This window comes from Streptococcus equinus, from assembly GCF_900101445.1.
In the GTDB taxonomy this organism is placed as follows: Bacteria; Bacillota; Bacilli; order Lactobacillales; family Streptococcaceae; genus Streptococcus; species Streptococcus equinus_B.
This window is the reverse complement of the sequence record NZ_FNKE01000001.1, coordinates 1038090-1095084: the sequence shown is the minus strand read 5'-3', so window position 1 is coordinate 1095084 and position 56995 is coordinate 1038090. Positions and strand designations below refer to the sequence as shown.

Sequence of the window (56995 nt, the reverse complement as noted above, 5' to 3'; positions counted from 1 at the left end):
GTTGTTCTTTCTGGAACAGGTAAAGAATTATTGGAATCTGAAGAAGTTCGTAAAGCCTATCTTGGTGGATAAGAATAGACTTTTAACGGTTCTTGATGACGGGGTGGACAGAGGTCTGCCCTGTCTTGTTTTATTCATTTTCACCTTTTTAGAAATCGTTTGCAGTTTGTGATATAATAAATGTAAGAAAAATAAGCGGAGATTAATTATGGCAGTTAAAGATTTTATGACAAGAAAAGTTGTCTACGTATCACCAGATACGACAGTCGCTCACACAGCGGATATGATGCGAGAACAAGGTTTGCGCCGCTTGCCTGTTATTGAAAATGATAGACTTGTCGGAGTTGTTACTGAGAGAACAATGGCAGAAGCGAGTCCTTCAAAAGCGACAACACTTTCTATTTATGAGATGAATTATTTGTTAAATAAAACAAAAATTCGAGATATTATGGTGCGAGATGTCATTACCGTTTCACCATATGCTAGCCTTGAAGATGCTGTCTATGCCATGATGAAGAATCAAGTCGGAATTCTCCCAGTTGTTGAGGCGGGTCAAGTTTTCGGTGTGATTACTGAAAAAGACGTATTTAAAGCCTTTCTTGAAGTTTCAGGTTACGGAGAAGAAGGGGTTCGTGTTATCATAACGGCAGATGATACTGTTGGGACTTTAGCTAAAATTGTTGACACGATTTCTGCTGATAACCTTAATATCAAGCGTACAGTAGTTGCGACACGTAGATCAGGTAAGGTAGCTATTGAGATTCAAATCGATGGCAGAGCAGATGTTACGGATTTGCGTGAAAAATTGATTAATCAAGGTATTCAAGTTGATGCAATTGAATTGACATCAGCTAAAGTGATTGATTAAGGGAATATATAGAAGCATTGCTAAGATTAGCAGTGCTTTTTTGCTTGATTTTTGATAGAATAGAAGTATAAAATCTAATTTAAGGAATTTTCATGAAAAACGGTATAATCATTACATTTGAAGGTCCAGATGGCGCTGGAAAGACAACAGTTCTAGAAAAAGTGCTTCCAGTTTTGCAAGAGAAGGGCTATGATATTGTAACCACACGTGAACCTGGTGGTGTTGAAATTGCAGAACGCATTCGTGACGTTATTTTAGATGTTAAGCACGTTGCGATGGATAGTAAGACTGAATTGTTGCTTTATATGGCAGCAAGACGTCAACACTATGTTGAAAAGGTTTTGCCAGCTTTAGAGGCTGGTAAGGTGGTCTTGATTGACCGTTTTATTGATAGCTCAGTAGCTTACCAAGGGGCTGGTCGTGGCCTTGATAAGGAAGTTATCGCTAAGTTAAATGACTTCTCAACTGACGGTAGAGAACCTGATTTGACACTCTATTTTGATGTTGAATCAGAAATTGGATTGGCTCGAATTGCTAAGAATGCTGATCGTGAAGTCAATCGTCTTGATTTGGAAAAATTAGACATGCACAAGCGTGTTAGACAAGGATATCTAGCTTTAGCTCAGACAGAAGAACGCATTGTCACTATTGATGCGTCTCGTGATCTTGATCAAGTTGTTGCAGAAGCAACACAAGTGATTCTTGAGCGATTAAGCTAAAAAAGTAAAGGAATTAAAATGGATTTAGAGTGCTTGCAACCCCAACTTTTTAAAGACTTTAATCAGATTTTAAAATCAGATAGGATGAACCACGCCTATCTTTTTTCAGGGGATTTTGCCAGCTTTGATTTTGCACTCTATCTTGCCAAAAGTCGTTTCTGTGAGAATTTGCATGACGGTAGACCCTGTGGAAAATGTCGTGAGTGTCAGTTGATTGATGACAGTGATTTCTCAGACGTTAAGGTGGTTAAGCCAACTGGTCAGATTATCAAGACAGATACGATTCGTGAGATGATGCGTGACTTTTCACGTTCTGGATTTGAAGGGAAATCACAGGTTTTCATTATTCAGGATTGCGAAAAGATGCACGTCAACGCTGCTAACAGTCTCTTGAAATTCATTGAAGAACCACAAAGTTCTTCTTACATGATTCTATTGACCAGCGATGAAAGTAAAGTCCTTCCAACGATTAAGAGTCGTACGCAGGTCTTTCGTTTCCCAAAAAATAAAAAGCTTTTGGTCGAACAAGCTGAGAAAGCTGGCATTTTAAAAACACAGGCTGATATCTTGGCAGAATTGGCTAAAACGCCAGCTCATTTAGATGAGTTGATGGCTGATAAAAAGATTTTAGAACTTCTTCAAACAAGCGAACGTTTTATCTCAATTCTCTTTAGAGATAAGGCGGCAGCTTATCTAGAAACAGGGCGTTTGGTTCAGGCAGCATTTGAAAAGTCTGAGCAAGAACTTGTTTTTCAACTGCTACCTTTGTTCTTAGCAAAGCAGTTTAATCAAAAAGAAAGTCTAACTTATTTAGAGAAAAGTTATAAGGCACAGCAGATGTGGAAAAGCAATGTTAGCTTCCAGAATGTGCTAGAATATATGGTGATTTCATGACAGAAGTATTGAGTGTAAAATACGAAGAAACAGGCAAGGTTGTCTATGTTTTGCCAAATCAAAATTATCAAGTTGGTGACTACCTAGTCGTTAAAAATAAGAAAGGGTGCCGCTTAGCCCAAGTCGTTACAGCTAATGAAGACATGGACGACATTAAATTACCTGCTGAAATGGATAAGGTTTTGCGTCAAGCTAACGATAAAGATTTTCAAGCTTACCAAGAAAATTTAACCTTAGCGATGAATTCATTTGATAAGGTTAATGAGTTGATCGAGGCTAATCAGCTTAAAATGAAAGTCATCGACATTGTCTTTCCTTTGGAAAGAAGCTATGTCTTGATTACATTTTGTGCGGAAGACCGTGTGGATTTCCGTCAACTTTTGCGTGATTTAGCGGCTCATTTTAAGACACGTATCGAACTTCGTCAAATCAATAGTCGTGAAGAAGCTCAAGTATACGGTGGCGTCGGGCCTTGCGGCCGTGCCCTTTGCTGTGCTAGTTTCTTAGGAGAATTTCCACCAGTATCAATCAAAATGGTAAAAAATCAAGGCATGTCACTTAGCACTGGTAAAACGGCTGGTATCTGTGGTCGTTTGATGTGCTGCTTGAGCTTTGAAGATGAGTTTTATAAAACCTCTAAGGAGAAATTCCCTGATTTGGGAACAGAAATTGAAACAGTTGATGGATTAGGAGTAGTTGTGGGAATCGATGTCTTTTCTGATACCGTTAAGGTAAGATTACCTGAACGACATACTCTTTTAACTTATGCTTTAGAGGAGGTCAAAGTACGTGGATAAAAAAGAATTATTTGATGCCTTTGATGGCTTTTCACAAAATTTAATGATTACCTTGGCTGAAATTGAAGCCATGAAAAAACAAGTACAATCTTTGTTAGAAGAAAATACGGCTCTTCGACTTGAGAATGACAAATTACGCACTCGTCTTTCTCAATTGGAACAAGAAGCTCCTGTAAAATCTTCTAAACAAGGTAAGAAATATATCGAAAGTATTTACCATGATGGTTTCCATATTTGTAATGACTATTACGGACAACGTCGTGAAAATGACGAAGAGTGCATGTTCTGTATGGAAGTCTTAGATAGGGAGTAGTTATCTGATATGAAAGTACAAAAAAGTTTCAAAGGTCAGAGCGACTACGGGACATTGTATCTTGTTCCAACACCAATTGGTAACTTGCAAGACATGACTTTTCGTGCTGTGGAGACCCTTAAAACAGCTGATTTTATCTGTGCGGAAGATACCAGAAATACTGGGCTATTGTTGAAACACTTTGATATTGCTGTTAAACAAATTAGTTTTCATGAGCATAATGCTTATGAAAAAATCCCAGAGTTAATCGAGCTCTTGAAAGCTGGGAAAAATTTGGCACAAGTATCAGATGCGGGGATGCCATCTATTTCTGACCCAGGACATGATTTGGTTAAAGCAGCGATTGCTGAAGATATCACTGTTGTTGCTCTTCCGGGTGCTTCAGCAGGGATTACAGCCTTGATTGCAAGTGGGCTAGCACCGCAGCCTCACATCTTTTATGGTTTCTTGCCACGAAAATCAGGACAGCAAAAAGACTTTTTTGAAAGCAAAAAAGCTTATCCTGAGACTCAAATCTTCTATGAATCACCTTATCGCGTGTCAGATACCTTGGAGAACATGTTAGCTGTCTATGGTGACAGACAAGTTGTTTTAGTCCGTGAATTGACAAAACTTTATGAAGAATACCAACGCGGCGCAATTTCAGAAATTTTGGATTACATTGCTGAAAATCCACTAAAAGGTGAATGTTTGTTAATTGTGTCTGGTCAAGATGAAGCGGCACAGGCTGAAAAAGCAGCTGAAGACTTAAATCCTGCAGAACTTGTGGCTAGCTTAGTTGAAGCTGGAGACAAACCGAACCAAGCCATTAAAAAAGTTGCCAAAACTTATGGTTTAAATCGTCAAGAAGTTTATAATGCTTATCACGGTATTTTATAAAAAATCGGGATTATTTCCCGATTTTTTAGTTTGTTTACAATTTGATGTCAGGAAATATAACACGAGTAGTTATAAAGAAAACTGACCGAAAACTAACATCTTGTGTATTTTTGGAATCTCGCTAAAAGCTTTTAAAACAGGGCTGGATAAGCATTTTTCACTAAAATTAAGCTCTGACATCTCTTGTTATAAAATTAGAAAATTTAGAAAATTTATCCAAAAACCCTTTACTTGTCTAAAAAATAGTGTTATATTATCTAACATAAAAATCTAACGCATAGTTAGAGATTTGAAATTTGGTTTTAAAACTAAAACCTTAGAAAATAAAAGGAGTTTTTGATATGGATGCAGGAAGTATTGCTTTTATGATTATCTGTGCTGGCCTAGTCTTCTTAATGACACCTGGCTTAGCCTTCTTCTACGGTGGTTTAGGAAGACGTAAAAATGTCATCAACACTATGATGATGTGTGCGATTCCTATTGCAGTTGCTTCAGTAATGTGGATGGTTTGTGGTTACTCCCTTTCATTTGGCGGGAACGGAAGTCTTATTGGTAACTTCTCTCATCTATTCTTCAAAGGTGTTAGTGAATCAGCTAGTACGCGTGGCTTAGCTATTCCAGATGCCTTGTTCGCAGCTTTCCAAATGATGTTCCCAATTATCACAGTTGCGATTTTGACAGGGGCAGCAGCAGGGCGCATGCGATTTACACCATTAGTCATTTTTGTTGTTTTCTGGTTATTGTTGGTTTACTTCCCATTTGCACATATGGTTTGGGATGAAGGACTTTTGGCTCAATGGGGTACGATTGACTTCGCCGGTGGTGATGTGGTTCACATTACTTCAGGGGTTTCTGGTTTGGTATTAGCCATTCTTCTTGGTAAACGTCGTGACTATGACCGTTTAGAATACCGTCCTCACAATGTTCCTTTTGTTTTCCTTGGTGCAGGACTTCTCTGGTTCGGTTGGTTTGGATTTAACGCAGGTTCAGCTTTAGCAGCTGATGGACTTGCTGTTCATGCTTTTGTAACTACACATATTTCAGCCGCAGCAGCAATGCTTTCTTGGTTGATTGTTGAAAAAATCTTGACTGGTAAATTCTCACTTGTTGGTGCTTCAACTGGCTTGGTTGCAGGACTTGTCGCTATCACACCGGGTGCAGGTTTCGTTTCAACTTGGAGTTCACTTTTGATTGGTCTTTGTGTAAGCCCAATTTGTTATTTCGCTATTTCAGTTCTTAAAAGCAAATTTGGTTATGATGATGCGCTTGATGCTTTTGGTTGTCATGGTATCGGTGGTATCTTTGGTGGATTGGTAACAGGACTTTTCACAACACCAGAGCTTGCTCTTGATAAACACAATATTGGTTTGATTTACGGAAATGCACATCTTTTCCTAGTAACAATCGCAGCTATTATTTTCACAATCGTCTGGTCAGCAGTCGCAACATTTGTCATTGTTAAGGTTATCTCAATCTTTACAAGTATTCGTGTTGAAGATCGTGCTGAAGCTATTGGTCTTGATGACAGCGAACATGAAGAAACAGCTTACCCAACATTTATGGGCTTGGATTCATAAGCAGCGTTTGACTTGTCGAAAATAAAAAACTGAGTTAAACTAAGTTACAATAGAGACGTTTAGAAAGGGTGTACATTATGAAAAAAATCGAGGCTATTATTCGTCCAGATCGCTTGGAAGATCTGAAAGACGCCTTATCAAAGGCTGGTTTTACAAAAGGAATGACTGTCAGCCAAGTTTTAGGATATGGTAACCAACGTGGTTTTGCAGAATATGTTCGTGGTCAAAAGATTGTCCCAACCTTGCTTGCAAAAGTCAAAGTTGAAATTGTTACCCATGATGCAGCGGTTGACGAAATTGTAGATATTATCTGCAAAGCTGTTCACACTGGAGAAGTCGGAGATGGGAAAATCTTCATTCTTCCTATCGAAGAAGTCATCCGTATTCGTACAGGTGAACGTGGAGGAGACGCCGTTTAGGTGACAAAGATATCTCCAAAGTTAACATAAATGTGATGGAAAATCCGAGTTCAGATGAACTCGGATTTTTTGGTATTGAAAAAGCACCTTGCCATCGCAAAGTGCTATAGGGTTATTAACAAATCTTAGTTCCGTGTGCAGCTTGGGCACCAGTTTTTTCAATTAATTCTTGGTAATTGTCAGCTGTGACACCACCACCAATCATGATTTCAATGCGCCCGTTAGCGTAATCAACCAGTTCTTTAAGATGGTCAACATTTTCAAAAATATCGTTATTTTCTGAAGAACCGTGTGTCAAGATACGCACAAAACCAAGCTCAACAAGCTGGTCGATAGCTTCTTTTTGATCAGCAAGAGGAATTTGGTCAAATGCCATATGAAAGACTAGTGGCAAGCCTTGAGTTGATGGAAGAAGTTGTTCAATCCCTTCAACATCAATGTGGTTATCTTCAGTTAAAAGCCCAAGGACTAAGTTGTCACTTTCTAATTCTGCTGCACGAAGAATATCATCTTCCATGATTCGAAGTTCGCTATCATTGTAGACGAAGTTACCACCACGTGGGCGAATCATTGTAGCAAGTGAGATTTCTTTTTCGTGAAGATAGCGCGCAGCTTCTTTGATGACACCGTATGAAGGAGTTGTCCCACCAACGGCTAAATTGTCACAAAGTTCAACGCGTTTAACAGATGAGTCAAGTTGGCTGAGCAAAGTTGTGTTTTCAGCACAAAATTCTTTGATAATCATTTTTTCTCCTTAATGTTTGCTATTTACTATTATAACATGGTTATTCATAAATATTTTGGATAAAAATCCGTAAAAATCTTTACAAAATTCAGAAAATTGTGATATAATTTATACCATTATACGGAGGTATTTTTATGACAATTTACAATTTCTCTGCAGGTCCTGCAGTGTTACCAAAACCAGTGCTTGAACAAGCACAGCGTGAAATGCTTGACTACCAAGGTAGCGGCATGAGTGTTTTAGAAATGTCCCACCGTTCCAAAGAGTTTGATAATATCATTAAAGAAGCTGAAAAATTATTGCGTGAATTGATGGCAATTCCCGATAATTACAAAGTAATGTTCCTTCAAGGCGGAGCATCTACACAATTCACTATGCTTCCTTTGAACCTAGCTAAGGGACGTAAGGCATATTATCTAGTTGGTGGATCATGGGGTAAAAAAGCTTATGCTGAAGCTGTTAAATTGTCCAAATCCGTTCCTTTTGAACCCTTGCTCCTAGCCTCGTCAGAAGATACTGTATACGATCATATTCCTACATTTGATCCAAAAGATATTGACCCTGAAGCTGCATACGTTCACATCACAACAAATAACACCATCGAAGGAACTTCTATTTATGATCTTCCTGATACAAATGGTGTGCCAATTGTAGCGGACATGTCTTCAAATATTTTAGCGGTTCGCTACAATGTTGAAGATTTTGCATTGATTTATGCAGGTGCTCAAAAAAATATTGGTCCTGCTGGTGTGACTGTTGTTATTGTTCGTGAAGATTTCTTGAACGATGAACCAACCCTTTCTGCTATGCTTGATTATCGTATCCAAGCTGAAGCGGGCTCTCTTTACAACACACCACCTGCATACAGTATTTACATTGCAAAACTTGTCTTTGAATGGGTAAAAGCTTTCGGTGGTGTTGATAAGATGGAAGCTGCTAACCGTGAAAAATCAGGACTTTTGTATGATTTCATCGATCAATCTGATTTCTACACAAACCCTGTTAAGAATCCAGCAGAACGTTCAGTAGCCAATATTCCATTTGTGACACCAAGTAAAGAACTTGATGCTAAGTTTGTTGCAGAAGCAACACCACTTGGTTTTAAGAATATTAAAGGTCACCGTTCAGTTGGTGGTATGCGTGCAAGTCTTTACAACGCCTTCCCACGTCAAGGTGTGCTTGATTTGATCGAATTCATGAAAAAATTTGAAGCAGAAAACAAATAAGGCTTTCTGTCAATGATTCTGATTAGGAATAAACAAGATTTTTCTTTTATAGCGATATAAGCCATTTGAGTCTGAGATTTTATCCCAGGCTCTTGGTGTAAAGGGGTAATTATGGTATACAGTGTTAAAACATTTAATAATATTAATCAAGTCGGTCTTAAAGAATTAGGAAATCAGTTTCAAGTTGATGGGGATTTAGCAGAAAATCCTGACGCTTTTATTCTTCGTAGTCAAAATCTTCACGGCGTTGAATTTCCTGAAAATCTAAAAGCAATTGCCCGCGCTGGTGCAGGGACAAATAACATTCCAATTGCTGACGCAACAGCAGCAGGGATTGTGGTATTCAATACACCAGGTGCTAATGCTAATGCGGTTAAAGAAGCAGTTCTTGCCTCTATTTTAATGTCAGCGCGTGATTACATCGCAGCTAACGCTTGGGTCAATACTCTTTCAGGTGATGACGTTCCAAAACAAGTCGAAGCTGGCAAAAAACAATTTGCAGGGAATGAAATTTCTGGTAAAACGCTTGGCGTCATCGGACTTGGTGCTATTGGTGGACGCATTGCCAACTACGCCCAACGCCTTGGGATGAATGTTTTGGGTTACGACCCATATGTTTCTATTGAAACAGCTTGGAATATCTCTCACCATGTCAAACGTGTAGATGATGTCAAAGAGATTTTTGCAAATTGTGACTACATCACTGTTCACGTGCCATTGACAGATGAAACACGAAATACATTTGATAGCGAAGCATTTGGTTTGATGCAAAAAGGAACTGTTGTTATCAACTTTGCGCGTGGTGAGTTGGTTGATAATGCAGCGCTTTTTGAAGCTATCGAAGCTGGTGTTGTCAAACGTTACATTACAGACTTCGGAACTGAAGAATTGCTTAACAAAGATAAAATCACTGTCTTCCCTCACGTGGGTGGTTCAACAGCTGAAGCTGAACTTAATTGTGCTATCATGGCTGGTAAGACAATTCGTCAATTTATGGAAACTGGTGAAATTACGAACTCAGTTAACTTCCCTAATGTTCACCAAGCTTTGACAGCGCCATATCGTATTACATTGATTAACAAAAACGTGCCAAATATCGTGGCAAAAATTTCAACAGCTGTCTCTGAATTAGGTATTAATATCGATAACATCATCAATCGCTCAAAAGGTGATTATGCTTATACTTTGCTTGATCTTGATGAAACAGACAAAGCTAAAGTTGATCATTTAGTAGCCAACTTTGAAGCAAGCGATAATATCATTCGTGTTCGTTTGATTGCTAAGAAATAATAAAGATGAGCTGAGATTAAATCTCGGCTCTTTTTGTCTTTATTTGATATAATGAGGAAAATGATTTCTTGTTAGCAAAGGAGCAGAAGATGTTTACTTTTTACGAATATCCAAAATGTAGCACATGCCGTCGTGCTAAGGCAGAATTGAAAGAATTAGGGGCTGATTTTGAAGCGATTGATATTACGCTAGATACGCCAAAGACTAATCAAATTAAGTCATGGATTGAAAATTCTTCTTTTACAATCAAAAACTTTTTCAACACTAGCGGTCAAGCTTATCGTGCACTTGGCTTGAAAGACAAGGTTGATGGCTTAACGGTTGATGAAGCTGCTGACTTACTTGCTTCTGACGGTATGTTGATTAAGCGTCCTGTTTTGATTAAAGATGGTAAAGTGGTGCAACTTGGTCACCGAAAATCATACGCAGAATTATTGAAAAACTAAGAATGATTTCCTGAGTTTGACTCAGGATTTTTTTTAGTTTTGCAGTCCTTAAAAAATCAGAATATTTAATAGTTCTATCTTATTTCATGATATTTTTTGCTATAATAGTTCCATATCACACGATTTGAGGAGTTTTATGGTAAAGGAGTTGAGAGATGTTTAGGATAAGTAAGAAAGTTTGGCTGAGAATATCCTTGCTGATATTTTTAGTGATTGGGGCGTATTATTTTGCTTTTACAAGCCATCACCATTATCTGGGAGTTGAAGCTGATTTTAAGAATGGTAATTGGCGAGTTACAGATATTCACAATGGCGGCTTAGCCAAGGAAACAGAACTTTCTGAAGGAGATCTTCTTTTAAAAATTGATCAGCAAGAGAGTCAAAAAAACGTTTTGCTGAATAAATGGCTGATTGTTGAACAGGCAAAATCTGTCCTTGTCGAGCGTAATCATCAGGAAAAACGGATTGTTTTTAAGGGAAATCAGTCATTTAAATCTTTGTTTCTTATTTTTGAGGCGATAGCCTTTGTGTTGTTAGTTTGGGCGATTTTACCTTTAAAAAAAGACAAGACGAGTCGGTCAAGTAAGCGATATAGCTTGTTTTTAATTGCGACAGCATTTTTTCTTAGTTCCCTGATACCTTCGAGTATGGGAGATACTTTAGGACGCTTATTTGTGGTTTTGTATATCACCTTGCTTCCTTTTTTCATTGATGTTTTTTGGCGAGCAAGTATTCTTAAAGAAGCGGCAACAAAATTGTCTTCGTTTTCAAGGATTGTTATGGGTTATTCTTTGGTGACCGTTTTGATTTTCATTTTGGTCCAAGAGTTCTCACTTCCTTTGATTTTTGTAAAATACTTATCTGGTGGTATTTTTTATGTCAGCTTCTCGTTTTTGTTGATACTAGCTGCCCTTTCTTTGGTAAAGGATTATTCATCATTTCTTTTGCAGAAGGGTAATTTAATTTTATTGACGCTGCTTAGTTTGATTCCTTTATTTATTGGTTATGTTTTTCCTTTACCTTATGATCTTCCGTTTTCGTGCACGATTCCTCTGTTATTTCTTCCGATTACGGGAGCGGTGAATCATTTAATTGTCAATCGTTTAACGGTGACGAGAACGTACTTGCCCTTACCTGTGGTTTACGTTTTGGAAGCCATCGTGTCAACTTTTGTCATGATTTCATTTGCAGTGATGATGAAATTCATGCCGATATGGTTTGTGGCGATTTATTGTTTCTTGTTTATTTTGTGTTCTTTGCCGATTATCAAGGATTTTATGGACATGGCAAAGCAGCTAAATTATCGTCTGGATGGGCAAACAATTTTTTCTGCCGTTGAGATGGAACGTGAGGACATTGCCATCACTATTCATGACACAATCATTCAAGAGGTGATTTACCATAAAAAACAAATTGAGTCTGCAGGAGACGTCGACAAAAGTGAGGTCTTGAATACTTTGGATGATGTTGTTTTTGAACTGCGTGAGCTGTGCTCTAACATTTATCCTTTGATGATTAAGGAACTTGGCTTGAAAAATGCTATTTTGGAACTCTTGAATAAGTTTCAGAAAGAAGAACCAGTAACGATTGAACATGAGATGGCTTTTGACAGTTATCATTTTGAAAGTCGAGTGAGTAATTTTATTTTACGCTCGATAAAGGAATTGATTACCAATAGTATTTTGCACGGTAATGCTAAGCAGATTAAGTTAGCTATATTTGAGTCTAACAATCAGCTTGTGGTTGAAGTTTCTGATGATGGTAAGTTTGTTGAACGGCCAGATGACCACAAGAGCCATTTTGGACTTAATGTGATTGCTGAAAAATTAGCACTTCTAGGTGGTGAATTGCAAATTGAAAAGTCACCAACCAAAATAAGAATGCTATTGCCGAAAGGAGATAAGAATGATAAAAATAGCAGTGATTGATGACCACGAGTTGGTTTTACAAGGCATTTGTACACAATTATCTCAAGAAGAAAAATTTGACATTGTCGGTGCATTTACAGAAGTTGAAGAGTTGAAACTCTGTTTGTTGTGTAAAAAAGTGGATGTTCTAATCATGGATTTGATGTTGAAAGATATTCATGGTTTTGAGTTGATTGAACAATTAAAGCAAATGTACATTGATTTTCCAAAGATTATTCTCATTTCAGGATTTTATGAGCCTATGTTGCACAAGCGTGCCAATGAACTTGGTGTCAAAGCTTTTTTGCCAAAAGAGACATCTTGTACGGAATTAACGAGTACTATTATCAATGTCGCTAATGGGAATTGTGTCATTCCAGATAGTCTTTTAGAAGGTCAGAAAAAGCAATTGTTGACAGAGGTTGAATTGAGTATTTTACGCTTGATTGCTGAAGAATATTCTAATGCTCGAATTGCTAAAGAATTATTTATCAGCAGACGAACGGTCGATACCCATGTGACAAATATTTGCACGAAATTAAACGTTACAGGGCGAGTAGGTGCTGTACGAGAAGCTGTCAAATTAAAATTAGTCTAATTTTGAACCAAAAAGGTAAACAGATATTCGTAAATTACGGATGTCTGTTTTTTTGCGCTTTTGTATGATTGAAAGGTAAGGAAAAATGGAAAAGGAGACTATGGATGATTTGATGCGATATAAGGTAATGAAAGGAATTTGACTTAAGTGTTTTTTATTATGTTTATCATGATATTAGTTTAATGGGAAAATGAACAAATGTACAAAAGGGAAATCAGACTGGTTATTTCGGGAACATATTCAACTGGGAAAACGACAACAGCAACGGCATTGTCAATTGCAACTGGGATACCTTTGATTAATGCGCTGTCTGCTCGTGAAATTTTAACTGAAATTTATCCAGGTAGGAGATTTCAAGACATGAATGCTACTGAGCTCATGACTTTGGGATTAAAGAGATTTGAGGAGAGAATAAGAGAAGAGGCAATTCTGTACAAAGAAAATTCTAGCTTTATTTCAGATGGTTCGGTACTAAACGAATGGATTTACGGAACGGTTCGATTAAAAATAGGATTGAATCCTGGGTCAAGTTTCATCCATAGATTATCAAAAGCGATTTTAGGAATTCCTGGGAAAAGTTTCTATCGCAAATACATGGATGCTTATGGTCAAGTCGCGAAAATGCATTCGAAAATGTGGTATACCGATGTGGTGCATTTACCAGTAGAGTTTGCTATGGACCCAGATGGTCATCGACCAGTATCAGAAAAATACCGAACGTTATCTGATCTTGAAATTCAAGAAGGGTTTGCTGCAATTGGCAAACAACCTGAGCTAGTAACAGGCAGCCAAGAAGAACGCTTGGAAAAAATTATCAAACACTACGACCTGCCAATCGTAGTTCCAATTAAAGAAGCTGTTGCTAAAGCAGAGGAGATTATTGCAAGCAACAGAGAAGCGGTGTCAAAACGCATTATTGAACAATATAAGGAACCGTCATTAAAGGAAAAAGTTAAGTTTTTAACAGAATTTTAGGAGATAAGATGATTACATTTCAAAATATTAGTAAGATTTATCAAGTTGGAGACCAAGAAGTTAAGGCTTTGGATGATGTATCATTTTCAATTGAAAAAGGGAAGTTTACCATTATTTTAGGACCTTCTGGTTCAGGGAAAAGTACCATGTTAAATCTACTTGGTGGTATGGATCAAGCAACGAGTGGTAAGTTTTTATTTGAAGATACTGATGTGACGGGACTTAGTGACAAAGATTTATCAAAATACCGCAAGGATGTTGTTGGCTTTGTCTTTCAATTTTATAACCTTGTTCCAAGTTTAACGGCTTTGGAAAATATTAGCATCGCAGCTCAGTTGACTAAAAATGCAAAGCAATCCGAACAATATTTGGAAAAAGTTGGCCTTAGTCATCGTAAAAATAACTTTCCAAATCAGTTATCTGGTGGTGAAATGCAGCGCGTGTCAATCGCAAGAGCTTTAGCTAAAAAGCCAAAACTTTTGCTTTGTGATGAACCGACAGGAGCTTTGGATTCGAAAACTGGTCAGAAAATCATTGAACTCTTGAAGGAAACATCTGCTGATAAAGATGTGGCAGTTGTGATGGTAACACACAATGCAGAATTTGAAAAATATGCAGATAAAGTCATCTATTTAAAAGATGGTAAAATTGATGCTATTGTTAACAAAGATGCTCAAAATGGATAGATTGGAAGAATGATGAAATATCTTAATTTAAAACTCAGACGGGATATCAGACGTCATTGGCAACAATTCTTTTCAGTGTTTTTGATGTCCTTGTTAAGTGTGTTGATTTTTGTTGGGCTGCAAGGAGCTTGGCATGGTTTGGAGAAAAGTTTAGATACTTTTATCTCAGATTCGCACTTGCCTACGGTTTGGCTTCAAGCGGATGCTATCAGCAACAACCAACTAAAAGACATAAAAGCCCTACCTTGCGTGGATAGGGTTGATGCTAAGACAAAACTTCTAGCGAAGGTTGATCTTAAGAGTGATTCAGAAAAGTATCTAACCTTAGAATCGTTTGATGAATCGGCTAAAAAAGTAATCACTGTTGATAAAGGGAAAAACTTTGATAATGATTCTGAAGGCATTTGGTTAGATAGCAATTTTGCTAAGGAAAATCAGTTGACGCTTGGTGATGACGTTAGTCTTGTCATTGCTAATCAAACTGTTCATTTTCCAATTAAAGGCTTGGTAGAGTCAGCAGATAAGATTTATTTTACAGGAAGTCTTGAGTATTTAGCACCAAATTCTAAGAATTATGCTTACGGCTATGTGTCAGAAAATGCCTTAGCCAAGGTAACGAGAGGTCGCACAACTTACAATGCTCTCGATATTTATGCCAAAAAGGATGATATCAGACACGATATTGAAGAGATTTTAGGGGAGCATTTGCTTTCTTATGATAACCAGAAAACGTTGACAGAAGTGTCAGAAGCGACTGGACGTGTTGGACAAATTCGAAATCTGTCTTATCTTTTCTCTTTCATCTTTATCCTTTTAGCAATCCTTGCTATGTTTACGACCATTCGACGCCTGATTGAAAGTCAAACCAAAGAAATTGCAGTCATTAAAGCTTTGGGCTATTCAAATGGGCAAATCACTTGGCATTATATTTCTTTTGGCTTATTAGTTGGAAGTTTTGGAGCTTTGGCTGGCGCGGCTGTCTCTCCTTTGATGTCGCTTTTTGTGCTTGAGACACAAAAGACGATGTTTACCTTGCCAGATTGGCAGATTGCTTATTCGTGGTCATCGTTGGTTGTCATTTTGCTTGTCATCTTTATTTGTACCTTGTCAGCTTATTTGGCATCTCGTCAGGTCATTAAAGGATTACCAGCTGTTTTCTTACGTGGAAAAACGAAGAAAGTTCACCATGTGTTTCTTGAAAAACTTCCTCTTTTATGGAATCGTATTTCTGATGAGAGCAAATGGGCGATTCGTGATGCCTTTATTAACAGGGTGAGGGTGCTCATGGGAATCGTCGGTGTTGCAGGAAGTATGATGCTTTTGATTGCTGGTGTCGGAATGCCGATTTCAATGAACCATTTGGTGGATAAAGCTTACAATACTGATTTTTCATATACTAAACGCTTGACGGTTGCTAATTACAATCAAGCAGCTAAAACTTATCAAGGTCAAGGCGTGCAGATTAATCAGGCTCATTTTTCAAAAGATGATGGCTATAATCGCCTTTTGATTATTGTTAGTGATGGTGATTTTGTTAATGCAAGAACTGCTGACAACAATGCAATTGAAGAAGGCGGTATTTATGTTACCAACCGTTTTGCAGAATTAGCTGGTATCAAAAAAGGAGAAACTTTGAAAGTAACTCCTTATCAAGACGGCAAATCTTATTCATTTGAGGTCAAGGGAATTGTCACTAGTGAGACTAACCAAGGAGCATATGTCAGAGCAGAAACATTTGAAGCAGCTGGTGGCAAATTCACTCCGAAAACATTGCTAGTAGATAAGACCGTTTCAAAAGCTGATATCAAAAATGACCAAAATATTTTATCAGTCATCAATAAATCAGCACAAGAAAAAAATGCTTATGATTTTGTGAATAGTTTGATGAGTGTGTTCTTGATGATTATCGGCTTTGCTTTGCTACTTGTCATCGTTGTTCTTTACAACCTTGGTTCTCTGAATTTTGTTGAACGGATGCGTGATTATGCAACGCTTCAAGTTCTCGGTTTTTCTAAGAAAAATTTGCAATTGATTACCATGATTGAAAATCTAATGACAACATCAATTGGTTGGATTTTGGGAATTCCAATGGGAATCTGGTTCTTGAGATGCTACGTGGCAACCTTCTCAACCATTCGTATTGAATACACAGCCTACATCACTTGGCAAGTTCTTTTGATTGCTAGTGTCCTAGTCTGGGTGACATCTGCAGTCACAACCCTCATTATCAGCCATAAAATTAAAACCATTAATATGGTTGAAGCCTTAAAAGGAGTTGAGTAAAAAAACAGTCCAGTGGACTGTTTTTTCACGAGCCTAGCAATAGAAAAGCGAGTTAGGTCCAGTGGGCAGTTTTTTCATGAGCCAAGAAATAGAAAATCGAGTCAAGTCCAGTGGACTGTTTTTTCACGAGCCAAAAAATAAAAAATCGAGTCAAGTCCAGTGGGTAGTTGAATCTGTCGATGACACTACTTATAAATCAATTTCCAAGATGATTGGTGTGTGGTCTTGACGTGCGCCTGAGTCAATCATTTCTGATTTTGTTACTTTGTCTGCGATGCGGTTTGATGTGAGCCAGTAGTCAATGCGCCAGCCAGTGTTGTTAATTTTACTTGTCTTACTGCGTTGAGCCCACCAGCTGTATACGTTTGGAATGTTACCATGAAGGTGACGGAAAGTATCTGTGAACCCTTTAGCAAGCAGGTTAGTGAAACCAGCACGTTCTTCATCGGTAAATCCAGCAGAACGGCGGTTTGAATTTGGATTGGCAAGGTCGATTTCTTGATGAGCAACGTTGTAGTCACCAGTAGCTAGAACAGGTTTCTTTTGGTCAAGTTCAGCTAGGTATTGGGCGTATTTTTCGTCCCAAAGTTGGCGTTCAGCCAGGCGTTTAAGCCCGTCGCCAGCATTTGGTGTGTAAACTTGTGTGACAAAAAACTTATCAAATTCAAGTGTAATAATGCGTCCTTCACTATCCATGGTATCTGGAGCACCGATTTCTGGGAAAGAAATTTCTGGTGTTAAGGCTTTTTTATAAAGAAACATTGTCCCAGCGTAGCCTTTTCTGGCTGGTTCAACAGAAGAACGCCAAGAAATGTCATAGTCTGGGAAGTAGTCATTCAAAATTTGCAGGTGTTTCTTTGTAGGTCCTTTTGCTGAGAGTTTAGTTTCTTGGATAGCGATGATATCAGCATCCTCAGCTACCAAAGTATCGATGACTGCGCGTGAAAGAACTGCTCTAGCTGAGTCACTAGTTAAGGCAGCATTGATTGAGTCAATATTCCATGAAATGAGTTTCATAATCTTATCCCAAAGCTTTGATTTAACAAAACTTTTTCTTCTTTCTAAAGTCTAATCGTTAGTTTCTATTTTATCAAAAAATGAACTGGCATGCGATTTTAATGCTTTTTTCTTGTGATTGTTTTTTAAAGGAATATAATCTATTTAGATAAATTTCTAAATAGATTTTTTAGAAAAGTAGGGATTGTTATGGCATTTGCAGAGACATTTAAGGCACTTTCTCATCCCATTCGGCGAGAGATTTTGACCTTGCTAAAGGAAAATTCTTTGACAGCTGGTGAGATTACTAGTCATTTCGACCTTGCTGGAGCAACTATTTCGCATCATCTGAGCATTTTGAAAAAAGCAGGTCTTGTGGTTGAAAAGCGTGAGAAGAATTTTATTTACTATGAGTTATGTACTTCTGTTTTGGAAGATATTATGACTTGGCTTGCGGATTTAAAGGAGAGATCAGGAGATGAAAATTAAGAAAAAACAACTATTATCAACAATTTTTGTGATTATTTTGCCAGCTTTGATAGGAGCATTTTTCTGGAAAGCTTTGCCAGAGCAAGTACCAACTCATTTTGGAATTGATGGACAAGCTGACGGTTATAGTAGCAAGCTCTTTACCCTTCTTGCTTTTCCGATTTTATTTGTGCTTTTTCAAATTATCGCTTTAGCCTCACTTGAAAAGGAGTCTGTAAAAGTAACGGTTCCAGCTAAAATGAGAAAGCTCTATGCTTGGATTATTCCAGCTTTAAGTTTAATTGTTCAAGGCTCAATTTATGCGAATGCCCTTGGCTGGGTGAAGAGTAGCCCGACTCTTGTAACAGCTTTTTTGGGGATTATTTTTGTGATTATCGGAAATTATCTTCCAAAAACACATCGAAATCATACAATAGGGATTCGAATTCCTTGGACGCTGTCTGATGACAAAAATTGGCATAAGACACACCGCATGGCAGGTAAACTTTGGGTGCTTGGTGGTTTGCTTATCTTGCTTGAATCTTTTATCCAAATAGCACTTCCTTACGTGATTGCAGTGGTCATTGCTGTCATGGTTAGTGCACCAATTGTTTATTCATTTCTTCTTAGTCGAAAATCCTAAAAACTGATTTGCCTAGTTTTTTAGCCGTAAAATTGTTTAATTGTGTTATAATGATAGAACAAAATTAAAGGAGATAGTGTGATGAAAAAGACGGTATCCTATTGGTTAATTGCTTTATGGTTTTTAGTAATGCTAATCAGCTATTGGATTTTTTTACCGCCCATTAATATTTTTAGCGTAGCATTTTGGATTTTTGTTTTAGAGGGCTTGGCTTTGGCTTTTGGAGGCATTGCCTTGTTGTCTCTTGGTGGCAAAGTCCAACAAGTAACTTTCCAAGTGCCAGGCAGTCGTGTTAGAAAAGTGGTTTCAACGCCAAGACCTGCTTTTGGAAAAGTTTTGTCTGGCATTAGTCTTGCTATTGCAGTGATTTTACTTATTCTCGGGGCATCAACTTTTTTAAATTCTCGTTTGTTTAGAGCAAAAAGTTATGCTAATGTGATTAAGGTCAAAGATGCTGATTTTGCTTCTGACTTCCCAGAGACTGACATTTCTCACTTGGCTTTGCTTGACCGTTCATCAGCTAAGAAAATTGGTGACACTTACCTTGGAACGATTGATAAAGTTTCACAATTTGGCATTTCAGATGATTATCGTCAAGTGACAATTGGTGAGCAACCTTACCGTGTATCCCCTCTTGAATACAAATCTTTCTGGAAATGGTTTTCTAACCACAAAGATGGAATTGGCTACTATGTCAAAGTTAACCAAACAACTGGTAAAGCAGAGCTAGTTAAACTCGATAAAGGAATGAAATATTCAGATTCTGAGTACTTTTTCAATGATACGCTCCGCTATTTACGCCTAAAATACCCAACAGTGATTTTTGGAGACCCGTCGTTTGAAGTTGATGATAAGGGTAATCCTTACTACGTTGCAACAACTTATAAACCTAAGTTCATGTTGACATCTAATGACCCAACGGGAGCTATTTTGATTAATGCGGTTACGGGTGAGACAAAACGATATGCCCTTAAAGATGTTCCAAAATGGGTTGACCGTGTCTTTTCTGCTAATAATGTGATTAGCCGTGTTGATGATTATTACACTTATCAAAAAGGTTTCTGGAATACTGTCTTCAGCCAAACAGGTGTGAAAAAGACAACGGATAGTTATAACTATATCTCAATTGGTTCAGATATTTACCTCTACACAGGTATCACATCGGCTACTGCAGACTCTTCAAACCTTGGCTTTATCTTGGTCAACATGCGTACTCGTGAAGTGACAAATTACAAGTTAGCTTCAGCAACAGAAACAGCAGCTCAAGAATCAGCTGAAGGAGAAGTGCAAGAAAAACACTACGAAGCAACAGCGCCAACCTTGGTGAAATTGGACGGCAAAGCTTATTATCTTGTATCTTTGAAGGATGCTGCTGGTTTGGTTAAATCTTATGCTATCGTTGACGCAGAAGATTACCAACAAGTTACCGTTGATAATGACATCGAGACTTTGATTGCTAAGTTCACGGATTCTGATACTTCAGCTTTGTCAGGCGTTGCTGACAATTCTGGCGAAGCCAAAAAAGTCAAAGTGATTACTGGAGTGGTGGATAAATTAGCCAGCCAAATGATTTCAGGTTCAACAGTTTACTACATCTCATCATCAGGAGAGATTTACAAAGTTAAAGCAACGACTGATACAACAGACAAACTTCCTTTCCTTGCTGTTGGAGATGAGTTTAAAGGTGAACTTCAAGATGATAATTACTTGACTAAGTTTGAGATTACTAATCAAAAATAAACAGTAAAGAGTTTGGAATAAAAATTCCAAGCTCTTTTAGTAGTTAAAAATATGTCAATATCGTACTATAATATTGATTTAACTTTTTAAAATATAAGTACTAACTAGCTCATAGTGCTACAATGTTAGTATTAAAAATTGGAGAGAAAATATGAGAATTGAACATGTCGGTCTTTGGACACAAGATTTAGAGAATATGAAAGAATTTTATTGTAAGTTTTTCAAAGCGACAGCTTCAGAAAAATATCACAATCCGAATTCAAAGTTTTCATCTTATTTTCTAACATTTGCCGATGGAGCGCGTTTAGAACTTTGTCACCGTCCAGATATTGTTTCAGGGAATAAGGATACTTTCGGATTTGCACACTTGGCTTTTTCATTAGGAAGTGAGAAAGAGGTAGATCGTTTTGCTTATTTCATGGCAGAAAACGGATATCCTATTCAAAATGGTCCACGCAGGACAGGTGATGGTTATTATGAGGCAACTATTTATGATCCAGAAGGAAATCAAATAGAATTAACTGTTTAGAGTGTCATCAATAAGTGATTAGAGATAAAAAGTACGAAAACACTTTTTTCCATAGCTTAGTCATTTAACCTATAATCAGCTATAAAATTATGTTATAATTAGGTGTTATCAATAAGGGAGTTTCATTAGCTCCTATTTGAAAGGAAAGAAAATGACTAGTAAACAACCATTTTACATTACAACACCAATTTACTACCCATCAGGTAAGCTTCACATTGGTTCAGCTTATACAACAATCGCTTGTGACGTTTTAGCACGTTACAAACGTATGATGAACTATGATGTCTTTTATTTGACAGGGCTTGATGAACACGGTCAAAAAATCCAACAAAAGGCTGAAGAAGCTGGTATCACACCACAAGCTTATGTTGATGGTATGGCTGCTGATGTTAAAAAACTTTGGGAAATGCTTGATATCTCATACGATAAATTCATCCGTACAACTGACGATTACCATGAAAAAGTTGTTGCCGAAGTTTTTGAAAAATTGTTGGCACAAGATGACATTTATTTAGGTGAGTATTCTGGTTGGTACTCAGTTTCAGATGAAGAATTCTTTACAGAAAGCCAATTGGAAGAAGTTTTCCGTGATGAAAATGGTAAAGTCATCGGTGGTATTGCTCCTTCTGGACACGAAGTTGAATGGGTTTCTGAAGAATCTTACTTCCTACGTCTTGGAAAATACGCTGATCGTTTGGTAGAATTCTTCCACGCACACCCAGACTTCATTCAACCTGATGGTCGTATGAACGAAATCATTAAAAACTTCATCGAACCAGGTCTTGAAGATTTGGCTGTCAGCCGTACATCATTTACATGGGGTGTTAAAGTCCCTTCAAATCCAAAACACGTTGTTTACGTATGGATTGATGCTCTTCTTAACTATGCGACTGCACTTGGTTATGGTCAAGAAGACCACGCAAACTTTGATAAATTCTGGAACGGAACAGTCTTCCACATGGTTGGTAAAGATATCCTTCGTTTCCACTCAATTTACTGGCCAATTATGTTGATGATGCTTGACATGAAATTGCCTGAACGCTTGATTGCCCACGGTTGGTTTGTCATGAAAGATGGTAAAATGTCTAAATCTAAAGGTAATGTGGTTTACCCAGAAATGTTGGTTGAACGTTTCGGTCTTGACCCACTTCGTTATTACCTCATGCGTTCACTTCCAGTTGGTTCAGACGGTACATTTACACCAGAAGATTACGTTGGACGTATCAACTATGAATTAGCCAACGACCTTGGTAACCTTCTTAACCGTACAGTTGCCATGATTAACAAATATTTCGTTGGTGACGTTCCTGCTTACGTTGAAAATGTTACTGAATTTGACGCTGATTTAGCAGCATTGGTGGCTGAAAAAATCACTGAATACCACAAACAAATGAACGCTGTTGATTACCCACGTGCTCTTGATGCCGTTTGGAGTATCATCTCACGTACTAACAAATACATCGATGAAACAGCTCCTTGGGTACTTGCAAAAGATGAAGCTAAACGTGACGAATTAGCAGCAGTAATGGCTCACTTGGCAGCTAGCCTTCGTGTGGTTGCTCACCTTATCCAACCATTCATGATGACAACATCAAATGCTATCATGGAACAACTTGGTCTTGGTGCTAACTTTGACCTTGAAAACCTTGCACTTTCAGGTTTCCCAGAAGGTGTTAAAGTGGTTGCTAAAGGAACACCAATCTTCCCACGTCTTGACATGAAAGCTGAAATTGATTACATCAAAGCTAACATGGGCGCTGGCGCTGTTGTCGCAGAAGAAAAAGAATGGGATCCAACTGAAGTAGAACTTAAAAACGAGAAGAAAGCTATCAAATTCGATGACTTTGACAAAGTTGAAATTCGTGTTGCTGAAGTCAAAGAAGTTTCTAAAGTTGAAGGTTCAGAAAAACTTCTTAAATTCCGTCTTGATGCTGGTGATGGCGAAGACCGTCAAATCTTATCAGGAATTGCGAAATTCTATCCAAATGAACAAGAATTAGTTGGTAAAAAATTGCAAATCGTTGCAAACTTGAAACCACGTAAAATGATGGGACTTGTCAGCCAAGGTATGATTCTATCAGCTGAACACGATGGCAGCTTAACAGTCCTTACAGTTGATCCAAGCGTACCAAACGGAAGCCAAATCGGATAATTTTTATTAGCATAAATACTTAAAAATACTCAGTTCTCACAGTAGCTTTATACTGTAGGAACTGGGTATTTAGCTTGCTCTCAAATGAAAAGAAAATTGAAAAGATAAAGGAAATTCTGAAAAAAGACTGTTAATTTTCGCTTAAGTTTCATTTGATAAATTTACTGACGCATTGAACAACAACGTTTTTAGAATCGAGAATAAGAAATGACATTAAAAATCTTATCACGAGAAGATTATGAAAAACTAGACACACGTTTTAAAGAACGCTCTTTCATGCAATCGGTGCAAATGGCTGATTTGCTTGAAAAACGTGGCTTTGAAATCACATTTTTAGGCTTGAAAGCTGATGACGCAATTCAAGTAGCTGGTGTGCTTTACAGTATGCCGATGACTGGTGGACTTCATATGGAAATTAATTCAGGTCCAGCCTCAACCAATCCAAGCTACCTTTCTGAATTTTATAAGGAATTAAAACGTTATGCCAAGGAAAATGGTGCTTTTGAACTTGTTGTCAAACCTTATGATACCTATCAAAGTTTTGACAGTCATGGTAAGCCCAACGATGATGAAAAACCTGAGCTAATCACTTGTTTGACGGAGTTTGGCTACCACTATGATGGTTTACAAACTGGCTATCCTGGTGGTGAGCCTGATTGGCATTACGTAAAAGATTTATCAGGGTTAACACCCGAAACTCTGACAAAATCCTTTAGTAAAAAAGGTCGTCCTCTAGCTAAAAAGACGAATACGTTTGGTATCAAGGTTCGCAAGCTAGAGCGTGATGAATTGTATATTTTTAAAGAAATCACAGCGTCAACCTCTGCTAGACGAGAATACACGGATAAGCCTTTAGATTATTACGAAGCATTTTATGATAGTTTTGGAGAGGCTTGTGAGTTCATGATTGCAACGATTAATTTTCAAGATTATCTCAAAAATGTGCAAGCAGGTCATGACAAGATTGCAGCAGAATTAGCTGTTTTAAATCAAAAAATCGCTGATGGCGTTAACTCAGCCAAGGTTAATAAGCAAAAAGCTCAATTGGACAAACAAATTGCGACATTTGATGTTCGTCTAAAAGAAGCAAAAGCCTTGATTGAAAAACACGGTTCAGAGGACGTGGTCTTAGCAGGAAGTCTCTTTGTTTACACACCACAAGAAGCTGTTTATCTTTTCAGTGGTTCCTACACTGAATTTAACAAATTCTATGCCCCAGTTGCTCTGCAAGAACATGTGATGACAGAAGCACTGAAACGTGGTATTAATTTCTATACTTTCCTTGGTATTCAAGGGATTTTTGATGGTAGCGATGGTGTCCTTCGTTTCAAACAAAACTTCAATGGTTACATTGTCCGCAAAATGGGAACTTTCCGCTACTACCCACGACCAATGCTGCATAAAATCATTGCAATTGCTAAGAAAATCTTAAGACGATAACCCAAACGAGCCTTAGGGCTCGTTTTTTTTTAATAAAAACTCCTTTTTAAAACACTATTATGTTTTACATACTAGTTAAAAAGTATTATAATGTGAGCATAAGAGGTAACTTGCAATACAAACTAGTGAAAGGATGAACGATGAGAGAGACACAACTTTTAAAAGGTGTATTAGATGGATGTGTTTTACAGATAATTTCAAAAGAAGAAATCTATGGCTATGAATTGGTACAACGCTTAAAAACTGCTGGATTTGTCAATATTGTTGGTGGTACGGTTTATCCGCTTTTACAAAAATTAGAGAAAAAAGAAATGATTTCATCACAAATGAAACCATCTCCAGATGGTCCACCAAGAAAATATTTCCAAATAACGGAAAAAGGTGAAGAATATTTGGGTGATTTTTGGAAAGAGTGGCATGATTTAGTTTCTAAGGTATCAGAATTAGAGGTGAATGATAATGGAAAAGATGATTAATTATTACGAAGAAACTCAAAAAGTAGTAGAGAGTTTTTCGCAATTTGACAAAGAATATTTTGAAAAAGTTGAAGATTATATGCGCTACTCTGCCATCTTACGAGATGAAGACGCAGTTCGTGAACTTATTTTTCAATTGGCACTTGACCTTAAAGATGCTGAGAAAGACGGATTAACTGCTAAAGAGTTTTTTGGAGATAATCCCAAGAAAATGGTAGATGAACTCGTTAAAAATTTAAAGGCTTCCTCGAAGGTATCAATAGCAAAATTCTTTATCTTTCTCTTCACAGTTATTTGTTATGGACACTTTTTAGGTGATTACTCATCTAATGGGGCAGTTTCATTTAATGTCGTTGAATATTTGAGTAGTATCATTTTTGGTGCTGTCATTTTAGCTATTTTTATTCTTTTTTATAAAAAAAGTGTTTATGACTTCACTTTCCGAAAGAATATGTTCTTAAATTCAGCCACTTATGCACTGCTTGGAATTTTTATAGTTGGTATTGTTTTCTTACTAAATGAATTCGAAAATGTCGTTACAGTAAGTAGTTTGACTCTCTCTCCATTGTTTAGTGTTATTTTAGCTTTAATTTTAAGTGCAGTTGCGATATATATATCAGTCAAAAAGATTTTATTTAAGCCTTTTATTCCAATTATAGTGGGATATTTCATTTCAGGAACTTTAAGAATGATTATTAATTTAACTAGAGTTCAGAATATATTTTTAGAATATTTGCCAGTCATTGTGATTTGTGTTGGGATACTTTTATTTTTAAAACAATCACATATTTTGAAGTTTAAACAATCATAATAACCCAAACGAGCCTTAGGGCTCGTTTTTTGGTATACTAGTGGTATTAATTATCAAGGAGAGAAAAAATGACTTTTGAAGAAATTTTGCCTGGTTTGAAGGCTAAGAAAAAATATGTGCGTACTGGCTGGGGCGGAGCAGAAAATTACGTTCAGCTTTTTGACAGCATCGAGCAAAATGGTGTGGCACTTCCAGTAACACCATACTTCCTCATCAATGTGTCAGGCGAGGGTGAAGGTTTTTCAATGTGGTCACCAACTCCGTGTGACGTCCTAGCTACTGACTGGGTTGAAGTTCATGACTAAAGTACTTATCACAGGTGTAAGCTCAGGAATTGGGCTTGCTCAAGCGCGACTTTTTTTGGAAAATGGCTGTGCGGTATACGGCGTTGATAAGTCGCAAGCGCCTGAGATTCACGATGATAATTTTCATTTTCTACAGTTAGATTTGACGACGGATTTAGCTGCGCTCTACGATTTTGTATCTGACGTGGATATCTTATGTAACACCGCTGGAATTCTCGACGCTTACAAGCCTTTGCTTGAAGTATCAGACGACGAATTGGAACGTGTTTTTCAGACCAATTTCTTTGCGACAGTTAAAATCACCCGTCATTATTTGGCAAAAATGGTTGAAAGACAATCTGGTATTATCATTAACATGTGTTCGGTTGCTTCATTTATTGCTGGTGGGGGCGGAGCAGCTTACACAGCTAGTAAGCATGCCCTTGCAGGTTTCACGCGCCAGCTTGCACTTGACTATGCTAAAGACAAGATTCAAGTGTTTGGTATCGCACCAGGTGCGGTCAAAACAGCCATGACAGCTAGCGATTTTGAACCAGGAGGTTTAGCTGACTGGGTTGCCCAAGAAACACCAATTGGACGTTGGAGCCAGCCTGAAGAAATTGCTGACTTGACAGAATTTTTAGCATCAGGAAAAGCCACATCTATGCAAGGTGAAATCATCAAAATCGATGGCGGCTGGAGTTTGAAATAAATAGAGATAAGGAGACTTCTAAAATGAAGAGGAGAAAACCATAGGCTACTCTCTGTCGAACTTGTAAATTGAAGTAAGACAGAAAAGAACAGGAGAAAGCTTATGAATGCACAAGAACTTTGGAATAAATACAAAAAAATAAATCCTTCAATCGGAGATGATATTGATGCTTGGCAATTTGGAGTAGAAGCTGATTTGTTAGCGCAGCTAGTCCTTGAAGGAACAAAAACAGCGACAGCGTCGGCTTATGATTTATACGCTGTTGATAATGATCCGCTACCTGAGGTTGGGTCTTATGATGTGGTTCTCGACAGTCAAGACCAAGCAGTTTGTATCATTCAAATCAAGAAAGTCTCTGTTGTGCCATTTAATCAGGTGTCAGCAGAGCACGCTTTCAAAGAAGGTGAAGGTGATAGAACGTTAGCTTATTGGCGTGATGTCCACGAGAACTTTTTCAAACCTTATTACAATGAATACGGTCTGACATTTAACGGTGATAGCCAAATTGTTCTTGAAGAATTTGAAGTGGTCTATCCCACACTTTAGTATGACAATTACTTGTTATAGTATCAGTTTGAGAAACGAACATGTGTTAAACTGTGCTTAGACATTAATTAGGAGGAAATCCATGAAATTAGCTATTTTAGGAACAGGAAAAATCGTTGAAGAGGTTTTACCAGTTTTAAAAGAAATTAATGGAATTGAATTATCAGCGATTTTATCTACACCTCGCAGTATTGAAAAGGCTGAAAAACTAGCTGAGCTTTATGCGATTAGTCAAGCTAGCAGCGACTACGATAACATTTTGGCAAATCCAGATGTGGATACGGTTTATGTTGCCCTTCCAAATCACTTGCATTATGACTACGCTAAAAAAGCTTTGCTAGCTGGCAAGCACGTCATTTGTGAAAAGCCGTTTACACTTACTTTGGCTGAGTTCGAAGATTTGGCTAAAATAGCTGAGCAAGAAAATCGAATTTTACTTGAAGCCATTACCAACCAATACCTTGGCAATTTTGCTTCTATTAAAGCTAATCTTTCAAAACTTGGTGAAATCAAGATTGTAGAGTGCAATTACTCACAATATTCATCTCGTTACGATGCCTTTAAACGTGGTGAAATTGCACCAGCTTTTGACCCAGCAAAAGGTGGCGGAGCTCTTCGTGACTTAAATATTTACAATATTCACTTGGTGGTTGGTTTGTTTGGTAAACCTGAAAAAGTTCAGTACTTGGCAAATGTTGAACGCGATGTGGACACTTCAGGAATTTTGATTATGGATTATGGACATTTCAAGGCTGCTTGTATTGGTGCTAAAGATTGTAGTGCTGACATCAAGTCTACTATCCAAGGAAATAAAGGCTCTATTGCTGTACTTGGACCAACTAATAGTATGCCAGAATTGTCCCTAGCTCTAAACGGTCAAAGTATGACAATGATTAACGAAAATTCCTTAAATCATCGTATGCATGATGAGTTTGTAGCCTTTCAAGCCATTATCGAACACAAAGATATGGCAGCAACAAAATTAGCACTTGACCACAGCCGTCTAGTCATGGAAGTTTTGGACGAAGCTGTTAAGAGCATGTAGTTAAGGTGCAGATGCTATAAAATTAAGCCTTGAGGCGGTAAATGTGATATAATGGAGTAGCTTGTGTAAGTTGATTGAAAATTTTTAGTTAACTTACAAATCTACTCTATTTTTTTAAGGAATGAAATCATGTCAAATTATGCAATTATTTTAGCAGCTGGTAAGGGAACTCGTATGAAATCTGACCTTCCTAAGGTTCTTCATAAAGTTTCAGGAATTACAATGTTGGAACATGTTTTCCGTGCGGTATCAGCTTTGAATCCAGAAAAAAACGTTACTGTTATTGGACATAAAGCAGAAATGGTTCGTGAAGTTTTAGCTGGCAAATCAGAATTTGTCATGCAAACAGAACAACTTGGTACTGGTCACGCTGTCATGATGGCAGAAGATGAATTGGCTGGTCTTGATGGTCAAACACTTGTTATCGCAGGTGATACACCACTTATTACTGGCGAAAGCTTGAAAGAATTGATTGAATTTCACGTTAGCCACAAAAATGTCGCAACTATTTTAACAGCGACTGCTGAAAATCCATTCGGTTATGGACGTATCATCCGCAATGAAAATGGTGAAGTGCTTAAGATTGTTGAACAAAAAGATGCTTCTGAATATGAACGTCAAGTCAAAGAAATCAATACAGGAACATACGTTTTTGATAACAAACGCTTGTTTGAAGCTCTTAAAAACATCAACACAAACAACGCTCAAGGTGAGTACTACTTGACTGACGTTATTTCAATTTTCCGTAACGCTGGTGAAAAAGTTGGAGCATATGTTCTTCATGATTTCGATGAAAGTCTTGGTGTTAACGACCGCGTAGCTCTTGCGACAGCAGAAGACATTATGCGTCGTCGTATCAACAAAAAACATATGGTTAATGGTGTTACTTTCCAAAATCCAGCAGCAACTTACATCGATGTTGACGTTGAAATTGCTCCTGATGTGATGATTGAAGCCAACGTTACCCTTAAAGGAAATACAAAAGTTGGTGCAGGTTCTGTTTTGACAAATGGAACATACCTTGTTGATTCAACAATCGGTGAAAATGTGGTTATCACAAATTCTATGATTGAAAAATCAGTGGTTAAAGATGGCGTTACAATTGGTCCATTTGCTCACGTGCGTCCTGATTCAACACTTGAAGAAAAAGTTCACGTTGGTAACTTCGTTGAAGTGAAATCATCAACAGTTGGTAAAGGAACAAAAGCAGGTCACTTGACTTACATTGGAAATACAACAACTGGACACGATGTTAACTTCGGAGCTGGTACAATTATTGCTAACTACGACGGACAACACAAATTCAACACAACTATTGGAAATAATGTCTTTGTTGGAAGTAACTCAACAATCATTTCTCCAGTAACTTTGGGTGACAATGCCCTTACAGCAGCTGGTTCAACAATTTACCAAGATGTTGAAAAAGATGCTCTTGCTATTGGACGTGGTCGTCAAGTTAATAAAGCAGGTTATGCCCTTAACAAACCACACCACCCAAATAACAAAAAATAATCATTTTTGCTAAACTTTTTGGCATTTGAAAAGAGGATGACAAGCTCACCCTCTTTTTCTATTTTTTAGAAAAATTAAGTAGATTTCACGGATATTTCAGCAGTTTAAGCGTATTGGAATAGCAATTCTTGGGACTTTGTAGTAAAATTTAATGTGGAAATATTTTAAGGGAGATTGCTTAGTATGGATTTTGAAGAAAAAACGCTCAAGCGAACAGAGATTTTTGATGGGCATGTGATTAAAGTTGTTGTCGATGATGTTGAATTACCAAATAATCTAGGACAAGCCAAACGTGAATTGATTTTTCACCGCGGAGCAGTTGCGGTTTTAGCTGTAACTGATGAGAATAAAATTATTCTGGTTAAACAATATCGTAAGGCTATTGAAAAAGTTTCTTATGAAATCCCTGCTGGTAAGCTCGAAATTGGTGAAAACGGCTCTGAACAAGATGCCGCTGCGCGTGAATTAGAAGAGGAAACAGGATACTCTGGCGAGTTAAAACAAATTCATGAGTTTTACACTGCCATTGGTTTTTGCAATGAAAAAATTAAGCTTTATCAAGCAACTCATTTGCAAAAAGTGCCAAATCCACGACCACAAGATGATGATGAAGTTTTAGAAATTCTTGAGTTAAGCTATCAAGAATGCATGGATTTGGTCAAATCTGGAGCAATCGAAGATGCTAAAACAATCATAGCCCTTCAATATTATGCTCTGCATTTTGGAGGATAAAAAATGGGTAGACCACTTTTAACAGACGAGATAATCGAACGTGCTAACCGTGGTGAAATCTTTTATGACGATAATTACTTAGAAGATGATGAAGAAACGAAGGTCATCCGAACAGACCAATATGATACATTGACTAGCTATGATCCATATGAGGATTATGAAGACTCTCGAGGTGTTTTGGACAAATGGAAAGACCGCAAAAAAGACGATCAGCATGTTTACAAAAGTCGTCGAATTGAAAATGCGAAACGCAGTAAATTTCAACGAAAACTTAACATGATTATGTTTGTAGTTGTTATTTTATTGATTGCACTCTTTTTCGCAGTATTTAATCTATAAAAAATTAGAAGGAGAAGCAAGGGTAATAACTCTGGAAATAACAGTTGGTATTGCTCTTGTATTTTTGAGATGAAAATTGGAATTATTGCAGCAATGGAAGAAGAATTAAAACTTCTTGTTGAAAATCTTGGTGACAAAACAGAACATGACATTTTGGGAAACACTTACTACGAAGGTAAGCTAGGAAAACATCAAGTTGTCCTTGTTCAATCAGGTATTGGTAAAGTTATGTCAGCTATGTCTGTTGCCATTCTTTCTGACCATTTTGGCGTTGATGCTGTGATTAATACTGGTTCAGCAGGTGCAGTAGCTCCTGGCTTGAAGATTGGTGACGTTGTTGTGGCTGACAAATTAGTCTACCACGACGTTGATGTGACAGCTTTTGGCTATGATTACGGTCAAATGGCTGCGCAACCACTTTATTTTGAATCAGACCAAAACTTTGTTAAAACATTTGAACAAGTGTTAACGGAAGCTAACATTGATAGCAAAATTGGTTTGATTGCGACAGGTGATTCATTTATTGCTGGGCAAGATAAAATCGATGCGATTAAAGCACGCTTCCCAGAAGTTCAAGCTGTTGAAATGGAAGGAGCTGCGATTGCGCAAGCTGCTCACAATTTGCACAAACCATTTATCGTTGTTCGTGCTATGTCAGATACAGCTGCGCACGATGCCAACATTACATTTGACGAATTCATCTTGGAAGCTGGTAAACAATCAGCAAAAATCTTGATGACATTCCTTGAAAAATTAGCTTAAGTCAGAAAAAGCCTGAGGCAAGTGCCTCAGGCTTTTAATATGAAATCTTAGTCAACCTTTTGAACATAAATTTGTTCAGCGATTCGTTCAGGAATCACGAGTTGGCGTGATTGATAGGCAAGAGTATGTGTCTTAGCATAGTCATCAACTTTAACCAATTCAACAGTATCGTTAATTGCTAAGCCGTGTTCTTCAAGGTAGTTTAACAAATGTGCTTCATCGTGAGTACGGCTGATTTGGTAAGTGCCAAGTTCTTCAATCTGGCTGAGTGTTTGGTTGTGAACTTCAATCAAGAGCTCGCCTTTTTTAGGAATTGTCCCACCGTGAGGGCAAAATTCAGGATAATTGAGTTTTTCTTCAAGGCGGTCAATGAAGATTGTAGAGACTGTGTGTTCAAGCACCTCAGCTTCTTGGTGGATTTCATCAGCATTGTAATGAAGGTGGTTAGCCAAAAAGACCTCGATGAGGCGGTGTTTTCGATAAAGTTGTGAGACTAATAATAAACCTTTTCTAGTCAGGTAGTAGCCAACCTCTTTGTCTTTTACGATGAGCCCTTCAGCAATCATTTTTTTGACCATTTCGGTTACAGCTGGTGCAGAGACTTGCATTAAGGCAGCAATTCGTTTATTGGTTATCTTAGTTTTAGTTTCTCCTAGTTCATGGATACATTTTAGATAATCTTCTTTATTTGGTGTCATCTTATCTCGCTTTCTGTTCTTCTATTATAGCAAAAATCTTTTAGCCGTGAGGTGGAAAGCTTGTTATTATAGGATTATTTTAGGAAAACAAGCAAAAAATCAAGGCAGGAAGTCCTAGCTTGATTTTTAGGGATTATTTAAAGTTGTAATCTTTGACAATGTCAATCTTAGTAATGGTAATATCGCTAGTTGGTTTGTCGTTGCTATCAGTATCTACTTTAGAGATAGCATCAACAACATCCATACCATCGATAACTTGTCCAAATACAGTATAGTTTTTATCTAGGCTTGGGTTACCACCTTTGGTATAAGCGTCAATGATTGCTTTTGGATAGCTGTCGCTTGAGAGCTGACTAGATTGGTCAGCTGGATTTTGGTTAATGAAAAATTGACTACCATTGGTATCAGCGCCAGCATTTGCCATGGCTAGTGCACCGCGGATGTTATAGAGGTAAGGTGAGATTTCGTTAGCAAAACCATTACCAGAATCGATTTTCTTGTCTTTACCTTTCCAGATAGACTCTCCTCCTGTGCCATTTCCTTTAGGGTCACCAGACTGAATCATAAAATCAGAAATCACGCGGTGAAATAGAAGCCCATCGTAGTAACCTTTCTTAGCATGAGTTAGGAAATTTTCCACAGCAAGTGGTGCGTATTTTGGAAAGAGTTTAATAGTAATGTCACCTTTAGAGGTATGCATGATGACTTCAGCTTCATTTTGAGCAACATCTGTTGATAATTGAGGAAAAGCAGACGCATCTGCCTGAAGAGCTTTTTTGATCTCTTTTTGGTATGCTTTTGATGATGATGCGCTGGCACTGGCTTGTGCGGCAGAAGAACTTGCTGCTGTCTTAGCATCGACATAATCATTTCCACGAATAGCTCGGGTCATGTTTTCACAACCAGATAAAGTAGCCAAGCAGGCGATTGTTAAACCAAGTGACAATAGTTTTTTCATGTTACCTCCTCATTGACAAATAGTTGTCATATCAGTAAATCCTTATGGTGACAAAGTGTCAGTAAATTTATTGAAGTTATTTAGCTATTTCATTTTATCATAAATCTACGCTAATAACCTAAAAGCTTAAAAAATGCTATAATAAGGGTATGGCAAAATCAAAAAGTAGAAGAAAAGGTCGTAAAACACGGCGACCGACAAAAGCAGAAATAAAAAGACAAAAGGCACTGGAACGCTTTATTTTAGCAATTGTGACAGCGGTTATTTTTTTCTTTGCGATGGCTCGTTTGGGAATCTTTGGAATAACGGTTTACAATCTTGTGAGGCTAGCAGTAGGAAGCTTGGCTTACGTGTTGATGGTTGCAGTCCTACTCTATTTTCTTGGATTTAAGTGGTTTCATAAGCAGACTGGTCTGATTGGCGGTTTTGTGGTGACCATGATTGGTCTCTTGTTAGAATGGCATGCTTATCTTTTCTCGTTGGCAGCTTTTCGCAACAAGGAAATCTTCTCCACAACAGCTGGCTTGATTTTTAGCGATTTAGTCAAGTTCAAAGTCACTAAATTTGTTGGTGGCGGTATGCTTGGTGCTGTTTTATACAAACCCGTTGCTTTTCTTTTTTCAAATGTTGGCACATTTTTGATTGGGGGACTTTTCATTATTCTTGGACTCTTTTTGATGAGTCCTTGGGAAGTTTATGATCTCATTGATTTCTTCAAAGAAAAATCACAAGAGTGGTCTGCTAAACATGAAATCAGAAAGCAAAAACGCTTTGTCAAACGTGAGGAAAAACGTGCGCTTGCCGAGCAAAAACGTCAAGAAAAAGCTCAAAAAGCTGAAGAAGAACGTTTGGCTCAGTTAACGGTTGATCAAGAGACTGGTGAGATTTTAGATGGTCCAGATGACAATGAAGCATCGTTGTTTGACAATATTCCAGCTGAAAATGCTGCAGTTGAACCTGAAATTTTGGCTTATGAGCATGTGCCAGAAGGTTTGAAAGAAGCAGCTTCTGAAGAAAATCTTGAACCAGAAGTGACACCAGCTGAGCAAGAAATGCTTGATCAAGAAGATGATGGGGAACCATTAGAAGTTGATTTCACGGCTAAGGCAAATCTTCTTTACAAGCTTCCAACCATTGATTTATTTGCACCTGATAAACCAAAGAATCAGTCAAAAGAAAAAAACATTGTTCGCAGAAATATCAAAGTTCTAGAAGACACCTTTAATAGTTTTGGTATTGATGTCAAGGTTGAACGAGCTGAAATCGGTCCGTCAGTTACAAAATACGAAGTAAAACCAGCTGTTGGTGTGCGTGTCAACCGCATTTCAAACTTGGCTGACGATTTAGCGTTGGCGCTCGCAGCAAAAGACGTTCGTATTGAAGCACCGATTCCAGGTAAGTCATTAGTTGGTATTGAGGTACCAAACTCAGAGATTGCTACAGTTACTTTCCGTGAACTTTGGGAACAAGCAGACACAGATCCCAATAAACTTCTTGAAGTTCCACTTGGTAAGGCTGTTAATGGAACTGCTCGTACCTTTGACCTCGCTCGTATGCCTCACTTACTTGTGGCAGGTTCTACAGGTTCAGGTAAATCTGTTGCCGTCAACGGTATCATTGCAAGTATTTTGATGAAAGCTCGTCCAGACCAAGTCAAGTTTATGATGATTGACCCTAAAATGGTTGAGTTGTCTGTTTATAATGATATTCCACACCTATTGATTCCAGTAGTGACAAATCCACGAAAAGCAGCGCGTGCGCTTCAAAAAGTGGTTGATGAGATGGAAAATCGTTACGAACTCTTTAGTCATTTTGGTGTCCGAAATATTGCTGGTTACAATGCCAAGGTTGAAGAATTTAACGCACAGTCAGAGCAAAAACAAATTCCATTGCCACTTATCGTGGTTATCGTGGATGAGTTGGCTGACTTGATGATGGTTGCCAGCAAAGAAGTGGAAGATGCCATTATTCGTTTGGGACAAAAAGCGCGTGCGGCTGGTATTCATATGATTCTTGCCACACAACGCCCATCAGTTGATGTCATCAGTGGTTTGATTAAGGCAAATGTGCCATCACGTGTTGCTTTTGCCGTATCATCTGGGACAGATAGTCGTACCATTTTGGATGAAAATGGTGCTGAAAAACTTCTCGGACGTGGTGATATGCTCTTTAAACCAATCGACGAAAATCACCCTGTTCGTTTGCAAGGTTCATTTATTTCAGACGATGATGTCGAACGCATTGTTGGCTTTATTAAAAATCAAGCGGAAGCTGATTATGATGATAGCTTTGACCCAGGAGAAGTTTCTGAATCAGATTTGAAATCAGGTGGTGGTGGCTCACAAGAAGGAGACCCACTCTTTGAAGATGCTAAAGCCTTGGTTCTTGAAACTCAAAAAGCAAGTGCTTCAATGCTACAACGTCGTTTGTCAGTCGGATTTAACCGTGCCACTCGCTTGATGGATGAATTAGAAGCAGCAGGAGTCATCGGACCAGCAGAAGGAACAAAACCTCGTAAAGTCCTAATGACCAAACCAACTCCAGAAGCATAATAAAAAAACGTTAGCCAGAAGGTTAACGTTTTTGTTATGCAAGTGTAAAAACTAAAATTAAAACAATAATGTAAAAAATAAAAGTGACGATAAAACCTGAACGCCAGAAAAATTTACCAAAGCGACGGTAAGAAAATGAATGGTTTTTCTTTAAGAAAAATGCTGTTAAGGTAAGCGCCAGTAAAGATAAGCAGATTAAGTAATAAAAGAAAACACTGCTATCTAAAAATTTACTAACAACCAGAGCAATCTCGAAAGCAAAAAGTGGAAAAGCAAGGTCAGTAAAGAGAATTCCAAAACGTTTTAAATTGAAAAAATTAACAAGAATATAAGAAAAAATAGGTGTTAAAAAGATAAAAGAAAAGGAAAATAATTTGTACATCATCATGTCTTATATTTTATACTGAAAGTTTGAAGAAGTAAATGATTAGAAGATTTTTCTTGAAAAATACTTTTAAAATTTTTATCAAGCTAGTAAAGGAAATTTAGCCGAATTAAAAAAGTTGAAAGTGCTTGCTTTTAAAAACTAAGCTAAAACTTGTCAAATCAAGCATTTTTTAGGAAATATTTGATGCAAATTCCTTGCTTTTTCTCTAAATTAATGTATAATTGATGAGTATGCTATTGAGCATATCTGTGGGAGGTAAAAATCTTAATTACCGCCAAAACCACAACAGGAGGATTTTATAAATGGCTAAAAAAGTCGAAAAAGTTGTTAAACTTCAAATTCCTGCTGGTAAAGCTACACCAGCTCCACCGGTTGGACCAGCTCTTGGTCAAGCAGGTATCAACATCATGGGATTCACTAAAGAATTCAACGCTCGTACAGCTGATCAAGCTGGTATGATCATCCCAGTTGTTATCTCAGTATATGAAGACAAATCATTTGATTTCGTAACTAAAACACCACCAGCTTCAGTTCTTTTGAAAAAAGCTGCAGGTGTTGAAAAAGGTTCAGGAACACCTAACACAACTAAAGTTGCAACAGTTACTCGTGCACAAGTACAAGAAATTGCTGAAACTAAAATGCCAGACTTAAACGCTGCAAATGTTGAATCTGCAATGCGTATGATTGAAGGTACTGCTCGTTCTATGGGATTCACTGTTGTTGACTAATCAATAGCAACCCAATTAGTGGATTAATTGAGGTAAACACACTGTACCGTTGAGATTAATTCACGCTAGACCCGCAAGACTTCATCGTAATTTGATGAGTGACGTGGGAGATTTTAAATCAAATCGATATGACCACATTACAAGGAGAATTTTAAATGGCTAAAAAAAGCAAACAAATGCGTGCTGCACTTGAAAAAATCGACAGCACTAAAGCTTACAGCGTAGAAGAAGCTGTAGCTCTTGCAAAAGAAACAAACTTCGCAAAATTTGATGCATCTGTAGAAGTTGCATACAAACTTAACATTGACGTTCGTAAAGCAGACCAACAAATCCGTGGTGCAATGGTATTGCCAAACGGTACTGGTAAAACACAACGTGTTCTTGTATTTGCACGTGGTGCTAAAGCTGAAGAAGCTAAAGCTGCTGGTGCAGACTTCGTTGGTGAAGACGATCTTGTTGCTAAAATCAACGACGGTTGGCTTGACTTTGACGTAGTTATCGCTACACCAGACATGATGGCTATCGTTGGACGTCTTGGACGTGTCCTTGGACCTCGTAACCTTATGCCAAACCCTAAAACTGGTACAGTAACTATGGACGTTGCTAAAGCAGTTGAAGAATCTAAAGGTGGTAAAATCACTTACCGTGCTGACAAAGCAGGTAACGTACAAGCTATCATCGGTAAAGTATCATTCGACGCAGACAAATTGGTTGAAAACTTCAAAGCTATCCACGAAGTTATGGTTAAATCTAAACCAGCTACTGCTAAAGGTACTTACATGACTAACTTGTCAATCACTACTACACAAGGTGTAGGTATCAAAGTAGATCCAAGCTCATTCTAATTGATACATTAATGAAGAATCCGTTTCTTTGAAACGGATTTTTTTATGGGCTGTGTGATCTCTCTAATGAAATGAAAAGGGAAATGATTTATCTGTTTGAATCACATAGTTGATCTGTTTTTAATCTTTCAAAATTCAACGAATTTTGCTAGGTAAAATAGGCAAATTATGTTAAAATAATAAAGATAAAAAAAGGAGTAACTTGAAGTGGAACCTAAGTATAAACGTATTTTAATTAAATTATCTGGTGAAGCGTTAGCTGGTGAAAAAGGTGTCGGAATCGACATTGAAACTGTTAAAACTATCGCAAAAGAAATTGCTGAAGTACATAGTTCAGGTGTAGAAATTGCTTTGGTTATTGGTGGTGGAAACCTTTGGCGTGGTGAACCAGCTGCCGCAGCTGGTATGGACCGTGTTCAAGCTGACTACACAGGTATGCTTGGAACAGTTATGAACGCTCTTGTTATGGCTGATAGCCTTCAACAAAATGGTGTTGATACTCGTGTTCAAACATCAATCCCAATGCAAAACGTTGCTGAACCATACATCCGTGGTCGTGCGCTTCGTCACCTTGAAAAAAATCGCATCGTGATTTTTGCTGCTGGTATCGGCTCACCTTACTTCTCAACTGATACAACAGCTGCTCTTCGTGCCGCTGAAATCGACGCTGAAGCTATCTTGATGGCTAAAAATGGTGTTGATGGTGTTTACAACGCCGATCCTAAGAAAGATGCTAATGCTGTCAAATTTGATGAATTGACACACGGTGAAGTGATTAAACGTGGTCTTAAAATCATGGACGCAACTGCATCAACACTTTCAATGGACAACGATATTGACTTGGTTGTCTTTAACATGAACCAAGCTGGTAATATTAAACGTGTTGTCTTTGGTGAAGCTATCGGTACAACCGTTTCAAATAAAGCTGAACACCACGACAAATAATTGTCAGCTCTGCTATTTCCCAAAAAACAAGAAATGAGGACTAATACTATTTATGGCTAATGCTATTATCGAAAAAGCTAAAGAACGCTTTGAACAATCACACAGCTCATTAGCACGCGAATTTGCTTCAATTCGTGCTGGTCGTGCAAATGCATCTCTTTTGGACCGTATCCAAGTTGAATACTATGGTGCAATGACACCACTTAACCAATTGGCTTCTATCACAGTTCCAGAAGCACGTGTTCTTTTGATCTCTCCATTTGATAAATCATCATTGAAAGATATCGAACACGCCATCAACGCTTCAGACCTTGGTATCAACCCTGCTAACGACGGTTCAGTAATCCGCTTGGTTATTCCTGCCCTTACAGAAGAAACTCGTAAAGCACTTGCTAAAGACGTTAAAAAAGTCGGTGAAAATGCTAAAGTTGCTATCCGTAACATCCGTCGTGATGCTATGGACGAAGCTAAAAAACAAGAAAAAGCTAAAGAAATCACTGAAGACGAATTGAAAGTTCTTGAAAAAGACATTCAAAAAGCAACTGATGAAGCTGTTAAACATATCGATACTATGACAGCAAACAAAGAAAAAGAATTGCTTGAAGTCTAATTAATAAGAAAAAGGTTAGGGGGTGGACTTTCCACTCCCTTTTATAAAGGAAGAATAAATGAATAATTTACTTGCCACTGTCATCACAGGACTTGTGATTGACGAAAATGCGAAAGCGTATTTTGTACAAAAAGATGGCGTGACTTTTATGTTAGACAAGGCTGAAGGTGAACATAAGATTGGTGATATGGTCAAAGGATTTGTCTACACTGATATGCACCAAAAAGCTCGTATGACAACAGCAGAAGTTGCTACAACTCGTACTAGCTACGGTTGGGGTGTTGTCACAGAAGTTCGCCGCGATTTGGGTGTCTTTTTGGATACAGGTCTTGCTGACAAACAATTTGTTGTGTCACTTGATGTCTTGCCTGATATGAAAGAACTTTGGCCTAAAAAAGGTGATAAACTTTATGTTCACCTTGACGTGGATAAAAAAGACCGTATCTGGGCAATTCCAGCGCAACCTGAAGTTTTCCAAAAAATGGCTGGACCAGCTTACAATAACATGCAAAATGAAAAATTGCGTGCCATTGTTTACCGTTTGAAATTATCTGGAACATTTGTTTATTTGCCAGATAATAACATGCTTGGTTTTATTCACCCAAGTGAACGTTACGCAGAACCACGCCTTGGTGAAGAAGTAACTGCACGTGTTATTGGTTTCCGCGAAGTTGATCGTACTCTTAACTTGTCATTAAAACCACGTTCATTTGAAATGCTTGAAAATGATTCACAAATGATTTTGACTTATTTGCAATCAAATGGTGGCTTTATGACATTAAATGATAAATCATCTCCAGCAGATATCAAAGCAACATTTGGTATTTCTAAAGGTCAATTTAAAAAAGCACTTGGTGGCTTGATGAAAGCACGTAAAGTGAAACAAGACCAATTCGGTACAGAATTAATCGAAAACGAGGATTAAACATGAAAAGATTACAGTGATGCCTCAAGCAAAGCTGTGGTCTTTTTTGTTTTTAAAGTAAAAATTGAAGTTGTATTTTAGTTTTTGAGCTCGTGAAAAAAATGTCCACTGGACATTTTTTTTGCTATAATAGACTCACTAGATTTTTGGAGGTTATAGAATGGAACGTGCGATTTTTGCGGGTGGTTGTTTCTGGTGCATGGTGCAACCATTTGAAGAACAAGATGGTATTTTATCAGTTCGTTCTGGATATACTGGTGGGCATGTGGAAAATCCGACTTATGAGCAAGTTAAGGCTCATGAGACTGGACATACTGAAGCGGTTGAGATTATTTTTGATGAAGAAAAAATCTCTTATGGTGATTTGGTAGAGATTTATTGGGCACAGACTGATCCAACCGATGCTTTTGGGCAATTTGAAGATCGTGGTGACAATTATCGCCCTGTTATTTTTTACAGTGATGACCGTCAAAAAGAAATTGCTGAAGCTTCAAAAGCAGCATTGCAAGCCTCAGGTCGATTTAAAGATCCGATTGTCACAGCTATTGAACCCGTCCAACCATTTTATGTGGCAGAAGATTATCACCAAGGTTTTTACAAGAAAAATCCTGAACACTACGCTGAAAGTAGCGCTATCAGACATGCATTTTTGGAGGAAAATTGGAAATGAGAAAGTCATTTTACACTTGGTTGATGACGCAACGTAACCCAAAAAGTCATGAACCTGTAGCGATTTTAGCTGACCTTGTTTTTGAGGATACCACTTTTCCAAAGCACACTGATGATTTTGAAACCATTAGTCGTTATCTAGAAGATGAGGCTAGCTTTGCTTTTAATCTCAGTGAATTTGATAAAATTTGGGAAGATTATTTGGCACATTAAGGTAAGCTAACTTTAAATCAAAAAGGAAATCACGGTAAGTCGTGATTTTTTGTTTTAAATAAGCTATAATAGGCTTATCAAACACAAAAGAAAGAGGGACTCTATTTGCAAGAGCATTCTGTTGAAATTACCTTAAATCATCCTGATGATGTGCTAGCGCTATTTGGCTCAAATGAACGTCATTTGAAATTAATCGAAGATAATCTAGGGGTTATCATTCATGCTCGTACAGAGCGAGTGCAGATTTTAGGAGATGATAAAGAAAGTGTCGAATTAGCGCGTGTGACCATTCAAGCTTTGTTAGTATTGGTTTCTCGTGGTATGTTGGTCAATACATCTGACGTTGTAACGGCTCTTTCAATGGCACAAAATGGCTCTATTGACAAATTTGTTGCCCTTTATGAAGAAGAAATCATTAAAGATAATTCTGGAAAACCGATTCGTGTTAAAACGCTTGGGCAAAAGGTTTATGCGGATAGTGTCAAATCACACGATGTGGTCTTTGGGATTGGTCCTGCAGGTACTGGTAAGACTTTCTTAGCGGTGACTTTGGCAGTGACAGCTTTAAAACGTGGTCAAGTTAAGCGTATTATTTTGACACGTCCAGCAGTTGAAGCAGGTGAAAGTCTTGGATTTTTACCAGGTGATTTAAAAGAAAAAGTTGATCCATACCTTCGTCCTGTCTATGATGCTCTTTATCAAATTTTAGGAAAAGAGCAAACAACTCGTTTGATGGAGCGCGACATTATTGAAATTGCACCGCTTGCTTATATGCGTGGTCGAACACTTGATGACGCTTTTGTGATTCTTGATGAAGCACAAAATACAACCATCATGCAAATGAAGATGTTTTTGACACGTCTTGGTTTCAATTCTAAGATGATTATCAACGGTGATACCAGTCAGATTGATTTGCCTAAGAAAGTCAAATCTGGTTTGATTGATGCGACGGAAAAACTAAAACACATCAAGCAAATTGATTTTGTTCATTTCTCAGCGAGCGATGTGGTTCGTCACCCTGTGGTTGCTGAAATTATCAATGCTTATGAAAAAGACGCTGAGCGCAAAATTACCCACCATCAAAAAGAAGTTATCGATAGCAAAAGTGCCTCAGGCTTTGCTAGCTATGAAACTATTGGTCAGCCAGCTAGCACCAAAGAAGAAAAATAATTTTTTCAGTCACACAAAGGTGTGGCTTTTTTTGATTTAAAAAATGATTTTCATATTTGCGAATTCTTAATTAGGCTAGTTTTCTAGTGTAAAATAAGGTATATTGAAATTTTTCAAGATATTTTCAGAGATAGAAATAAGTTAAAGTGCATCAAAGGAGAAGTTTTATGGATAATCGTGAATTGCTTGAGAATTTGTCAGAAATGAGTAGCCAACTGTCAAAACAAGCTGAAGAATTGAATCAAAAGTTTAAGCTGATTGACCAGTATTCTTCATTCAATCAGGAAAATAGTTCAGAGTTTTTCGCTACCTTTGGGGAAGAAGCTAAAGATTTAGCTTGTGAATTTCAAGCTTTGTTATCTTACATGACACCTAAAAGAATTTAGTCAAATTGATAGGATTCTAGGATTTTTTGGACAGAAATGCCAGATTATCTAAAAAAACTAGTAAAATTCTCTTTTTTAGGTAAAATAAATATAGACATTGTACCTGGAAGTTTCAAAAAATTTCCAGAAAAGTACAATTCTTATCTGAAAAAATTTATCAGGAGGAGATTTATGTGTGATCGTGCGTCACTTGAAAAATTAACTAAGATGAGTGAAATGTTGACTAGTCAAGCTGAAAGACTAGAAGGTGATTTGAAGGCTTTGGATTCTGAAATTGAAGCTGATGTTTTAAAAAATCTAGGGGATCAAGCAAAGCACTTGGCTAGTGATTTTCAAGATTTGATAACTCATATCGATGAAGAGATGGTAAGTCCAAGCGAAAACCAGAACAAATAAGTTGCCCTTTTTGAGGGTCGCTTTTTTAATAGAGTTTGAGGAAGAAAAATGCTCGAAAAACAGTTAAGAGAACATAGTGTGCTTGAGACAAAGCGGTTGATATTGCGTCCAGTGACAATGGCTGATGCAAAGGCTATGTTTGCCTATACGTCAGATGTCGAAAATACCAAATGGGATTTTCCAGCCAACCAGTCTATCGAAGAGACCGAAAAAGTGATTGAAAATATTTATCTCAAAACACCTCTTGGGCGATATGGAATTGTCTTAAAAGAGACTTCAGAGTTCATTGGGACCATTGATTTGATGAACTGGTCAGATGGAAAAGAAGCGGAAATTGGTTATATTATCAATAAAAAGTTTTGGGGACATGGTTTAGCCACAGAAGCGAGCGCTAAAATTTTGGAACTGTGCTTTAAGGTTTTAGAATTTGAGAAAGTACATGCCTTTTGTGCCCTTGAGAATCCAGCTTCTGCTCGTGTTTTGACTAAAATTGGAATGACAGAGCTTGAACGCCTCCCAAATGATAAAAAATGTCCTGGTGGCTGGGTCACTAGTCAGCATTTTTGTGTGACAAAGGTAAACTATTTAAAATAAAAGGTTTCATAAGAGATTTGTCAGTTTTTTGATTAAATTATCAAAAAATTGACATTTTTTGGTTGCGCTTCCAAAAAAATATGCTATAATATAGACAAATATGCAACCGATTGCAATAAAAGTTGGAGGAATGCCTATAAGAAAATGACGTGCTAATTATTCTTTCTAGACACGCAGGTATATGTCGGTGATTGGACAGGTTTCACGCATAATACTGCTTTATTTTTTAGTTATCTTTGAAAGCGGTTGCGTATTTTAACTTATCTTTATAGGAGATTATTTATGTCACTTCGTAATAAAGTAAATATGAAAAAGAAAATGAAAAAAGGTTTAGGCTCTCTTTTAGTTTTGACAGCAGTCAGCGCTGGAATTTTTGCACAAGCTAATGCTGTTAAGGCTGATGAACAAGTCTCAATGAAAGAAGGAACAGTGCTTCACGCATGGTGCTGGTCTTTCAATACTATTAAAGATAATATGCAAGCCATTAAGGACGCTGGTTATACTAGTGTTCAAACATCGCCAATTAACCAAGTTGTCGTTGGTGACGGCGGTAATAAGAGCTTGAAAAATTGGTACTATCAATACCAACCAACACTACATACGATTGGTAACTACCAATTAGGTACAGAAGAAGAATTTAAAGAAATGAACCGTGTGGCTGATCAATATGGTATTAAAATCATTGTTGATGCTGTCCTTAACCACACAACATCTGACTACAACCAAATCAGTCAAGAAATTAAAAGTATTCCAAATTGGACACATGGTAACAAAGAGATTAAAAACTGGAATGATCGTTATGATGTGACACAAAATGCTCTTCTAGGTTTGTATGATTTGAATACTCAAAATCCACAAATCCAACAATATCTCTTGAAATTCTTGAAACAAGCAGTTGCTGACGGTGCTGATGGCTTCCGTTACGATACTGCAAAACACATTGAACTACCAGGTGAATATGGTAGTAATTTCTGGAATGTTATTTTGAATAATGGATCTGAGTTCCAATATGGTGAAGTTCTTCAAGATAGCATTTCACACGAAGCTGATTATTCTAAATTGATGAGCGTTACAGCATCAAATTATGGTAATCAAATTCGTAACGACTTGAAAGACCGTCGCGCTGCTGCGGGTAATTTGATGAATTATCAAGCGCAAGGTGTTGATCCAGCAAATCTTGTTACTTGGGTTGAATCTCATGATACTTATGCTAATGATGATCAAGTTTCAACATGGATGAGTGATGATGATATTCGTCTTGGTTGGTCAATGATCACAGCGCGTGCTAAAGGTACACCATTGTTCTTCTCACGTCCAGTAGGTGGAGGAAATAACACTCGCTTCCCTGGTCAATCACAAATTGGTGATGCTGGTAGCGACCTTTACAAAGACCCAACAGTCAAAGCGGTGAACAAATTCCACAATGCCATGGTTGGTGAATCAGAATACATTCGCAACCCTAATGGCGACGAACAAGTGGCTATGATTGAACGTGGTAAGAAAGGTGCTGTTATTGTTAACCTCGGAAATGGTGATAAACAATTGAATTCAGAAACAACAATGGCTGACGGTACTTACACAGACCAAGTTTCTGGACGTCAATTTAATGTTTCAAATGGTCATATTACTGGTAGCGTCTCATCTCGCTCAGCGGTTGTTTTGTATGATGCTAAACCAGATGAAACAGCACAAGTTTCAATTGACGGTTACAAAGAAGGTGACAACAGCATTTCTGCAGCTACAGAAGTGACATTGAAAGCTAAAAATGCTGAATCAGCTACTTATAAAGTTGATAATGGTCAAGAAGTAGCTTTCCAAGATGGTGATAAAATCACTGTTGGTGAAGGGCTTGAAGCTGGTCAATCAACAACAGTAACTGTGACTGCAACAGGTGCCGATGGTCAAGCAATCACTAAAACTTATACATTCACAATGAAAGATCCTAGCGCTGAAACAAGCATTTACTTCCAAAATCCAGATAACTGGTCAGATGTCTATGCTTACATGTACTCAGCTAAAGACACTAAACTTCTAGGTGCATGGCCTGGAACTAAGATGACAAAAGACTCAACAGGTCGCTACACTATCTCAGTTCCTGCATCATATGCTGAAGAAGGTGTGAAAGTCATCTTTACAAACAACCAAGGTTCTCAATTCCCTCAAAAAGAAGGATTTGATTTCAAAGCTGAAGGTGTTTATTCTAAAGCTGGCTTAGTTCCAGATGTTCCTGCTGGTAAAACACGTGTGACATTTGATAACCCTGGCGGTTGGGATAATGCCAATGCTTATGTTTACTACGGTAACCCAGTTCAATACCCTCTTGGTGCATGGCCTGGAACACAAATGACAAAAGATGATGCTGGTAACTTCTACCTTGATCTCCCAGAAGAATACGCTACTGTAAACGCCAAAATCATCTTCAACCAACCAGGTACTAGCAACCAATTCCCTTACAGCGTCGGATTCGACCTTGTGAAATCTGGTAACTACAATAAAGATGGTCTAAAATAGTCGGTCATTAACTAACTTTTTAACACAATTCTGACTCCTTTTCCCAGAAAGAAGTAGCTTTCCTCAGGCTACTTCTTTTTTTATGATTAAATGGTACTAAAAAGTTTCTTAGTGCCTAAAATGGCGCTGTTATCCTTAATATGGTATAATATCCTTGATATAATTAGTTTTGAAAGAAGATAGATATGTACGTTGAAATGATAGATGAAACTGGTCAAGTTTCAGAAGAAATTAAAAACCAAACTTTGGATTTATTACAATTTGCTGCTGAAAAGACTGGTAAAGAAAATAAAGAAATGGCAGTGACTTTCGTGACTAATGAGCGCAGCCATGAATTGAACTTAGAATACCGTGACACAGACCGTCCAACGGATGTTATCAGCTTAGAGTACAAACCAGAATCAGATTTGACTTTCTCAGAAGAAGATTTAGCTGAAAATCCTGAGCTAGCTGAAATGCTAGACGAATTCGATGCTTATATCGGTGAGCTCTTTATTTCAGTTGATAAAGCGCGTGAACAAGCGGAAGAGTACGGTCACTCTTTTGAACGTGAAATGGGATTCTTAGCGGTGCATGGTTTCCTACACATCAATGGTTACGACCATTATACCCCAGAAGAAGAAAAAGAAATGTTTACTTTACAGGAAGAAATTTTAACTGCCTATGGACTTAAGAGACAATAATTCCCCTAAAAAGTGGAAAAATCGCACCTTGGTATCTAGTATGGAGTTTGCCATCACTGGAATAGTTACAGCCTTCAAGGAAGAAAGAAATATGCGTAAACACATGGTGTCAGCTATTTTAGCAACTGCAGCAGGAGCTGTTTTTCGTATATCTGCGATTGAATGGTTATTCTTATTTTTAGCCATCTTTTTAGTCATCACTTTAGAAATGGTCAATTCTGCGCTTGAAAATGTGGTTGACTTGGCTAGTGATTATCATTTTTCAATGCTAGCAAAAAATGCCAAGGATATGGCAGCAGGAGCGGTGCTGGTGGTATCAACCTATGCCGTGATTACAGGATTGATTATTTTTGTACCGAAAATTATTGCCTTGATTTTTGGCAATCGATAAAATATTTTTGCAAATAATGAAAGGAGTAGGGACGTTTGACGTCCTTTATATCTTATGTTTAAATCAGGTTTTGTAGCGATTTTAGGTCGCCCAAATGTTGGTAAATCAACATTCTTGAACCACGTTATGGGGCAAAAAATTGCTATCATGAGCGACAAAGCTCAAACAACTCGTAACAAAATCATGGGTATCTATACAACAGATACTGAACAAATCGTCTTTATCGATACACCAGGAATTCACAAACCCAAAACAGCACTAGGTGATTTCATGGTTGAGTCAGCTTACAGCACACTTCGTGAAGTTGAAACTGTTCTTTTCATGGTACCAGCTGACGAAAAACGTGGTAAAGGTGACGATATGATTATCGAACGTTTGAAAGCAGCTAACATTCCAGTCATTTTAGTGATCAATAAAATCGATAAAGTGCACCCAGACCAATTGTTGGAACAAATTGATGATTTCCGCAGCCAAATGGATTTCAAAGAAATTGTGCCAATTTCAGCTCTTCAAGGAAATAACGTTGAAACACTTCTTAATATCTTGAAAGATAACTTGGAAGAAGGTTTCCAATATTTCCCTGAAGATCAAATCACTGACCACCCAGAACGTTTCTTGGTGTCAGAAATGATTCGTGAAAAAATCTTGAAGTTGACAGAACAAGAAGTGCCTCACTCTGTTGCGGTTATCGTTGATTCAATGAAACGTGACCCAGAGACAGACAAGGTTCACATTCGTGCAACAATCATGGTTGAACGTGACAGTCAAAAAGGTATTATCATCGGTAAAAAAGGTGCTATGCTTAAGAAAATTGGTAAAATGGCTCGCCGTGATATCGAAATCATGCTTGGTGACAAGGTTTACCTTGAAACTTGGGTTAAAGTTAAGAAAAACTGGCGTGATAAAAAACTTGATCTCGCTGACTTTGGTTACAACGAGAAAGAATATTAATAGGTCATTTAATTAGGAGGTGTTTGTTGATGAGCACCTCCTCTTTTCAAATAATATTTAGAAAGGAGCAGGACATGTTCGTGTTGCTTTGAACACGGACGAAAGGCTGTGTAAAATAGATAGGTCATTTCAGAAATCAGGATTTCTGATGACCTCCTAATTTTACTTTGCCTTTTACGTCCTTTGTATCAGAAAGATGCCGGAATTACCTGAGGTTGAGACTGTTCGTCGTGGTCTTGAGCGTTTGATTGTTGGGCGAAAAATTGTGTCGGTTGATGTTCGTGTACCGAAAATGGTTAAAACGGATTTAAGTGCTTTTGAGTTTGATTTACTTGGTCAAACCTTTCAGTCGATTGGTAGACGTGGGAAATATTTGTTGTTGAATTTAGATGATCAAGTAATTATTTCTCATCTGAGAATGGAAGGAAAATATCTGCTGTTTGAGGATTACGTTCCAGAAAACAAACATTTTCATATCTTTTTTGGTTTGGACAATGGGTCGACTTTGGTTTATCAAGATGTCCGAAAATTTGGCACGATGGAGTTAATGGCTAAAAGTCAGGTTGCAGCTTATTTTCAAAAAAGAAAACTAGGTCCTGAGCCAACCAAGGAAGACTTTGATGTGGCAGAATTTGCTAGAAAGTTGTCTGATTCTAAAAAACTCATAAAGCCTTATCTTTTAGACCAGACTTTGGTGGCTGGTCTTGGAAATATCTACGTGGATGAGGTTCTCTGGGCAGCTAAAATTCATCCTGAACATCAGGCTGATAGTCTTCAAAAAGATGAAATCAACTTGCTTCACGATGAGATTATCCGTATTTTACAACTTGGCATTGAAAAAGGCGGTTCAACTATCAGAACTTACCAAAATGCGCTTGGTGAAAATGGCAGCATGCAAGACTACTTGCAAGTTTATGGAAAGACAGATGAGCCTTGCCCACGCTGCGCCACACCAATTGAAAAAATAAAAGTAGGAGGTCGCGGGACGCATCTTTGTCCTGCTTGTCAAAAACGATGACGAAAATAATTGGAATAACAGGAGGTATTGCTTCTGGCAAGTCAACCGTTGTTGCTGAAATCAGAAAGCATGGTTATCAAGTGATTGATGCTGACCAGGTGGTTCACGAACTTCAGGCTAAAGGAGGAAAACTTTATCAAGCCCTTTGCAGCTGGCTTGGTACTGACATTCTTCAAGAAAATGGTGAACTCGATCGTAAAAAATTAGGTCAGTTGATTTTTTCAAGCAAAGATATGCTAGAAAAGTCGTCGCGTCTGCAAAATGGTATCATTCGAGAAGAATTGGCTAGAAGGCGAGATGAGCTTGCGAAAACTCAGGAAGTCTTTTTCATGGATATTCCGCTTTTGATTGAACATGATTACATGGATTGGTTTGATGATATTTGGTTGGTTCATCTTGATGAGAAAACACAACTGGAACGTCTGGTGCTGCGCAATCATTTTTCAAAAGAAGAAGCTAAGAAGCGTATAGCTAGCCAAATGTCGACGGAAGCTAAAAAGCCTTATGCTGACAAATTGCTGGATAACAGTGGTGACCTTTCTGAATTAAAAGTACAAATTGCTCAGCTTTTACAAGAATTATAGGCGATGATTGATTAGAAAATCGTCTGCTTTTCTGCATATTTTTCAGGAAAACGTTTTGCGTAGCAAGTTTTTAGTAATTCTTTTGGAATGTGCTATAATAGCAATTGACGTTTTTTTGAAAAGAAGGTGAACAATCATAAGTAACGAAGTTAATTGGAAACAAAATTTACGAGTGGCTTGGCTTGGTAACTTTTTTACTGGGGCAAGCTTTTCGCTTGTTATGCCATTTATGGCTTTGTATGTAGAAGAACTAGGCGCTCCCAAAAATAAAGTTGAATGGTACGCTGGTCTAGCGGTATCTTTATCAGCTTTAGCCTCTGCTTTGATTGCTCCGGTGTGGGGGCGGCTCGCTGACCGATATGGCCGTAAACCGATGATGGTTAGGGCAAGCTTGGTCATGACCTTTACAATGGGTGGCTTGGCTTTTGTTCCTAATGTCTTTTGGCTTTTAGCACTGAGGCTATTAAATGGTCTCTTTTCAGGATACATTCCTAACTCAACAGCCTTGATTGCCAGTCAAGCTCCTAAAAATCGTTCAGGTTATGCACTTGGAACGCTAGCAACTGGTATGATTGGCGGGAGCCTAATTGGTCCCTTACTTGGAGGAGTGTTAGCTGAATGGTTAGGCATTCGACAAGTCTTTTTACTGGTCGGTTTTATTTTGTTAATCTGTAATTTGCTGACAGTCTTTTTGATTAAAGAAGATTTCAAACCTGTGGCTAAGGCCAATGCCATGTCAACTCGCGAACTCTTTTCATCAATTAAGGACAAGCAAATTCTAATCGGGCTTTTTGTGACAAGTATGATTATCCAAATTTCAGCACAATCTATTGCCCCAATTTTGACCTTATACATTCGTAATCTTGGACAAACTGAAAATCTCATGTTTGTATCTGGTCTGATTGTGTCTGCTCTTGGTTTTTCAAGTATGTTATCGAGCTCGACTCTTGGTAAAATTGGTGATAAAATAGGTAATCATAGACTACTTTTGATAGCTCTATTTTATAGCTTTAGTATGTACGTCTTGTGTGCCCTTGCAAGAAATTCACTTGAACTCGGAATTGTGCGCTTCTTGTATGGTTTTGGTACAGGTGCGCTGATGCCAAGTGTTAACTCACTACTGACTAAAATCACGCCAAGAGAAGGAATTTCACGTATTTTCAGCTATAATCAAATGTTTATGAATATCGGACAAGTCGTTGGACCGTTTGTTGGCTCAGCTATCGCGACAGGAATGGGATACCGTTCAGTGTTCTACGTGACAAGTCTTATCGTCTTTGTAAACTTTGTATGGAGCCTTATCAGTTTTAGAAAATATTTAAAAGTTAAGGAAATCGTGTGAGAGTAAAGATTAATTTGAAATGCAGTAGTTGCGGCAGCAAGAATTATTTAACAAGTAAAAATAAAGCAACTCATCCTGACAAAATTCAGGTTCCTAAATACTGTCCCAAAGAGCGAAAAGTAACCCTACATATTGAATCGTAGGGATATTTATGATAGAATAATTAAGACCATAGTGTAGGAAAGGAAATAGAACCCAGAAGCAAAAAGTAGCGGATTTTTTCCCAGAGTTAAGCTTCTGACGCGTTCTTAGTGAAACATATGTACAATGTACTACTGACAATTTTGCTGGTATTATCTGTTATTATCGTGATTGCCATTTTTATGCAACCACAGAAAAATCCAAGTAGCAACGTATTTGATAACAGCGGTTCAGAAGCTTTATTTGAACGTACTAAAGCGCGTGGCTTCGAAGCGTTTATGCAACGTTTTACAGCAGTTCTAGTTTTCTTTTGGCTAGCAATTGCTTTAGCGCTAGCAATCTTATCAAGTAAATAGATAGCAACTGACGACAAAGCTGCATCTTAGCTTACGTTGGCTGCGCATCTTGAATTTTGTACGAAAATTCATGAGCTGGTCATTCAGCTCATTTTTTATTATTAAGTAAGTAGTGAGGAGTCTGTCCAATAGCGGATTGGAATTTGAAATTCAGTGACTTTTCACAACTTCCATCAAGCTAGAAAACGAGAGGATAGAAGATAGCGGGGCTTTTTTTGCGAATCGGTCTTGCTAATAATCACAATTATGAATGAAAATATTATTGCTTATTTAAAAGAGCATGGAAAAGTTAATATTAACGATTTGGCAGCTGGTTTGGATATGACTGGTGCTGAAAAATTTCCATTGCTTGTTAAAGAAATTTCACAGTTAGAAAGTCAGGGTGAACTCCGTTTTGATGATAGCGGTAGCCTTGCTCTTCGTAAAAAAGTAGAGAAGAAAAAAGAAATTACGGTCACTGGAGTCTTTCGTGCTAACAAAGCTGGTTTTGGTTTCTTGTCTGTCGATGAAGACGAAGACGATATGTTTGTTGGGCGAAATGACGTTGGTCATGCTGTCGATGGTGACACGGTTGAAGCTGTGATTAAGAAACCTGCTAACCGTCTTAAAGGAACAGCCGCTGAAGTCCGCATTGTCGGAATCGTTGAACGCAGTTTAAAAACTGTCGTTGGGAAATTTATCCTAGACGATGAAAAACCAAAATACGCTGGTTACATCAAGTCTAAAAACCAAAAAATCCAACAAAAAATCTACATCAAAAAAGAACCTGTAGTTTTAGATGGAACTGAAATCATCAAGGTTGATATCGATAAATACCCAACGCGTGGTCATGATTACTTTGTCGGTCATGTTCGTGATATCGTTGGTCACCAAGGTGATGTCGGAATTGATGTTCTTGAAGTCCTTGAATCAATGGACATCAAATCAGAATTTCCAGAAGACGTTATGGCTGAAGCTAATGCTGTTCCAGATGCGCCATCTGAAAAAGATTTGATTGGTCGTGTTGATTTACGTAATGAAATCACATTTACCATTGATGGTGCTGATGCTAAAGACTTGGATGATGCGGTTCATATCAAACTTTTAGATAATGGTAACTTTGAGTTAGGTGTTCACATCGCTGACGTGTCTTACTATGTCACAGAAGGATCTGCCCTTAACCGTGAAGCAGTAGCCCGCGGGACATCTGTGTATGTAACTGACCGTGTGGTGCCAATGTTGCCAGAACGTTTGTCAAATGGTATCTGTTCGTTGAATCCGAATGTGGACCGTTTAACACAATCATGTTTGATGGAAATTGACCGTAATGGTCACGTGGTGAATCACCAAATCTGTCAATCAGTCATTAAAACAACTTTCCGTATGACTTATAGTGATGTCAACGACATCATTGCTGGTGATGAAGAGTTAATTGAAAAATACCAACCAATCGTTGAGTCAATTCACCACATGGCTGCCCTTCACAATATCTTAGAGAAGATGCGCGTGCGTCGTGGGGCACTTAATTTTGATACTAGCGATGCTAAAATCATTGTCAATGACAAAGGGATGCCAGTTGACATCGTGATTCGTGAGCGTGGAATTGCAGAGCGCATGATTGAATCCTTCATGCTGGCAGCTAACGAAACAGTGGCAGAACACTTTGCAAAACGCAAATTGCCATTTATCTACCGTATCCACGAAGATCCTAAAGCTGAAAAATTACAAAAATTCCTTGATTACGCAAGCATTTTTGGAGTGCAAATTCACGGGACAGCTAACAAAATTAGCCAACAAGCTCTTCAAGATTTCATGGCAAAAGTTGAAGGAAAACCAGGTGCTGAAGTTTTGAATATGATGCTTCTTCGTTCAATGCAACAAGCACGTTATTCTGAGCACAATCATGGGCACTATGGCTTGGCTGCTGAGTACTACACACACTTTACAAGTCCAATCCGTCGTTACCCTGACCTTCTTGTTCACCGCATGATTCGTGAATACACACAAGTGACAGATGAGAAGATTGAACACTTCAGAAATGTGATTCCAGAATTGGCAACATCATCTTCAACTCTAGAACGTCGTGCGATTGATGCCGAACGTGTGGTTGAAGCGATGAAAAAAGCTGAATACATGGAAGAATACGTTGGACAAGAATTTGATGGTGTGGTGGCTAGCGTCGTGAAATTTGGTATGTTTATCGAATTGCCAAATACCATTGAAGGTCTTGTTCACATCACAACCTTACCAGAATTCTATAATTACAACGAACGTACTTTGACCCTTCAAGGTGAAAAATCAGGTAAAGTCTTCCGCGTTGGTCAACAAATCAAGATTAAATTGACACGTGCCGACAAAGAAACTGGTGATATTGACTTTGAATACATTCCAAGTGATTATGATGTGATTGAAAAAGTGAAGAAATCACGTAAAGACCGTTCTGGAAAAGACAAACGTCGTCCAAAATCTGACAATCACAAAGACCATAAAAAAGATCACAAATCAAATAAACAACGTAATCATAAATCGTCAAAATCATCTTCTAAAAAATCAGGCAAGAAACCTTTCTACAAAGAAGTAGCTAAGAAAAAAACTCGCAAAGCTAAAAAATAAAAGGTGACAAGCCTCATTGCTAAGCCAAAAATTTTGACACAAGAGAGGTAGCTTAATATGCCAAAAGGTGAAGGAAATGTCGTTGCCCAAAATAAAAAGGCACGTCATGACTATAATATAGTTGATACCATTGAAGCTGGAATCGTCTTGACAGGAACTGAAATCAAGAGTGTTCGTGCTGCACGTATTCAGCTAAAAGACGGTTACGCTCAAATAAAAAATGGCGAAGCTTGGTTGATTAATGTCCACATTTCTCCTTTTGAACAAGGAAATATCTGGAACCAAGAGCCTGAGCGTACACGTAAATTATTGCTTAAAAAACGTGAAATTGAAAAATTATCAAATGACTTAAAAGGAACAGGAATGACTCTTATTCCTCTTAAAGTTTATTTGAAAAATGGTTTTGCTAAGGTTTTACTTGGAGTGGCTAAAGGGAAACACGATTACGATAAACGTGAGACAATCAAGCGACGCGAGCAAGACCGTGACATCAAACGTCAAATGAAAAATTTCAACGCAAGATAATAAAACAAAAGGAGTTTGGATTTAATCCAAACTCTTTTTTAAAGCATTTTTTTCAATTCTTCAATCAAGATGTGATTGTCTTCAATCATTTCTTCAATTTTTCCCTGTAAAGCAGGAGTGAATTCTCCTACACAGGTGTGCAATTCCTGTTCAACATCAGCTTGAAGGGCTTTACCAGCTTCTGTAAGGGCAATAATCAGCTGACGATGGTCTTCTTTAGGACGAATGCGTGTTAGATAGCCTTTGTCTTCTAAACGCTTGAGAAGGGGTGTTAGCGTATTGCTAGCAAGATCTAACTGCTTTCCTAATTCACGCAAAGCAAGATTGTCAGTTTCCCAAAGTGCTAAGAGAACAATATATTGCGTATAGGTTAAATCAAATTTGGCTAGTTTTTGTTTATAAAATTGGTTGAAAACCCTATTAGCATTATAAATCGCAAAACATAGTTGATTAGTTAAAGTAGGATGTTGTTCTGGCATAACGTCCCTTTCTTTGTGTTTACTTGCTCTTATCATAACATAGAAAAAAATAAATGTAAAAGTTGACAACTTGAAAATGGAGTAGTAAACTATAATCAATCGCGCGCGACTGATTATAAAAAGAGGTTGAAATTATGGAAAATACAATCGAATTATTACAAAAAATCGGAAATAAAATTTTAAATCAAGCAAATATTCATGATCTTGTCGCTTTGAACTTTGAGGCACAAGGATTTTCAAAACTTGGTGACAAATACAAAAGCCACGCTTTGGAAGAACGTGACTTTTCACAAAAACTCTTTAATCGTATTTTAGATTTGGGAGGTAAAATTTGCTATCAAAATCAAGTCAGCTTTGGAGTGCCAGCTAGTCCTTTGGAATGGCTAAGACATGATTTGGAAGTTTCAAAAGAAGGATTGAAAGAATTATTGCCATTGGTTGGTGCTGCATCTAATGATTTGGTGACTTACGATTTGTTAAAAGATTATTATAAAGATGAAGATGATGATTTGCAGTGGACACAACAACAACTAGATTTAATTGATACTGTTGGTTACCAAAACTGGTTAACACAACAGCTTTAAGGAGAAAACATGACTTACGATTATGATGTGATTTTTATTGGCTCAGGACATGCTAATTGGCATGCAGCAGTGACTTTGTCTCAAGTCGGCAAAAAGGTTGCCATTGTTGAAAAAGACGTTACTGCTGGTACTTGTACTAATTATGGCTGTAATGCCAAATTTTTATTAGACAGTCCATTTGAGTTTATCGATGGTCTTTCACGTTATGAAAAAGCTGGCATTACTGGAAATACTAAGGTTAACTGGCAAGAGCTTATGGCTTATAAAAAATCTGAAATTCCGACTTACGCTCCTCTTATGGAAGGTATGTTTGCGCAAATGCAGATTGATTTGCTAAAAGGTTATGGAAAATTAGTTGACGCTCACACGGTCAGTGTGGATGAGGACAAAGTCAGCGCTGAGTATATCGTTCTTGGAACTGGTCAACGTCCAGCACGTTTGGCTATTAAAGGACAAGAATATCTTCATGATAGCCGTGATTTCCTTGATTTAGATGAAATGCCAAAACGCATCACTTTTATCGGTGCAGGAATCATTTCTATGGAATTTGCTACCATGGCTGCTAAACTTGGTTCTGAAGTGCATGTTATTGAATACGCCGACAGAGCTTTAGCGGCTTATCAAGAAAATTATGTTGATAGTGTGGTAGCTAAAATGACAGCAGAAGGTATTCATTTCCATTTCAACCAAGCAGTTCAAGCAGTTGAAGAAACTGACGCTGGTTTACGTGTCACAACGGCGCAAGGTTTGGAATTAGAGACTGATTACGTTCTTGATGCAACAGGACGTATTCCAAATGTTGAAAATCTTGGTCTTGATGAACTTGGCATTGCCTACAATCGTTCAGGAATCGTTGTTAATGATCACCTGCAAACTTCTGTGCCAAATATTTTTGCCAGCGGGGATGTCATTGATAAAACAATCCCACGTTTGACACCGACAGCAAGTTTTG

64 protein-coding genes (2 of these 64 only partly in view) are annotated in these 56995 nt (G+C 37.8%); 58 read left to right on the top strand and 6 right to left on the bottom strand.

Annotated elements, in window-relative coordinates; all coding sequences use genetic code 11:
* The 9 genes from BLR83_RS05475 to BLR83_RS05435 all read left to right on the top strand — a co-directional run.
* On the top strand, positions 1-72 hold the 3' end of the coding sequence (locus tag BLR83_RS05475) for an ABC transporter ATP-binding protein (protein ID WP_074560767.1). 639 nt of this gene lie to the left of the window's left edge; the window shows 72 of its 711 coding nt (coding positions 640-711); its start codon lies off the left edge, out of view; it ends in the stop codon at positions 70-72.
* Between the two features lie 136 nt (positions 73-208).
* Positions 209-868 (top strand): CBS domain-containing protein, encoded by a 660-nt coding sequence (locus BLR83_RS05470; protein WP_074560766.1) that lies wholly within the window; start codon positions 209-211, stop codon positions 866-868.
* Between the two features lie 92 nt (positions 869-960).
* Entirely contained in the window at positions 961-1587 is a 627-nt protein-coding gene (gene tmk / locus BLR83_RS05465) for a dTMP kinase (protein ID WP_074560765.1), read from the top strand.
* An 18-nt stretch (positions 1588-1605) separates the two neighbouring features.
* Entirely contained in the window at positions 1606-2481 is an 876-nt protein-coding gene (locus BLR83_RS05460; RefSeq protein WP_074560764.1) for a DNA polymerase III subunit delta', read from the top strand.
* Complete coding sequence (locus BLR83_RS05455) at positions 2478-3278, top strand: PSP1 domain-containing protein (RefSeq protein WP_074560763.1); 801 nt, start codon at positions 2478-2480, stop codon at positions 3276-3278. The genes BLR83_RS05460 and BLR83_RS05455 overlap by 4 nt, the downstream gene beginning before the upstream one ends.
* The gene (yabA, locus tag BLR83_RS05450) at positions 3271-3591 is read left to right on the top strand and encodes a DNA replication initiation control protein YabA (RefSeq protein WP_039696433.1); all 321 of its coding nucleotides are present in this window, start codon (positions 3271-3273) and stop codon (positions 3589-3591) included. Before BLR83_RS05455 ends, yabA begins: the two co-directional genes overlap by 8 nt.
* Positions 3592-3600: 9 nt before the next feature.
* Positions 3601-4470, top strand: coding sequence for a 16S rRNA (cytidine(1402)-2'-O)-methyltransferase (gene rsmI, locus BLR83_RS05445; protein ID WP_074560762.1), 870 nt, complete (start codon positions 3601-3603; stop codon positions 4468-4470).
* A 341-nt stretch (positions 4471-4811) separates the two neighbouring features.
* Positions 4812-6047, top strand: a complete 1236-nt coding sequence (locus BLR83_RS05440) for an ammonium transporter (RefSeq protein ID WP_074560761.1) — start codon at positions 4812-4814, stop codon at positions 6045-6047.
* Between the two features lie 77 nt (positions 6048-6124).
* Entirely contained in the window at positions 6125-6466 is a 342-nt protein-coding gene (locus BLR83_RS05435) for a P-II family nitrogen regulator (RefSeq protein ID WP_039696436.1), read from the top strand.
* A gap of 115 nt (positions 6467-6581) precedes the next feature.
* Here the strand turns inward: BLR83_RS05435 and BLR83_RS05430 are convergent, their stop codons facing one another.
* On the bottom strand, positions 6582-7211 hold the full coding sequence (locus BLR83_RS05430; protein ID WP_074560760.1) for a copper homeostasis protein CutC: 630 nt from the start codon (positions 7209-7211) through the stop codon (positions 6582-6584).
* Positions 7212-7345: 134 nt separating this feature from the next.
* Here BLR83_RS05430 and serC point away from each other — a divergent pair, with 134 nt between their 5' ends.
* The 8 genes from serC to BLR83_RS05390 all read left to right on the top strand — a co-directional run bounded on the left by serC (position 7346) and on the right by BLR83_RS05390 (position 16622).
* A complete protein-coding gene (gene serC, locus BLR83_RS05425) occupies positions 7346-8437 on the top strand; it encodes a 3-phosphoserine/phosphohydroxythreonine transaminase (protein ID WP_039696452.1) in 1092 nt (363 codons plus the stop codon).
* A gap of 111 nt (positions 8438-8548) precedes the next feature.
* Positions 8549-9727, top strand: coding sequence for a phosphoglycerate dehydrogenase (locus BLR83_RS05420; RefSeq protein ID WP_074560759.1), 1179 nt, complete (start codon positions 8549-8551; stop codon positions 9725-9727).
* 89 nt (positions 9728-9816) lie between these two features.
* Complete coding sequence (locus BLR83_RS05415) at positions 9817-10173, top strand: arsenate reductase family protein (RefSeq protein ID WP_074560758.1); 357 nt, start codon at positions 9817-9819, stop codon at positions 10171-10173.
* A gap of 194 nt (positions 10174-10367) precedes the next feature.
* Positions 10368-12101 (top strand): sensor histidine kinase, encoded by a 1734-nt coding sequence (locus BLR83_RS05410; protein WP_142349917.1) that lies wholly within the window; start codon positions 10368-10370, stop codon positions 12099-12101.
* Positions 12079-12678, top strand: a complete 600-nt coding sequence (locus BLR83_RS05405) for a response regulator transcription factor (RefSeq protein WP_074560756.1) — start codon at positions 12079-12081, stop codon at positions 12676-12678. The genes BLR83_RS05410 and BLR83_RS05405 overlap by 23 nt, the downstream gene beginning before the upstream one ends.
* Positions 12679-12876: 198 nt before the next feature.
* A complete protein-coding gene (locus tag BLR83_RS05400; protein ID WP_074560755.1) occupies positions 12877-13653 on the top strand; it encodes an AAA family ATPase in 777 nt (258 codons plus the stop codon).
* 8 nt (positions 13654-13661) lie between these two features.
* On the top strand, positions 13662-14339 hold the full coding sequence (locus BLR83_RS05395) for an ABC transporter ATP-binding protein (RefSeq protein WP_039696459.1): 678 nt from the start codon (positions 13662-13664) through the stop codon (positions 14337-14339).
* A 12-nt stretch (positions 14340-14351) separates the two neighbouring features.
* Positions 14352-16622, top strand: a complete 2271-nt coding sequence (locus BLR83_RS05390) for an ABC transporter permease (RefSeq protein ID WP_074560754.1) — start codon at positions 14352-14354, stop codon at positions 16620-16622.
* Between the two features lie 189 nt (positions 16623-16811).
* Here the strand turns inward: BLR83_RS05390 and BLR83_RS05385 are convergent, their stop codons facing one another.
* Positions 16812-17639: an exodeoxyribonuclease III gene (locus BLR83_RS05385; RefSeq protein ID WP_074560753.1), complete on the bottom strand. Its 828-nt coding sequence runs from the start codon at positions 17637-17639 to the stop codon at positions 16812-16814.
* Positions 17640-17828: 189 nt separating this feature from the next.
* Here BLR83_RS05385 and BLR83_RS05380 point away from each other — a divergent pair, with 189 nt between their 5' ends.
* From BLR83_RS05380 to BLR83_RS05305, 16 genes are all read left to right on the top strand, one after another.
* Positions 17829-18107: an autorepressor SdpR family transcription factor gene (locus tag BLR83_RS05380; RefSeq protein WP_074560752.1), complete on the top strand. Its 279-nt coding sequence runs from the start codon at positions 17829-17831 to the stop codon at positions 18105-18107.
* Positions 18097-18729: an SdpI family protein gene (locus BLR83_RS05375; protein ID WP_074560751.1), complete on the top strand. Its 633-nt coding sequence runs from the start codon at positions 18097-18099 to the stop codon at positions 18727-18729. The genes BLR83_RS05380 and BLR83_RS05375 overlap by 11 nt, the downstream gene beginning before the upstream one ends.
* 81 nt (positions 18730-18810) lie before the next feature.
* Positions 18811-20469 (top strand): hypothetical protein, encoded by a 1659-nt coding sequence (locus BLR83_RS05370; RefSeq protein ID WP_081340995.1) that lies wholly within the window; start codon positions 18811-18813, stop codon positions 20467-20469.
* Positions 20470-20620: 151 nt separating this feature from the next.
* Positions 20621-20998 (top strand): VOC family protein, encoded by a 378-nt coding sequence (locus tag BLR83_RS05365; protein ID WP_074560749.1) that lies wholly within the window; start codon positions 20621-20623, stop codon positions 20996-20998.
* 151 nt (positions 20999-21149) lie between these two features.
* Complete coding sequence (metG, locus tag BLR83_RS05360) at positions 21150-23150, top strand: methionine--tRNA ligase (protein ID WP_074560748.1); 2001 nt, start codon at positions 21150-21152, stop codon at positions 23148-23150.
* Between the two features lie 207 nt (positions 23151-23357).
* The gene (locus tag BLR83_RS05355; protein ID WP_074560747.1) at positions 23358-24590 is read left to right on the top strand and encodes an aminoacyltransferase; all 1233 of its coding nucleotides are present in this window, start codon (positions 23358-23360) and stop codon (positions 24588-24590) included.
* Between the two features lie 140 nt (positions 24591-24730).
* Positions 24731-25066: a PadR family transcriptional regulator gene (locus tag BLR83_RS05350; protein ID WP_074560746.1), complete on the top strand. Its 336-nt coding sequence runs from the start codon at positions 24731-24733 to the stop codon at positions 25064-25066.
* The gene (locus tag BLR83_RS05345) at positions 25050-25877 is read left to right on the top strand and encodes an ABC transporter permease (RefSeq protein WP_074560745.1); all 828 of its coding nucleotides are present in this window, start codon (positions 25050-25052) and stop codon (positions 25875-25877) included. The genes BLR83_RS05350 and BLR83_RS05345 overlap by 17 nt, the downstream gene beginning before the upstream one ends.
* Positions 25878-25945: 68 nt before the next feature.
* A complete protein-coding gene (locus tag BLR83_RS05340; RefSeq protein ID WP_004232906.1) occupies positions 25946-26182 on the top strand; it encodes a DUF2829 domain-containing protein in 237 nt (78 codons plus the stop codon).
* Complete coding sequence (locus tag BLR83_RS05335; RefSeq protein ID WP_074560744.1) at positions 26175-26873, top strand: 3-oxoacyl-ACP reductase; 699 nt, start codon at positions 26175-26177, stop codon at positions 26871-26873. Before BLR83_RS05340 ends, BLR83_RS05335 begins: the two co-directional genes overlap by 8 nt.
* Before the next feature lie 102 nt (positions 26874-26975).
* Complete coding sequence (locus tag BLR83_RS05330; RefSeq protein WP_058814148.1) at positions 26976-27419, top strand: ASCH domain-containing protein; 444 nt, start codon at positions 26976-26978, stop codon at positions 27417-27419.
* An 82-nt stretch (positions 27420-27501) separates the two neighbouring features.
* Positions 27502-28464 (top strand): Gfo/Idh/MocA family protein, encoded by a 963-nt coding sequence (locus BLR83_RS05325; protein ID WP_074560743.1) that lies wholly within the window; start codon positions 27502-27504, stop codon positions 28462-28464.
* A 129-nt stretch (positions 28465-28593) separates the two neighbouring features.
* Positions 28594-29976, top strand: coding sequence for a bifunctional UDP-N-acetylglucosamine diphosphorylase/glucosamine-1-phosphate N-acetyltransferase GlmU (gene glmU / locus BLR83_RS05320; RefSeq protein ID WP_074560742.1), 1383 nt, complete (start codon positions 28594-28596; stop codon positions 29974-29976).
* Between the two features lie 183 nt (positions 29977-30159).
* Positions 30160-30708, top strand: a complete 549-nt coding sequence (locus BLR83_RS05315; protein ID WP_074560741.1) for an NUDIX hydrolase — start codon at positions 30160-30162, stop codon at positions 30706-30708.
* 3 nt (positions 30709-30711) lie between these two features.
* Entirely contained in the window at positions 30712-31047 is a 336-nt protein-coding gene (gene macP / locus BLR83_RS05310; protein WP_074560740.1) for a cell wall synthase accessory phosphoprotein MacP, read from the top strand.
* Positions 31048-31116: 69 nt separating this feature from the next.
* Positions 31117-31809, top strand: coding sequence for a 5'-methylthioadenosine/adenosylhomocysteine nucleosidase (locus BLR83_RS05305; protein ID WP_074560739.1), 693 nt, complete (start codon positions 31117-31119; stop codon positions 31807-31809).
* 47 nt (positions 31810-31856) lie between these two features.
* On the opposite strand, the gene BLR83_RS05300 is transcribed toward BLR83_RS05305, so the two are convergent.
* Together BLR83_RS05300 and BLR83_RS05295 are read right to left on the bottom strand one after the other, a co-directional pair.
* The gene (locus BLR83_RS05300) at positions 31857-32507 is read right to left on the bottom strand and encodes a metal-dependent transcriptional regulator (protein WP_074560738.1); all 651 of its coding nucleotides are present in this window, start codon (positions 32505-32507) and stop codon (positions 31857-31859) included.
* Between the two features lie 133 nt (positions 32508-32640).
* Positions 32641-33465 carry a peptidylprolyl isomerase gene (locus tag BLR83_RS05295; protein ID WP_074560737.1) on the bottom strand — a complete coding sequence of 275 codons (825 nt, stop codon included), beginning with the start codon at positions 33463-33465 and terminating at the stop codon, positions 32641-32643.
* Positions 33466-33614: 149 nt separating this feature from the next.
* Between BLR83_RS05295 and BLR83_RS05290 the strand changes: the two genes are divergently transcribed.
* The gene (locus BLR83_RS05290; RefSeq protein WP_074560736.1) at positions 33615-36017 is read left to right on the top strand and encodes a DNA translocase FtsK; all 2403 of its coding nucleotides are present in this window, start codon (positions 33615-33617) and stop codon (positions 36015-36017) included.
* 34 nt (positions 36018-36051) lie between these two features.
* On the opposite strand, the gene BLR83_RS05285 is transcribed toward BLR83_RS05290, so the two are convergent.
* Entirely contained in the window at positions 36052-36405 is a 354-nt protein-coding gene (locus BLR83_RS05285) for a DUF3397 domain-containing protein (RefSeq protein ID WP_074560735.1), read from the bottom strand.
* Positions 36406-36707: 302 nt separating this feature from the next.
* Between BLR83_RS05285 and rplK the strand changes: the two genes are divergently transcribed.
* The 22 genes from rplK (at position 36708) to smpB (ending at position 54980) form a co-directional block, all read left to right on the top strand.
* Positions 36708-37133: a 50S ribosomal protein L11 gene (gene rplK / locus BLR83_RS05280; RefSeq protein WP_020917264.1), complete on the top strand. Its 426-nt coding sequence runs from the start codon at positions 36708-36710 to the stop codon at positions 37131-37133.
* 155 nt (positions 37134-37288) lie between these two features.
* On the top strand, positions 37289-37978 hold the full coding sequence (gene rplA, locus BLR83_RS05275) for a 50S ribosomal protein L1 (protein WP_004232886.1): 690 nt from the start codon (positions 37289-37291) through the stop codon (positions 37976-37978).
* A gap of 207 nt (positions 37979-38185) precedes the next feature.
* Positions 38186-38923, top strand: coding sequence for a UMP kinase (gene pyrH, locus BLR83_RS05270; protein WP_074560734.1), 738 nt, complete (start codon positions 38186-38188; stop codon positions 38921-38923).
* A 52-nt stretch (positions 38924-38975) separates the two neighbouring features.
* A complete protein-coding gene (frr, locus tag BLR83_RS05265) occupies positions 38976-39533 on the top strand; it encodes a ribosome recycling factor (protein ID WP_004232884.1) in 558 nt (185 codons plus the stop codon).
* A 58-nt stretch (positions 39534-39591) separates the two neighbouring features.
* Positions 39592-40458 carry a CvfB family protein gene (locus BLR83_RS05260; RefSeq protein WP_074560733.1) on the top strand — a complete coding sequence of 289 codons (867 nt, stop codon included), beginning with the start codon at positions 39592-39594 and terminating at the stop codon, positions 40456-40458.
* A gap of 160 nt (positions 40459-40618) precedes the next feature.
* Positions 40619-41128 carry a peptide-methionine (S)-S-oxide reductase MsrA gene (msrA, locus tag BLR83_RS05255; protein ID WP_039696483.1) on the top strand — a complete coding sequence of 170 codons (510 nt, stop codon included), beginning with the start codon at positions 40619-40621 and terminating at the stop codon, positions 41126-41128.
* Entirely contained in the window at positions 41125-41340 is a 216-nt protein-coding gene (locus BLR83_RS05250; protein ID WP_006532813.1) for a YozE family protein, read from the top strand. The genes msrA and BLR83_RS05250 overlap by 4 nt, the downstream gene beginning before the upstream one ends.
* 105 nt (positions 41341-41445) lie before the next feature.
* The gene (locus BLR83_RS05245) at positions 41446-42510 is read left to right on the top strand and encodes a PhoH family protein (protein ID WP_074560732.1); all 1065 of its coding nucleotides are present in this window, start codon (positions 41446-41448) and stop codon (positions 42508-42510) included.
* A gap of 167 nt (positions 42511-42677) precedes the next feature.
* A complete protein-coding gene (locus BLR83_RS05240) occupies positions 42678-42896 on the top strand; it encodes a hypothetical protein (protein WP_074560731.1) in 219 nt (72 codons plus the stop codon).
* A gap of 171 nt (positions 42897-43067) precedes the next feature.
* Positions 43068-43292: a hypothetical protein gene (locus tag BLR83_RS05235; RefSeq protein ID WP_074560730.1), complete on the top strand. Its 225-nt coding sequence runs from the start codon at positions 43068-43070 to the stop codon at positions 43290-43292.
* Between the two features lie 48 nt (positions 43293-43340).
* Complete coding sequence (locus BLR83_RS05230) at positions 43341-43886, top strand: GNAT family N-acetyltransferase (protein ID WP_074560729.1); 546 nt, start codon at positions 43341-43343, stop codon at positions 43884-43886.
* Positions 43887-44168: 282 nt separating this feature from the next.
* Entirely contained in the window at positions 44169-46397 is a 2229-nt protein-coding gene (locus BLR83_RS05225) for a starch-binding protein (protein ID WP_074560728.1), read from the top strand.
* Between the two features lie 185 nt (positions 46398-46582).
* On the top strand, positions 46583-47080 hold the full coding sequence (gene ybeY / locus BLR83_RS05220) for an rRNA maturation RNase YbeY (RefSeq protein ID WP_039696488.1): 498 nt from the start codon (positions 46583-46585) through the stop codon (positions 47078-47080).
* Positions 47061-47471, top strand: coding sequence for a diacylglycerol kinase family protein (locus BLR83_RS05215; protein WP_039696489.1), 411 nt, complete (start codon positions 47061-47063; stop codon positions 47469-47471). The genes ybeY and BLR83_RS05215 overlap by 20 nt, the downstream gene beginning before the upstream one ends.
* 54 nt (positions 47472-47525) lie before the next feature.
* Complete coding sequence (gene era, locus BLR83_RS05210; protein WP_074560727.1) at positions 47526-48422, top strand: GTPase Era; 897 nt, start codon at positions 47526-47528, stop codon at positions 48420-48422.
* Between the two features lie 196 nt (positions 48423-48618).
* Entirely contained in the window at positions 48619-49440 is an 822-nt protein-coding gene (mutM, locus tag BLR83_RS05205; RefSeq protein WP_074560726.1) for a DNA-formamidopyrimidine glycosylase, read from the top strand.
* Positions 49437-50024: a dephospho-CoA kinase gene (gene coaE / locus BLR83_RS05200; RefSeq protein ID WP_074561106.1), complete on the top strand. Its 588-nt coding sequence runs from the start codon at positions 49437-49439 to the stop codon at positions 50022-50024. The genes mutM and coaE overlap by 4 nt, the downstream gene beginning before the upstream one ends.
* A 172-nt stretch (positions 50025-50196) precedes the next feature.
* Positions 50197-51366 (top strand): multidrug efflux MFS transporter, encoded by a 1170-nt coding sequence (locus BLR83_RS05195; protein WP_074560725.1) that lies wholly within the window; start codon positions 50197-50199, stop codon positions 51364-51366.
* Positions 51363-51509, top strand: coding sequence for a 50S ribosomal protein L33 (rpmG, locus tag BLR83_RS05190; RefSeq protein WP_074560724.1), 147 nt, complete (start codon positions 51363-51365; stop codon positions 51507-51509). The genes BLR83_RS05195 and rpmG overlap by 4 nt, the downstream gene beginning before the upstream one ends.
* Positions 51510-51626: 117 nt before the next feature.
* Positions 51627-51863, top strand: coding sequence for a preprotein translocase subunit SecG (gene secG / locus BLR83_RS05185; protein ID WP_074560723.1), 237 nt, complete (start codon positions 51627-51629; stop codon positions 51861-51863).
* A gap of 246 nt (positions 51864-52109) precedes the next feature.
* Positions 52110-54455, top strand: a complete 2346-nt coding sequence (rnr, locus tag BLR83_RS05180) for a ribonuclease R (RefSeq protein ID WP_074560722.1) — start codon at positions 52110-52112, stop codon at positions 54453-54455.
* A 57-nt stretch (positions 54456-54512) separates the two neighbouring features.
* On the top strand, positions 54513-54980 hold the full coding sequence (gene smpB / locus BLR83_RS05175; RefSeq protein ID WP_006532795.1) for an SsrA-binding protein SmpB: 468 nt from the start codon (positions 54513-54515) through the stop codon (positions 54978-54980).
* 38 nt (positions 54981-55018) lie between these two features.
* Here the strand turns inward: smpB and BLR83_RS05170 are convergent, their stop codons facing one another.
* Positions 55019-55459, bottom strand: coding sequence for a MarR family winged helix-turn-helix transcriptional regulator (locus BLR83_RS05170; protein ID WP_074560721.1), 441 nt, complete (start codon positions 55457-55459; stop codon positions 55019-55021).
* Between the two features lie 134 nt (positions 55460-55593).
* On the opposite strand from BLR83_RS05170, the gene BLR83_RS05165 reads away from it, so the two are divergent.
* A complete protein-coding gene (locus BLR83_RS05165; RefSeq protein ID WP_074560720.1) occupies positions 55594-56043 on the top strand; it encodes a ferritin-like domain-containing protein in 450 nt (149 codons plus the stop codon).
* A 9-nt stretch (positions 56044-56052) separates the two neighbouring features.
* On the top strand, positions 56053-56995 hold the 5' portion of the coding sequence (locus tag BLR83_RS05160; RefSeq protein WP_074560719.1) for a dihydrolipoyl dehydrogenase family protein. 404 nt of this gene lie beyond the right edge of the window; only the first 943 of its 1347 coding nucleotides appear in the window; it begins with the start codon at positions 56053-56055; its stop codon lies off the right edge, out of view.

Excerpts from the sequence above, each read along its gene's own strand:
- BLR83_RS05340 (WP_004232906.1), top strand. The coding sequence starts at position 25,946 with ATGACTTTTGAAGAAATTTTGCCTGGTTTGAAGGCTAAGAAAAAATAT.
- BLR83_RS05400 (WP_074560755.1), top strand. The coding sequence starts at position 12,877 with ATGTACAAAAGGGAAATCAGACTGGTTATTTCGGGAACATATTCAACT.
- BLR83_RS05350 (WP_074560746.1), top strand. The coding sequence starts at position 24,731 with ATGAGAGAGACACAACTTTTAAAAGGTGTATTAGATGGATGTGTTTTA.
- coaE (WP_074561106.1), top strand. The coding sequence starts at position 49,437 with ATGACGAAAATAATTGGAATAACAGGAGGTATTGCTTCTGGCAAGTCA.
- BLR83_RS05225 (WP_074560728.1), top strand. The coding sequence starts at position 44,169 with ATGTCACTTCGTAATAAAGTAAATATGAAAAAGAAAATGAAAAAAGGT.
- BLR83_RS05385 (WP_074560753.1), bottom strand. The coding sequence starts at position 17,639 with ATGAAACTCATTTCATGGAATATTGACTCAATCAATGCTGCCTTAACT.
- serC (WP_039696452.1), top strand. The coding sequence starts at position 7,346 with ATGACAATTTACAATTTCTCTGCAGGTCCTGCAGTGTTACCAAAACCA.
- rplA (WP_004232886.1), top strand. The coding sequence starts at position 37,289 with ATGGCTAAAAAAAGCAAACAAATGCGTGCTGCACTTGAAAAAATCGAC.
- rplK (WP_020917264.1), top strand. The coding sequence starts at position 36,708 with ATGGCTAAAAAAGTCGAAAAAGTTGTTAAACTTCAAATTCCTGCTGGT.
- BLR83_RS05335 (WP_074560744.1), top strand. The coding sequence starts at position 26,175 with ATGACTAAAGTACTTATCACAGGTGTAAGCTCAGGAATTGGGCTTGCT.
- BLR83_RS05420 (WP_074560759.1), top strand. The coding sequence starts at position 8,549 with ATGGTATACAGTGTTAAAACATTTAATAATATTAATCAAGTCGGTCTT.
- BLR83_RS05250 (WP_006532813.1), top strand. The coding sequence starts at position 41,125 with ATGAGAAAGTCATTTTACACTTGGTTGATGACGCAACGTAACCCAAAA.
- BLR83_RS05325 (WP_074560743.1), top strand. The coding sequence starts at position 27,502 with ATGAAATTAGCTATTTTAGGAACAGGAAAAATCGTTGAAGAGGTTTTA.
- BLR83_RS05285 (WP_074560735.1), bottom strand. The coding sequence starts at position 36,405 with ATGATGATGTACAAATTATTTTCCTTTTCTTTTATCTTTTTAACACCT.
- BLR83_RS05295 (WP_074560737.1), bottom strand. The coding sequence starts at position 33,465 with ATGAAAAAACTATTGTCACTTGGTTTAACAATCGCCTGCTTGGCTACT.
- BLR83_RS05365 (WP_074560749.1), top strand. The coding sequence starts at position 20,621 with ATGAGAATTGAACATGTCGGTCTTTGGACACAAGATTTAGAGAATATG.
- secG (WP_074560723.1), top strand. The coding sequence starts at position 51,627 with ATGTACAATGTACTACTGACAATTTTGCTGGTATTATCTGTTATTATC.
- metG (WP_074560748.1), top strand. The coding sequence starts at position 21,150 with ATGACTAGTAAACAACCATTTTACATTACAACACCAATTTACTACCCA.
- BLR83_RS05260 (WP_074560733.1), top strand. The coding sequence starts at position 39,592 with ATGAATAATTTACTTGCCACTGTCATCACAGGACTTGTGATTGACGAA.
- glmU (WP_074560742.1), top strand. The coding sequence starts at position 28,594 with ATGTCAAATTATGCAATTATTTTAGCAGCTGGTAAGGGAACTCGTATG.
- BLR83_RS05290 (WP_074560736.1), top strand. The coding sequence starts at position 33,615 with ATGGCAAAATCAAAAAGTAGAAGAAAAGGTCGTAAAACACGGCGACCG.
- BLR83_RS05390 (WP_074560754.1), top strand. The coding sequence starts at position 14,352 with ATGAAATATCTTAATTTAAAACTCAGACGGGATATCAGACGTCATTGG.
- smpB (WP_006532795.1), top strand. The coding sequence starts at position 54,513 with ATGCCAAAAGGTGAAGGAAATGTCGTTGCCCAAAATAAAAAGGCACGT.
- BLR83_RS05230 (WP_074560729.1), top strand. The coding sequence starts at position 43,341 with ATGCTCGAAAAACAGTTAAGAGAACATAGTGTGCTTGAGACAAAGCGG.
- BLR83_RS05380 (WP_074560752.1), top strand. The coding sequence starts at position 17,829 with ATGGCATTTGCAGAGACATTTAAGGCACTTTCTCATCCCATTCGGCGA.
- BLR83_RS05375 (WP_074560751.1), top strand. The coding sequence starts at position 18,097 with ATGAAAATTAAGAAAAAACAACTATTATCAACAATTTTTGTGATTATT.
- BLR83_RS05235 (WP_074560730.1), top strand. The coding sequence starts at position 43,068 with ATGTGTGATCGTGCGTCACTTGAAAAATTAACTAAGATGAGTGAAATG.
- rsmI (WP_074560762.1), top strand. The coding sequence starts at position 3,601 with ATGAAAGTACAAAAAAGTTTCAAAGGTCAGAGCGACTACGGGACATTG.
- BLR83_RS05305 (WP_074560739.1), top strand. The coding sequence starts at position 31,117 with ATGAAAATTGGAATTATTGCAGCAATGGAAGAAGAATTAAAACTTCTT.
- frr (WP_004232884.1), top strand. The coding sequence starts at position 38,976 with ATGGCTAATGCTATTATCGAAAAAGCTAAAGAACGCTTTGAACAATCA.
- BLR83_RS05240 (WP_074560731.1), top strand. The coding sequence starts at position 42,678 with ATGGATAATCGTGAATTGCTTGAGAATTTGTCAGAAATGAGTAGCCAA.
- BLR83_RS05430 (WP_074560760.1), bottom strand. The coding sequence starts at position 7,211 with ATGATTATCAAAGAATTTTGTGCTGAAAACACAACTTTGCTCAGCCAA.
- BLR83_RS05215 (WP_039696489.1), top strand. The coding sequence starts at position 47,061 with ATGGACTTAAGAGACAATAATTCCCCTAAAAAGTGGAAAAATCGCACC.
- BLR83_RS05470 (WP_074560766.1), top strand. The coding sequence starts at position 209 with ATGGCAGTTAAAGATTTTATGACAAGAAAAGTTGTCTACGTATCACCA.
- tmk (WP_074560765.1), top strand. The coding sequence starts at position 961 with ATGAAAAACGGTATAATCATTACATTTGAAGGTCCAGATGGCGCTGGA.
- BLR83_RS05435 (WP_039696436.1), top strand. The coding sequence starts at position 6,125 with ATGAAAAAAATCGAGGCTATTATTCGTCCAGATCGCTTGGAAGATCTG.
- BLR83_RS05315 (WP_074560741.1), top strand. The coding sequence starts at position 30,160 with ATGGATTTTGAAGAAAAAACGCTCAAGCGAACAGAGATTTTTGATGGG.
- BLR83_RS05405 (WP_074560756.1), top strand. The coding sequence starts at position 12,079 with ATGATAAAAATAGCAGTGATTGATGACCACGAGTTGGTTTTACAAGGC.
- rnr (WP_074560722.1), top strand. The coding sequence starts at position 52,110 with ATGAATGAAAATATTATTGCTTATTTAAAAGAGCATGGAAAAGTTAAT.
- BLR83_RS05395 (WP_039696459.1), top strand. The coding sequence starts at position 13,662 with ATGATTACATTTCAAAATATTAGTAAGATTTATCAAGTTGGAGACCAA.
- mutM (WP_074560726.1), top strand. The coding sequence starts at position 48,619 with ATGCCGGAATTACCTGAGGTTGAGACTGTTCGTCGTGGTCTTGAGCGT.
- BLR83_RS05355 (WP_074560747.1), top strand. The coding sequence starts at position 23,358 with ATGACATTAAAAATCTTATCACGAGAAGATTATGAAAAACTAGACACA.
- BLR83_RS05300 (WP_074560738.1), bottom strand. The coding sequence starts at position 32,507 with ATGACACCAAATAAAGAAGATTATCTAAAATGTATCCATGAACTAGGA.
- msrA (WP_039696483.1), top strand. The coding sequence starts at position 40,619 with ATGGAACGTGCGATTTTTGCGGGTGGTTGTTTCTGGTGCATGGTGCAA.
- ybeY (WP_039696488.1), top strand. The coding sequence starts at position 46,583 with ATGTACGTTGAAATGATAGATGAAACTGGTCAAGTTTCAGAAGAAATT.
- BLR83_RS05415 (WP_074560758.1), top strand. The coding sequence starts at position 9,817 with ATGTTTACTTTTTACGAATATCCAAAATGTAGCACATGCCGTCGTGCT.
- BLR83_RS05460 (WP_074560764.1), top strand. The coding sequence starts at position 1,606 with ATGGATTTAGAGTGCTTGCAACCCCAACTTTTTAAAGACTTTAATCAG.
- BLR83_RS05165 (WP_074560720.1), top strand. The coding sequence starts at position 55,594 with ATGGAAAATACAATCGAATTATTACAAAAAATCGGAAATAAAATTTTA.
- BLR83_RS05170 (WP_074560721.1), bottom strand. The coding sequence starts at position 55,459 with ATGCCAGAACAACATCCTACTTTAACTAATCAACTATGTTTTGCGATT.
- BLR83_RS05455 (WP_074560763.1), top strand. The coding sequence starts at position 2,478 with ATGACAGAAGTATTGAGTGTAAAATACGAAGAAACAGGCAAGGTTGTC.
- BLR83_RS05345 (WP_074560745.1), top strand. The coding sequence starts at position 25,050 with ATGGAAAAGATGATTAATTATTACGAAGAAACTCAAAAAGTAGTAGAG.
- BLR83_RS05440 (WP_074560761.1), top strand. The coding sequence starts at position 4,812 with ATGGATGCAGGAAGTATTGCTTTTATGATTATCTGTGCTGGCCTAGTC.
- BLR83_RS05330 (WP_058814148.1), top strand. The coding sequence starts at position 26,976 with ATGAATGCACAAGAACTTTGGAATAAATACAAAAAAATAAATCCTTCA.
- BLR83_RS05370 (WP_081340995.1), top strand. The coding sequence starts at position 18,811 with ATGAAAAAGACGGTATCCTATTGGTTAATTGCTTTATGGTTTTTAGTA.
- macP (WP_074560740.1), top strand. The coding sequence starts at position 30,712 with ATGGGTAGACCACTTTTAACAGACGAGATAATCGAACGTGCTAACCGT.
- era (WP_074560727.1), top strand. The coding sequence starts at position 47,526 with ATGTTTAAATCAGGTTTTGTAGCGATTTTAGGTCGCCCAAATGTTGGT.